The 57,671-nt window shown below is 55.9% G+C and carries 50 protein-coding genes and 2 pseudogenes (2 of these 52 only partly in view); 30 read left to right on the forward strand and 22 right to left on the reverse strand.

All coding sequences use genetic code 11. From position 1 onward, the window contains the following. Positions 1-428, forward strand: partial view of an ABC transporter ATP-binding protein gene (locus ACFQ14_RS06465; RefSeq protein ID WP_377211882.1) — the 3' portion only. The gene continues 382 nt to the left of window position 1, outside the view; 428 of the gene's 810 nt are visible here — the last part of the coding sequence; its start codon lies off the left edge, out of view; its stop codon occupies positions 426-428. Beyond that, entirely contained in the window at positions 425-1,693 is a 1,269-nt protein-coding gene (locus ACFQ14_RS06470; protein ID WP_377211883.1) for an ABC transporter permease, read from the forward strand. The genes ACFQ14_RS06465 and ACFQ14_RS06470 overlap by 4 nt, the downstream gene beginning before the upstream one ends. Here the strand turns inward: ACFQ14_RS06470 and ACFQ14_RS06475 are convergent, their stop codons facing one another. After that, a complete protein-coding gene (locus tag ACFQ14_RS06475; protein WP_377211884.1) occupies positions 1,694-2,575 on the reverse strand; it encodes an alpha/beta fold hydrolase in 882 nt (293 codons plus the stop codon). Between the two features lie 77 nt (positions 2,576-2,652). On the opposite strand from ACFQ14_RS06475, the gene ACFQ14_RS06480 reads away from it, so the two are divergent. From ACFQ14_RS06480 to ureG, 10 genes are read left to right on the forward strand one after another with little or no spacing between them, the layout of a single operon-like run. After that, entirely contained in the window at positions 2,653-3,534 is an 882-nt protein-coding gene (locus ACFQ14_RS06480) for an urease accessory protein UreD (RefSeq protein WP_377211885.1), read from the forward strand. Between the two features lie 31 nt (positions 3,535-3,565). Next, positions 3,566-3,868, forward strand: a complete 303-nt coding sequence (locus ACFQ14_RS06485) for an urease subunit gamma (RefSeq protein WP_377211886.1) — start codon at positions 3,566-3,568, stop codon at positions 3,866-3,868. Positions 3,869-3,880: 12 nt separating this feature from the next. Then, positions 3,881-4,189, forward strand: a complete 309-nt coding sequence (locus tag ACFQ14_RS06490; protein WP_377211887.1) for an urease subunit beta — start codon at positions 3,881-3,883, stop codon at positions 4,187-4,189. Beyond that, positions 4,186-4,593, forward strand: coding sequence for a lysozyme inhibitor LprI family protein (locus ACFQ14_RS06495; protein WP_377211888.1), 408 nt, complete (start codon positions 4,186-4,188; stop codon positions 4,591-4,593). The genes ACFQ14_RS06490 and ACFQ14_RS06495 overlap by 4 nt, the downstream gene beginning before the upstream one ends. Before the next feature lie 5 nt (positions 4,594-4,598). Then, entirely contained in the window at positions 4,599-5,393 is a 795-nt protein-coding gene (locus tag ACFQ14_RS06500; protein WP_377211889.1) for a lysophospholipid acyltransferase family protein, read from the forward strand. A 12-nt stretch (positions 5,394-5,405) separates the two neighbouring features. Further along, a complete protein-coding gene (gene ureC / locus ACFQ14_RS06505; protein ID WP_377211890.1) occupies positions 5,406-7,118 on the forward strand; it encodes an urease subunit alpha in 1,713 nt (570 codons plus the stop codon). A 13-nt stretch (positions 7,119-7,131) separates the two neighbouring features. Then, the gene (locus ACFQ14_RS06510; protein ID WP_377211891.1) at positions 7,132-7,428 is read left to right on the forward strand and encodes a putative quinol monooxygenase; all 297 of its coding nucleotides are present in this window, start codon (positions 7,132-7,134) and stop codon (positions 7,426-7,428) included. Then, the gene (locus ACFQ14_RS06515) at positions 7,425-7,898 is read left to right on the forward strand and encodes an urease accessory protein UreE (RefSeq protein ID WP_377211892.1); all 474 of its coding nucleotides are present in this window, start codon (positions 7,425-7,427) and stop codon (positions 7,896-7,898) included. Before ACFQ14_RS06510 ends, ACFQ14_RS06515 begins: the two co-directional genes overlap by 4 nt. After that, positions 7,846-8,541 carry an urease accessory protein UreF gene (locus tag ACFQ14_RS06520; protein WP_377211893.1) on the forward strand — a complete coding sequence of 232 codons (696 nt, stop codon included), beginning with the start codon at positions 7,846-7,848 and terminating at the stop codon, positions 8,539-8,541. Before ACFQ14_RS06515 ends, ACFQ14_RS06520 begins: the two co-directional genes overlap by 53 nt. Next, positions 8,538-9,152: an urease accessory protein UreG gene (gene ureG / locus ACFQ14_RS06525; RefSeq protein ID WP_377211894.1), complete on the forward strand. Its 615-nt coding sequence runs from the start codon at positions 8,538-8,540 to the stop codon at positions 9,150-9,152. Before ACFQ14_RS06520 ends, ureG begins: the two co-directional genes overlap by 4 nt. A gap of 6 nt (positions 9,153-9,158) precedes the next feature. Here the strand turns inward: ureG and ACFQ14_RS06530 are convergent, their stop codons facing one another. The 7 genes from ACFQ14_RS06530 to pcaF form a co-directional block, all read right to left on the reverse strand. After that, the gene (locus ACFQ14_RS06530) at positions 9,159-9,872 is read right to left on the reverse strand and encodes a type 1 glutamine amidotransferase (protein WP_377211895.1); all 714 of its coding nucleotides are present in this window, start codon (positions 9,870-9,872) and stop codon (positions 9,159-9,161) included. A 3-nt stretch (positions 9,873-9,875) separates the two neighbouring features. After that, entirely contained in the window at positions 9,876-11,165 is a 1,290-nt protein-coding gene (locus tag ACFQ14_RS06535) for a hypothetical protein (protein ID WP_377211896.1), read from the reverse strand. Positions 11,166-11,180: 15 nt separating this feature from the next. After that, a complete protein-coding gene (locus ACFQ14_RS06540) occupies positions 11,181-12,437 on the reverse strand; it encodes a cytochrome P450 (RefSeq protein WP_377211897.1) in 1,257 nt (418 codons plus the stop codon). Next, positions 12,415-14,022, reverse strand: a complete 1,608-nt coding sequence (locus ACFQ14_RS06545) for a tripartite tricarboxylate transporter permease (protein ID WP_377212086.1) — start codon at positions 14,020-14,022, stop codon at positions 12,415-12,417. The genes ACFQ14_RS06540 and ACFQ14_RS06545 overlap by 23 nt, the downstream gene beginning before the upstream one ends. Then, positions 14,022-14,552, reverse strand: coding sequence for a tripartite tricarboxylate transporter TctB family protein (locus ACFQ14_RS06550; RefSeq protein WP_377211898.1), 531 nt, complete (start codon positions 14,550-14,552; stop codon positions 14,022-14,024). The genes ACFQ14_RS06545 and ACFQ14_RS06550 overlap by 1 nt, the downstream gene beginning before the upstream one ends. Positions 14,553-14,606: 54 nt before the next feature. Next, positions 14,607-15,542 carry a tripartite tricarboxylate transporter substrate binding protein gene (locus tag ACFQ14_RS06555; protein WP_377211899.1) on the reverse strand — a complete coding sequence of 312 codons (936 nt, stop codon included), beginning with the start codon at positions 15,540-15,542 and terminating at the stop codon, positions 14,607-14,609. A 106-nt stretch (positions 15,543-15,648) separates the two neighbouring features. After that, positions 15,649-16,851, reverse strand: coding sequence for a 3-oxoadipyl-CoA thiolase (gene pcaF, locus ACFQ14_RS06560; protein WP_377211900.1), 1,203 nt, complete (start codon positions 16,849-16,851; stop codon positions 15,649-15,651). 249 nt (positions 16,852-17,100) lie between these two features. Between pcaF and ACFQ14_RS06565 the strand changes: the two genes are divergently transcribed. Both ACFQ14_RS06565 and ACFQ14_RS06570 read left to right on the forward strand, forming a co-directional pair. Further along, the gene (locus tag ACFQ14_RS06565; protein ID WP_377211901.1) at positions 17,101-19,092 is read left to right on the forward strand and encodes a sodium-translocating pyrophosphatase; all 1,992 of its coding nucleotides are present in this window, start codon (positions 17,101-17,103) and stop codon (positions 19,090-19,092) included. Positions 19,093-19,212: 120 nt separating this feature from the next. Then, positions 19,213-19,968 carry an ABC transporter ATP-binding protein gene (locus ACFQ14_RS06570; protein ID WP_377211902.1) on the forward strand — a complete coding sequence of 252 codons (756 nt, stop codon included), beginning with the start codon at positions 19,213-19,215 and terminating at the stop codon, positions 19,966-19,968. On the opposite strand, the gene rpe is transcribed toward ACFQ14_RS06570, so the two are convergent. Continuing rightward, complete coding sequence (gene rpe, locus ACFQ14_RS06575; RefSeq protein WP_377211903.1) at positions 19,965-20,630, reverse strand: ribulose-phosphate 3-epimerase; 666 nt, start codon at positions 20,628-20,630, stop codon at positions 19,965-19,967. The genes ACFQ14_RS06570 and rpe overlap by 4 nt on opposite strands. Positions 20,631-20,812: 182 nt before the next feature. Between rpe and ACFQ14_RS06580 the strand changes: the two genes are divergently transcribed. Then, positions 20,813-22,009, forward strand: coding sequence for a pyridoxal-phosphate-dependent aminotransferase family protein (locus ACFQ14_RS06580; protein ID WP_377211904.1), 1,197 nt, complete (start codon positions 20,813-20,815; stop codon positions 22,007-22,009). A 2-nt stretch (positions 22,010-22,011) separates the two neighbouring features. Here ACFQ14_RS06580 and ACFQ14_RS06585 read toward each other — a convergent pair whose 3' ends face one another. From ACFQ14_RS06585 to ACFQ14_RS06595, 3 genes are all read right to left on the reverse strand, one after another. Continuing rightward, positions 22,012-23,283 (reverse strand): aminotransferase class V-fold PLP-dependent enzyme, encoded by a 1,272-nt coding sequence (locus ACFQ14_RS06585; RefSeq protein ID WP_377211905.1) that lies wholly within the window; start codon positions 23,281-23,283, stop codon positions 22,012-22,014. A 132-nt stretch (positions 23,284-23,415) separates the two neighbouring features. After that, on the reverse strand, positions 23,416-24,012 hold the full coding sequence (locus ACFQ14_RS06590; RefSeq protein ID WP_377211906.1) for a MarR family winged helix-turn-helix transcriptional regulator: 597 nt from the start codon (positions 24,010-24,012) through the stop codon (positions 23,416-23,418). A gap of 128 nt (positions 24,013-24,140) precedes the next feature. Further along, positions 24,141-25,031, reverse strand: coding sequence for a hypothetical protein (locus ACFQ14_RS06595; protein ID WP_377211907.1), 891 nt, complete (start codon positions 25,029-25,031; stop codon positions 24,141-24,143). Between the two features lie 158 nt (positions 25,032-25,189). Between ACFQ14_RS06595 and ACFQ14_RS06600 the strand changes: the two genes are divergently transcribed. Continuing rightward, complete coding sequence (locus tag ACFQ14_RS06600) at positions 25,190-26,305, forward strand: MFS transporter (RefSeq protein WP_377211908.1); 1,116 nt, start codon at positions 25,190-25,192, stop codon at positions 26,303-26,305. On the opposite strand, the gene ACFQ14_RS06605 is transcribed toward ACFQ14_RS06600, so the two are convergent. From ACFQ14_RS06605 to ACFQ14_RS06615, 3 genes are all read right to left on the reverse strand, one after another. After that, positions 26,302-27,612 (reverse strand): TRAP transporter large permease, encoded by a 1,311-nt coding sequence (locus ACFQ14_RS06605; RefSeq protein WP_377211909.1) that lies wholly within the window; start codon positions 27,610-27,612, stop codon positions 26,302-26,304. The genes ACFQ14_RS06600 and ACFQ14_RS06605 overlap by 4 nt on opposite strands. 3 nt (positions 27,613-27,615) lie before the next feature. Further along, a complete protein-coding gene (locus ACFQ14_RS06610) occupies positions 27,616-28,119 on the reverse strand; it encodes a TRAP transporter small permease (RefSeq protein ID WP_377211910.1) in 504 nt (167 codons plus the stop codon). 90 nt (positions 28,120-28,209) lie between these two features. After that, positions 28,210-29,238 (reverse strand): TRAP transporter substrate-binding protein, encoded by a 1,029-nt coding sequence (locus tag ACFQ14_RS06615; protein ID WP_377211911.1) that lies wholly within the window; start codon positions 29,236-29,238, stop codon positions 28,210-28,212. A gap of 194 nt (positions 29,239-29,432) precedes the next feature. Between ACFQ14_RS06615 and ACFQ14_RS06620 the strand changes: the two genes are divergently transcribed. From ACFQ14_RS06620 to iolG, 5 genes are read left to right on the forward strand one after another with little or no spacing between them, the layout of a single operon-like run. After that, complete coding sequence (locus ACFQ14_RS06620) at positions 29,433-30,524, forward strand: peptidase M29 (RefSeq protein ID WP_377211912.1); 1,092 nt, start codon at positions 29,433-29,435, stop codon at positions 30,522-30,524. Next, complete coding sequence (locus tag ACFQ14_RS06625) at positions 30,521-31,297, forward strand: alpha/beta fold hydrolase (protein WP_377211913.1); 777 nt, start codon at positions 30,521-30,523, stop codon at positions 31,295-31,297. Before ACFQ14_RS06620 ends, ACFQ14_RS06625 begins: the two co-directional genes overlap by 4 nt. Beyond that, complete coding sequence (locus ACFQ14_RS06630) at positions 31,291-32,523, forward strand: acyl-CoA dehydrogenase family protein (protein WP_377211914.1); 1,233 nt, start codon at positions 31,291-31,293, stop codon at positions 32,521-32,523. The genes ACFQ14_RS06625 and ACFQ14_RS06630 overlap by 7 nt, the downstream gene beginning before the upstream one ends. An 11-nt stretch (positions 32,524-32,534) precedes the next feature. Further along, entirely contained in the window at positions 32,535-34,007 is a 1,473-nt protein-coding gene (locus ACFQ14_RS06635; RefSeq protein WP_377211915.1) for a class I adenylate-forming enzyme family protein, read from the forward strand. After that, on the forward strand, positions 34,008-35,009 hold the full coding sequence (gene iolG, locus ACFQ14_RS06640) for an inositol 2-dehydrogenase (protein WP_377211916.1): 1,002 nt from the start codon (positions 34,008-34,010) through the stop codon (positions 35,007-35,009). A 10-nt stretch (positions 35,010-35,019) separates the two neighbouring features. Here iolG and ACFQ14_RS06645 read toward each other — a convergent pair whose 3' ends face one another. The 3 genes from ACFQ14_RS06645 to ACFQ14_RS06655 are packed head-to-tail and all read right to left on the reverse strand — an operon-like array spanning position 35,020 to position 38,764. Next, entirely contained in the window at positions 35,020-36,342 is a 1,323-nt protein-coding gene (locus ACFQ14_RS06645) for a TRAP transporter large permease (RefSeq protein ID WP_377211917.1), read from the reverse strand. Further along, a complete protein-coding gene (locus ACFQ14_RS06650) occupies positions 36,335-36,835 on the reverse strand; it encodes a TRAP transporter small permease (protein WP_377211918.1) in 501 nt (166 codons plus the stop codon). The genes ACFQ14_RS06645 and ACFQ14_RS06650 overlap by 8 nt, the downstream gene beginning before the upstream one ends. 33 nt (positions 36,836-36,868) lie before the next feature. Continuing rightward, positions 36,869-38,764 (reverse strand): acyl-CoA synthetase, encoded by a 1,896-nt coding sequence (locus ACFQ14_RS06655; protein WP_377211919.1) that lies wholly within the window; start codon positions 38,762-38,764, stop codon positions 36,869-36,871. 189 nt (positions 38,765-38,953) lie between these two features. Between ACFQ14_RS06655 and ACFQ14_RS06660 the strand changes: the two genes are divergently transcribed. Next, positions 38,954-41,914 carry an ATP-binding protein gene (locus ACFQ14_RS06660; protein ID WP_377211920.1) on the forward strand — a complete coding sequence of 987 codons (2,961 nt, stop codon included), beginning with the start codon at positions 38,954-38,956 and terminating at the stop codon, positions 41,912-41,914. Between the two features lie 3 nt (positions 41,915-41,917). Here the strand turns inward: ACFQ14_RS06660 and ACFQ14_RS06665 are convergent, their stop codons facing one another. From ACFQ14_RS06665 to ACFQ14_RS06675, 3 genes are all read right to left on the reverse strand, one after another. Beyond that, entirely contained in the window at positions 41,918-45,586 is a 3,669-nt protein-coding gene (locus tag ACFQ14_RS06665; protein WP_377211921.1) for a cytochrome P450, read from the reverse strand. 2 nt (positions 45,587-45,588) lie between these two features. Further along, positions 45,589-46,344, reverse strand: coding sequence for a hypothetical protein (locus ACFQ14_RS06670; protein WP_377211922.1), 756 nt, complete (start codon positions 46,342-46,344; stop codon positions 45,589-45,591). A 98-nt stretch (positions 46,345-46,442) separates the two neighbouring features. Continuing rightward, positions 46,443-47,417, reverse strand: coding sequence for a S8 family serine peptidase (locus ACFQ14_RS06675; RefSeq protein ID WP_377211923.1), 975 nt, complete (start codon positions 47,415-47,417; stop codon positions 46,443-46,445). A gap of 195 nt (positions 47,418-47,612) precedes the next feature. On the opposite strand from ACFQ14_RS06675, the gene ACFQ14_RS06680 reads away from it, so the two are divergent. The 3 genes from ACFQ14_RS06680 (at position 47,613) to gloB (ending at position 49,836) form a co-directional block, all read left to right on the forward strand. Then, the gene (locus tag ACFQ14_RS06680) at positions 47,613-48,308 is read left to right on the forward strand and encodes a Crp/Fnr family transcriptional regulator (RefSeq protein ID WP_377211924.1); all 696 of its coding nucleotides are present in this window, start codon (positions 47,613-47,615) and stop codon (positions 48,306-48,308) included. Positions 48,309-48,620: 312 nt separating this feature from the next. Then, positions 48,621-49,061 (forward strand): lactoylglutathione lyase, encoded by a 441-nt coding sequence (gene gloA, locus ACFQ14_RS06685; RefSeq protein WP_377211925.1) that lies wholly within the window; start codon positions 48,621-48,623, stop codon positions 49,059-49,061. Positions 49,062-49,065: 4 nt separating this feature from the next. After that, positions 49,066-49,836 (forward strand): hydroxyacylglutathione hydrolase, encoded by a 771-nt coding sequence (gene gloB, locus ACFQ14_RS06690; RefSeq protein WP_377211926.1) that lies wholly within the window; start codon positions 49,066-49,068, stop codon positions 49,834-49,836. Here the strand turns inward: gloB and ACFQ14_RS06695 are convergent. After that, positions 49,827-52,049, reverse strand: coding sequence for a sugar phosphate nucleotidyltransferase (locus tag ACFQ14_RS06695; protein WP_377211927.1), 2,223 nt, complete (start codon positions 52,047-52,049; stop codon positions 49,827-49,829). The two genes, gloB and ACFQ14_RS06695, sit on opposite strands and share 10 nt — an antisense overlap. A gap of 241 nt (positions 52,050-52,290) precedes the next feature. Here ACFQ14_RS06695 and gap point away from each other — a divergent pair, with 241 nt between their 5' ends. The 5 genes and pseudogenes from gap to pstA all read left to right on the forward strand — a co-directional run. Continuing rightward, the gene (gene gap / locus ACFQ14_RS06700; protein WP_377211928.1) at positions 52,291-53,310 is read left to right on the forward strand and encodes a type I glyceraldehyde-3-phosphate dehydrogenase; all 1,020 of its coding nucleotides are present in this window, start codon (positions 52,291-52,293) and stop codon (positions 53,308-53,310) included. Positions 53,311-53,524: 214 nt separating this feature from the next. Further along, positions 53,525-54,559, forward strand: coding sequence for a substrate-binding domain-containing protein (locus ACFQ14_RS06705; RefSeq protein WP_377211929.1), 1,035 nt, complete (start codon positions 53,525-53,527; stop codon positions 54,557-54,559). A gap of 163 nt (positions 54,560-54,722) precedes the next feature. Further along, positions 54,723-56,114, forward strand: coding sequence for a phosphate ABC transporter permease subunit PstC (gene pstC, locus ACFQ14_RS06710; protein ID WP_377212087.1), 1,392 nt, complete (start codon positions 54,723-54,725; stop codon positions 56,112-56,114). After that, positions 56,107-56,571: pseudogene (locus ACFQ14_RS06715) on the forward strand (DUF3333 domain-containing protein); the annotation flags it as partial. The gene pstC and the pseudogene ACFQ14_RS06715, both read left to right, overlap by 8 nt. A gap of 540 nt (positions 56,572-57,111) precedes the next feature. Then, a pseudogene (pstA, locus tag ACFQ14_RS06720) lies at positions 57,112-57,671 on the forward strand (phosphate ABC transporter permease PstA); its annotated part runs 283 nt beyond the window's last position; the annotation flags it as partial.

Raw genomic sequence — 57,671 nt, forward strand, 5'->3', positions numbered from 1 at the left:
TCAAAGACAAAGCGGTTTACGAATTATCAGGCGGAATGCAGCAGCGCGTGGCGCTTGCCCGTTGCCTGGCCAACGATCCCGACGTCATCCTGATGGACGAACCGCTGGGGGCGCTCGACGCACTAACCCGCGAGAAAATGCAGTCTCTGGTTTTGAAACTCTGGAAAGAGACCGGCAAGACCATCATCCTCATAACACACTCGGTGGAAGAAGCCCTGCTGCTGGGAGAGCGCTTGCTTGTGATGGCCCCGCGCCCCGGTCGTATCCATAAAGAATACCGCCTGCCCTTTGCTGATTTAGGTGTCGATCAAGATTTGCGCGAGGTGAAAAAGCACAAGGACTACGCCAATACACGCGAGGAAATCCTGTCGATGATTTGGGACATGGAAGAAGAAATCATGGGCCGCACTCAGGAGAGCGCAGCATGATCATTCTCATCGTCTATATCGCGATTTTCACCGCCTTCTTTTTCATTCTCAGAGCGCTGACCGAGAAGGTCTTCACCAAAAAGGACGACTTCACCTCTTTGAAGACCGTAACGTTCGGTGATGAAAGTGCGGTCAAGCCAAACCGCTGGGCAAGTGTTGTGTCCATAGTCACTTTGTTCCTGCTGTGGGGCGCGTTCACTGGCTCTAAATGGGTGCCTATCCACGCGCCGGGCCCGTTCATTGGCGACACCTCGTTTGTCTACACGATGCAAGCTGCTGATGGTTCGACAGATGATGCAACCGTATTCGTGCGCGTCGCGAAGCGTGGCGAGACCGTGGAAAAAATGGCTGCCGAACCAGGAGATGGTTTTGCAAAGAACGACGCTGTTGATGCGCTTGCTTGGCGCTCAAAGCTGATCGTTATGGACAGCAATGACGACATAAAGCGCTCTGATGGTGCCAAGATTATTGCGATTGACGGCCAGCCAATTTCACCCGGACAAGCGGTATTTACAGACGCTGGACGTGTGGCGCTGACGAGCAAAGGCACGATCAACTACGCTGCACCTTCGGGAATGCAGATGGAGCCTGTGTGGCTGCCACCGCCAGAAACCGTTGTTGCACGCTTCGGAGAAATCAGCCGTGAGGGCTATCAGAATTTCACTCTGTGGCAGCACCTCTTTTGGTCACTCCTCCGGGTGGTTGCAGGCTTCGCAATCGGAGCCCTCGTTGGAATTCCGCTTGGGTATGCCATGGGTCTAAGCGATTACTTCCGGGGTTGGTTCGATCCGATTGTGGAATTCATGCGCCCTGTGCCTCCGCTGGCGCTCATTCCGCTGGTCATCATCTGGGCTGGCATTGGCGAGACGGGAAAGATCATCCTCCTGTTCCTCGCCGCACTCTGGATTATGGCGATTGCTGCAAGGGCCGGTGTTTCCGGTGTGAACATCTCCAAGGTACACGCAGCCTATTCGCTGGGTGCTAGCAAATGGCAAATCCTGCGTCACGTAATTGTGCCAAACTCCCTGCCGGAGATTTTCACCGGCGCGCGTGTGGCGATGGGGGTTTGCTGGGGCACTGTGGTTGCTGCCGAACTGGTGGCAGCCGAAAAAGGTGCAGGCATGATGATCATGGTCGCCTCTCGCTTCCAGCTCACTGACATCGTGATTATGGGCATTATCCTGATTGGCGTGATTGGCTACGGCATCGACATCTTGATGCGCAAGCTGGAAACCGCGCTTGTGCCGTGGAAAGGCCGCAGTTGATCAATCAGCAGCAGTCTTGGCGCGAGCCATTGTCTGCGCGACCAAGGGCACGATAACGGGTGTGAGCGCTGCTGTGATCGTGTGGCCCATTCCGTCTATTTGGTGGAACGGGCAATCGGGAATGAGCGAGGCAATTTCTGCACCTGCAATTGGGGGAATAAGCGTGTCGTCGCTTCCGTGGATCACCGTGCAGGGAAGTGATATTTCTTTCAGGCGTTGGGAATGGTCTGGAGACTGACTCGTCGCCAATGCGTGCCGATTGATGCCGTTGGGGTCATAACCACGGTCATAAGCTCTGTGCGCAATGTCGCGCACCGTTTCATCGTCCATCGGATAGCCCGGCGACCCCCACTCTTTTTCCATCGCGATGAGAGCTTCAGCGAATTGATCGCGGGTGCATGGCCAAGCGAGCAGTTTTTCAATTGCAGACCCCACACTGAACCGCGCTGCACTCATGACAATCGTAACAGACCGACAGCGCTGGGGTTGATTAATCGCTAACAGTTGCGCGATACCGCCGCCCATTGAAATGCCGAAGATGTGGGCGCTGTCGATACCAAGCGCATCCATCAGACCTACAACATCCAACGCCATATCATCCAACGTGTAGGCAGCGTCTAATGGCTTGCCATCATGGAACCGTTCGATGATTCCCATCGCATCATCGACCACCCCCTCCTTCGGACACCGCTGAGACTTGCCAACGTCGCGATTGTCAAATGTGATTACGCGGCAACCCACTTCTGCCAACCCGTCGAGAAAAGCGTCCGGCCAATAGACCAATTGGGTGCCCAAGCCTCGGATCAAAATGAGCGGCTCACCATGCGTCGGGCCTTGTTCTTCGACCTCTAGTGAAATTCCGTTTGCGTTTATTTGCGCCATGAGAGCCTTCCGGAGTTGCGTACCGAGCAGGTTACGAACCCCTACCAGTTGCGCGCAAGTGTCTTGCTGGCTTTGGATTGACGACATTGGGAAACACGTTCAACCTTATTTTCATGTTTGATGCGCCCATCCTGCCAGCCTCACCCGCAGCACAGCCTGCAACACGAATGCAGCGCAGCTTTGGACGAGGTTTTCTGCAGGTGAAATCAAAAGGCGGACGAAGTCGCATTGCCGATCTCTATCAGCAAGGTTGTGCCAAGATACGGCTGCCGCGCCAACACGGTGCCGGTCTGGAAGCGGTCATGATCAATTCCTCCGGCGGACTGACCGGAGGCGACCGCATGGCTTGGCAGTTCACCCTCGACGATGACAGCGAACTGACCGTTACCAGCCAAGCCTGCGAGCGCATTTACAAGGCGAGCGCCGATATTGCCCGTTCGGACATTGCGCTCAAACTGGGCGAAAACGCGCGGTTGAACTGGCTGCCACAAGAGACAATACTCTTCGACCGCAGCTCTTTCAACCGCAGCCTATCGGTAGATATGGCAGCAAATGCAACGCTGCTGCTGGGTGAAGCTGTCTTGTTTGGGCGGCAGCGCATGGGAGAAAGTGTAAAACACGCATTTTTCCATGACCGCTGGCGCATAAGGCGCGACGGCAATCTGATTCACGCTGAAGATATGGGGATTGAAGGCGATGCAGCATCAGCATTTGCGGCCTCTACAGGAACAAACAGCCATCCTGCAATTGCCACGCTGTTGCTGGTTTCGCCACAAGCCGAAATGTTGCTGGAGCCCGTTCGTCAGATCATCGGCGACAATGGTGGCGCATCGTTCTGGCAGGGCAAACTTGCAGTTCGATTAACCGCCGCCTCCGGACACGCGCTGCGCGCGCCGTTAATTGCGGCGCTACGCCTCTTGAATGATGGCGCTACTTTGCCAAAGGTATGGCACCAATGATGACCATATTCGCGCCGGAGACGAACACGCCATGCAATTGACGCCCCGCGAGAAAGACAAACTGCTTGTTTCTATGGCTGCCGAAGTCGCTCGCAAGCGTCTCGCGCGTGGCGTGAAGCTGAACCACCCCGAAGCCATCGCACTGATCACCGATTTCGTCGTAGAAGGCGCACGCGATGGCCGTTCGGTCGCGGATCTTATGCAGGCGGGCGCCCATGTCATAACGCGCGATCAAGTGATGGAGGGAATTGCGGAAATGATCCATGACATTCAGGTGGAAGCGACCTTTCCCGATGGCACGAAACTCGTCACCGTCCACGAACCGATCCGATAGAAGGGCAGCACGATGATCCCGGGAGAAATCATTTCAGGCGAAGGCCATGTTACGCTGAATGAAGGGCTGGAGACGGTGACGCTCCGTGTTGCGAACACGGGCGACAGACCTGTGCAGGTGGGCAGCCACTATCACTTTTATGAAACAAACGCCGCGTTGGACTTCGATCGCGAGGCCGCGCGTGGCATGCGCTTGGACATTGCGGCAGGCACCGCGGTGCGTTTTGAGCCAGGGCAGGAACGCGATGTTGCGCTGGTTGCATTGGGCGGCCACCGCCGCGTTTTCGGGTTCAACGGCAAGGTGATGGGAGATCTGGATTGAGACTTCTTGCATTACCCTTTATCTGCGCAACATTTTCTGTCGTTCTGGCAAACTCCGTTCATGCCCAACAGCCAAATTGTGAAAGCCCATCAACACAATATGAACTGAACGTGTGCTCACTGCGCGACTTCGATGATGCCGACGCGGCTCTGAACGCTGTTTGGTCGAAGGTGCGTGCAGACGCAAAGCTGATGGACGCCGATGCCCCCAACGGAACGCCCAGCATTGCAGACGGCATTTTGGCAGCGCAACGTGCATGGCTTTCTTATCGTGACGCTCAATGCAGCGTGGAACACGACCGGTTTTTTAACGGCTCTATGGCATCGATGGTGCGCAATATGTGCGCGACGCGAATGACCAAGGCGCGCACGGCTGAACTTCATTCCTTTTTGGAAGGCAGATAAAACCGATGCGTAGTTTCCTTTTCCGCATTGCCTATTGGGCAACATCCATCACCGTTGGCCTCGTTGCCATGCCGCTCATGTTGCTGCCAGGGCGGCATCTCCTCGTTGTCTGGTTGCGCACTTATGCGAAGATGATGTTGTTTTGGATGCGGGTGATCGGTGGCATACATCTGGAAGTGCGTGGCCGCTACGATGTGCCGAAAGGTGGCGCAATCATCGCATCCAAACACCAGAGTTGGGGCGACGGCTATGCCACATTTGCGCAATTTCACGACCTGGCGATTGTGACGGGCGATCACCTGGCAAAGGTTTTTGGCGTTGGCTGGATTTTGAAGAAAATGGAAGCAATTGTCGTAGACAATTGCGGTGGAGCCAAATCACGCGAACGATTGGTGGATGAGGAACTTGCCCGCGCTCGCGAAAAAGGACGTCGTATTCTGATCTATCCGGAAGGCCGGCTTTGTCCTGTGGGTTATCACTACCGATACCGCAAAGGCATCTTCCATATGTACGAAGCCTATAAATGCCCCGTTGTTCCAGTTGCCACCAATTTGGGCCTATTCTGGCCGCTGGACAATTGGGAAATGCGACAAGGCACAGCTGTGCTGGAATTTTTGGAACCGATTGAGCCGGGCCTCGACAAAGAGACTTTCATGGCCTTGCTGCAAGAACGTATCGAGACTGCATCAATTGCGCTGCTGCCGGACGGCTTCAAACTTCCTTCAAACCGCCTTTTGCCGGACGAGTTTGACGCTGAAAAGGACCCGCTGCCTGAAGATATTGAAACCAAGGCCGCATAAGAAAGAACGCCCATGCCCGCCACCCTGCCCCGTGCCGAATATGCCGCCATGTACGGCCCCACAACGGGCGACAAGGTCCGACTCGCCGATACCGATCTGATTATTGAGGTGGAACGCGATCTCACCACCTATGGGGAAGAAGTGAAATTTGGCGGCGGTAAAGTGATCCGTGACGGCATGGGGCAAAGTCAGGCCACCCGTGCTGACGGGGCGATGGATACTGTCATCACCAACGCACTCATCGTTGACCACACGGGTATCTACAAGGCCGATGTTGGATTGCGCGACGGGCGCATCGCCAAGATCGGCAAGGCAGGAAACCCCGATATGCAGGCCGGTGTCGATATCATCATCGGGCCTGGCACAGAGGCGATTGCCGGCGAAGGCAAGATTCTCACCGCCGGCGGTTTTGACAGCCACATCCATTTTATCTGCCCGCAGCAGATCGAAGAGGCACTGCATTCCGGCGTGACCACCATGCTCGGCGGCGGTACAGGCCCAGCCCACGGCACGCTGGCCACAACATGCACGCCGGGTGCTTGGCACATTGGGCGGATGATTCAGAGTTTTGATGCTTTCCCCGTCAACATCGGCCTTTCCGGCAAGGGCAACGCTTCACAGCCTGCCGCGCTCGAAGAAATGGTACTCGGCGGCGCTTGTGCGCTGAAGCTGCACGAGGATTGGGGCACGACGCCAGCCGCCATCGATTGCTGCCTGTCGGTCGCAGACGCTTATGACGTTCAGGTGATGATCCACACCGATACGCTGAATGAGAGTGGCTTTGTGGAAGACACCGTGGCCGCTTTCAAAGGCCGGACTATTCACGCATTTCACACAGAGGGCGCAGGTGGCGGCCATGCGCCTGATATCATCAAGGTTTGCGGCCTGCCCAACGTCTTGCCCTCGTCTACGAACCCAACGCGCCCCTATACGGTCAACACGCTGGAAGAGCATCTCGATATGCTGATGGTCTGCCATCACCTTGATGCGTCGATCCCTGAAGACATCGCCTTTGCCGAAAGCCGCATCCGCAAGGAGACGATTGCTGCAGAGGACATTCTCCACGACATGGGCGCGTTCTCGATCATAGCCTCAGACAGCCAGGCGATGGGGCGCGTGGGCGAAGTTCTCATCCGTACGTGGCAGACGGCAGATAAGATGAAAAAACAGCGAGGGGCGCTTGCCGAGGAGACCGGCAACAACGACAATTTCCGCGTGCGCCGCTACATAGCCAAAGTAACCAGCAATCCGGCCATCGCTCACGGCATATCCCACGAGATAGGGTCCATCGAAGAAGGCAAGCGGGCTGATCTCTGCCTATGGGATCCGGCGTTCTTCGGCGTGAAGCCAGCTATGGTTTTGGTGGGGGGCACGATTGCAGCAGCTCCAATGGGCGACCCGAACGCTTCCATCCCAACCCCGCAGCCCGTCCATATGCGCCCCATGTTCGGCGCCTTCGGCAAGGCGATGACGAATTCGTCCGTCACGTTTGTCTCGCAAGCTGCGATGGACGACGGATTGCGCGAGCGGTTGGGCGTTGAGAAACAGATGGTGGCGGTCAACAATACCCGCGGCGGCATTTCCAAAGCCTCGCTTAAACTGAACGACGCAACGCCGGAAATCGACGTGAACCCGGAGACCTATGAAGTGCGCGCCGATGGTGTGTTGCTCACCTGTGAACCGGCTGAAGTTTTGCCGATGGCGCAGCGCTATTTCCTGTTTTGAGAAAGAAATTCCAATGCTTTATTTGATCGCCACTTTTGAAATCAAGCCCGGTTCCATGCCCGCCATTATGGAAGCCGTGATGCCCTGCATTGAGGCCACGCGGAACGAAGCGGGATGCATTTCTTACGACTTGGTTCAAAGCGTCACGGACGAAAACACCTTAATGTTTGTCGAGCGTTGGAAAAGCCGCGCCGATCTCGAAGCGCATTTCAAAGAGCCGCACTTGATCGCATGGCGCGATGCGGGTGCTCAGTATTTTGTCTCGCGCAAAATTGAAATCATCGAAAACGCGACTGTCGAAGTGCTTTGAGCCTGCCCCGCGCCATAGCTGTTTCGGCCAAGGCGGATGGTGCTGTGGACACCGTGACGCTGGACGAAACCGGTCGCCACCGCCGCCGCCTGCGCATGACCAGCGATGGCGGCGAAGACTTCATGCTCGATCTAGAAGAGACGCGACTTCTGCGCGATGGTGAAGGTTTGGTGCTGGAAGACGGGCGGGTAATTGCCGTGAAAGCGAAGCCGGAAAACCTGTATGCCGTGTTCGGCCGAGATGCCCGCCATCTGCTGTCGCTCGCATGGCAATTGGGCAACCGCCATCTGGCTGCAGAAATTCATCACGACCACATTCTCATTCGCCGCGATCCTGTCATCGGTGAAATGCTGGAGAACCTTGGCGCACAGGTGCGCCCGGTTGAGGCTGCGTTCAATCCTGAGGGCGGAGCATACGATGGCGTTGGCCATGGTGGCCATGCCCACGACCACGGCCACCAGCATGGATAGCGGCTTCCTGCGCATCCTCTCATGGCTTTCGCCAGTGTTTCCCACCGGCAGCTTTGCATATTCGGCGGGGCTGGAAAATGCCGTGAGCGAAGGGTGGGTTGCGGATGGCGATGGCCTCGGCGATTGGCTGGAGGGCTGGCTCACCCAAGGCAGAGTGCGAAACGAATTGATCTTTCTGCTGGCCGCGCTGGACAGTTTTGACGACCTTGAGCGCATCTCGGAAATCAACGAACTCGCTCTCGCCTCCTGCGCCTCGCAAGAGCAGCATCTGGAGACTACGGCCCAAGGCCGTGCTTTTGTCGACGGGATGGCGGCTTGGGGTGAAACGGTCTCATTTCCCGAAAGGCCCGCACTGCCGGTCGCGGTCGGCGCAGCGGCTGGGGCTTCCGCGATTGACCGCGGAACGGTTGCCACCGCCTATGCCCACGCGTTCATCACCAACCAAACCCAGATCGCTATCCGCTTGTCCGTGATCGGCCAGACCGGGGCTGCTGCCCTTCTGGCACGGCTGGAAAGCGCAATCGCCGATAGTGTGGAACATGCCTGTTGCGCCACGCTGGACGACATCGGCAGCTTCGCACCGCTCGCCGATATCGCCACCATGCGACACGAGGCTCGGCACGCGAGGATGTTCAGGACATGAGCGCTTTTCACAACGGACCTTTGCGCGTTGGTATTGGTGGGCCGGTCGGTTCTGGCAAGACCACGCTGACGGAAAAGCTTTGCCGTGCTCTGCGCGACAGCCATTCTGTTGGGGTGGTCACGAACGACATTTACACACGCGAAGACGCTGATGCCTTGGTGCGAATGCAGGCGCTGTCGTCAGACAGGATTGTGGGCGTTGAAACGGGCGGTTGCCCTCACACGGCCATCCGCGAGGATGCGTCAATCAACCTGCAGGCGATCGCCGAGTTGCGGTCGCGCCATGACGATCTGGATGTGATTTTCATTGAGTCCGGTGGTGACAATCTGGCGGCCACCTTCTCACCTGATCTGGCCGACCTGACGCTCTATGTTATCTCGGTCTGCCAAGGGGAAGACATTCCTCGCAAGGGTGGCGCGGCGATTGCGCGCTCGGATATGCTGATCGTCAACAAGCAAGATTTAGCGCCCTATGTGGGCGTTGACCTTGATCGGATGAAGCGCGATGCCGACACCGCGCGCGGTGGACGCGCGGTTCAGTTTACCGATCTGAAGACCGGAATTGGTGTCGAGGAGATTGTTGACTGGTTGAGGTCAAACGGCGGGCTTTGAAAATCCTCAAGCGCGTATTGCCTGCTCGAAAAACTGCGCTGCGGCCTCCGCAAAGGCGGCGTTGTCCGCTTCATCGATCAGAGAAGCTCTAGCCTTTTCAGTCACTTCAGCCCCCATATAGTCTGCCAGATGATCCACCAGATCGGCCATGAAATCAGCTGATATTTCGGGGTGATGTTGTGTGGTGAAAATAGAGTTTTCGACAAAGAACCCCGCTATTGGGCACCCCTCACTGGCGCACCAGACGGTGGCGTTATCGGGCAAATCCAACACTTGCTCGGCATGGGAGCCATAGAGCCGCCGAACCTTTGGTGCGCCCTTCATCCATGGCGGAACTTGGAACATCTGCAGTTCCAATAGGCCGTGCCCCCAACCTTCGCCATTTCGCCCCACCCTACCGCCAAGCGCAGCAGCGATGGCCTGATGACCAAAGCACGTGCCCAGCAAAGGCACGCGATCCGCGTGGGCGGCGCGGATAAATTCCAGCAAGGGCGCGATCCACGGGCGGTCGTCGGAAAGAAACGCCGGGCTGCCGCCGATGATGAAGCCGTCGAAGTCTTCCAGCTTAGGCAGGGCATCGCCGCGCGGCAGATCGAAACTGGTGCAGGACCAATCGGGACGCGCCAAGGCGACGAAGCGGGAGAATTTGACCGCATCGTCGGGCCGCGCTCCTGCGAAATCTGAATGATCGGTATTCGTAATCAGTATGGCGAGGCGCATGGCTTAAAGAAACCAGATGTAGAAGTCGCGCAGCGCATCAGCTTCGAGGTTCTTGGTTTTGCGGAACTCTTTCTCTTTCATGTAGATGTGGTTTGCCACGAAATCGGTGCCCACCGCTTCAGCCAAGATCTGATCGGCGGCCAGATGTTCGATGGCCTTTTTCAGATTGAGCGCGGTGCCAACTCTTGCATCGTTTCGCTCGAAGCCATCGCCGGTTTCCATCGGCGGCAGGTCGTGCTTGTTCTCAAATCCCAACCGCGCTGCCTGAAGCACAGCGGCCACCGCGACATAGGGATTGGCGGAGGCGTCGGCCATGCGGTGTTCCAGCCGCGCCTTCGCGCCGCCTTCGCCGGAGACGCGTGTTGTCACGTTGCGATGGTCGCCGCCCCAATTTTGCCAATAGCCAGACAGGCTACCCGGCTGGAGCCGCATGTAAGATGGAGCGGTTGGAGCGATCAACCCGGCGAGGCCTTGATGGTGGTGAACCAAGCCAGCCACGCAACCACGGGCTAGATCGTTCATATTGTCAGGCCCGCCCGTTTCGCCAGACGCAATGGCGTTGTTGCCCTTCTTATCAACGAATGAAAAATTGATGTGCATGCCGGAGCCGCCAGCCTCAGGGATCGGCTTGGGCATGAAGGTCAGCACCACGCCGAATTCCAGCGCGATCTCCCTCGCCATCTGCTTGAACAGCACAATATCGTCGACGGCCTTTAGCGCGTCGTCGAATTGCAGCGTGTATTCAAATTGCGGTGTGTCGAATTCAGCCGTGATCATTTCCAGCCGGAAACCCATATCCTCCGCCGCCTGCCAGATGCGGTCGTTGAAGCGCAGCGGATCGGCGAAAGGCCCTGTGCCATAGACCACACCACCGGGCGCGTCATAGGGGATCAATCGACCATCATCGTCCGCCTGCATCGCATAAGCTTCAAGCTCAATACCGACCTTTGGTGACAAACCGTGCGTCGCCCAATCGTCCACCGCCTTGCGCAGAATGCCGCGCGGGCACAGGGAAAGGGGTGCGCCGTTCTGATCGAACAAATCACCAAGCACGACTTTCGTGTTCGGCTCCCAGCCATCGCGAATATCAGCCTTGCGCCAGCGCAACTCCATGTCCGGAAGGCCTTCGTAGGTTTTCGAGCCGGGGGAGTTGAGCAGGTCACGGTCATAATGGGTGCCAAAGACGGATTGGCAGAAGCGCGAACCGCCATCACCGATCTTGCTGGCAGGCAGGTATTTGCCGCGCATGATGGCCAAGTGATCGCAGAACATTGCTCGCAGACGGTCGTTCATGGTGGTGTCCTTGCGTCAGATGCGTTTGATGGTGATGGGAAGATTTTTCAGTCCGCCCACAAAATTGGACCGCAGGAATCGCGGCTCGCCCGCAAGCGCGACGTGGGAAATGCGTTTCGCCAATTCCTCAAAAAGAACCCGCACTTCCAGCCGCGCCAGCCACATGCCGAGGCAGACATGGGGACCGCCCTGCCCGAAGGCCAAGTGTCGGTTCGGGTTCCGCGCAAGGTTGACGCGCATGGGATCGTCGAACGCCTCATCATCGCGGTTGCCCGACACGAACCAGTAAATAACCTTATCGCCTTCACGGATTTTCTGGCCGTGGACTTCCACATCCCTCATCGTCGTGCGGCGGAAATACATGGCGGGCGAAGCCCAGCGGATGATTTCATTGGCGACGGTGTCCCACACTGCGCCAGACTGCATGACACCCAGCAATTCCGGCTGGACACACATGGCGTGAATGCCAGCCGCTATGGAATAGCGGGTCGTGTCGTTGCCCGCCGCTACCAGCAGGCAGAAGAAGTTGCGGAATTCTTCTTCGGATATTGTGTTGCCCTCTTCATCCGGCTCCATGATCAAATCCAACACACCGCCCGTCTCCCCAGCTTCGCGACGCGCTTTCATCAGGTCTTTGGCGTAGACGTAGAGCTCAGCGCCTGCGGGGGAATTGAAGGGCATCATTCGAAATTCATCGGTGTCGAGCTTATCCAGCACGTGATCGGTGAAATCCGGGTCGGTGTTGGAAATCAGCGCATCGCCTTTTTCAACCAGCCAAGGCAGGTCTTTGTCCGGTGTGCCGAGAATGCGGCCCAACATGCGCATGGGCAATTCTCGGGCGATGGTTTTGGTCGCGTCAAACGTATCGCGCTCCAGTGTTTCATCCAGCATTTCCACGCAAATCGCTCGTATGTCATCCTCGAATTTGGAAATCACGGGCGCGGAGAAAGCCTTCCCAACCTTCATGCGCACCTTGCGATGCTCCATACCATCGGTTTCCTGAAAGGTCCGGCGGGCGAGATATTCCTCATCGGTCTGGTCTTCCATGCGAATGCCGCGGGCGGAGGAGAACGTTTCAGTATCGGCGTTCATGGCAGAAATGTCGGCGTGGCGGGTGATTGACCAAAAGCCTTCGCCAGCGTCCCACGGTGTCCAGCAGACTGGCGCTTCGCGGCGCATGCGCGCAAATGTGTTGTGCGGCGCGCCGTTCACGAATGTGTCGTGGCTCGTCAGGTCAGCGTTTCCGTCGTCAACGGGATGCCAGATGGTCACGGACGCGTCTCCTTCTTGTTTGCTTGCGGCGGCCATTGGCCAGCCGCGTGCTGCGGGCGTTCAAGCGCCTGCCGAATTTGCGCGAAGTCTTGCGGCCTAGCACTTCGCGATCAACTGGCTTCCATTCGCGCCACAGCCGCCAAAAATGCGTAACGAGAATGATAACGATGATCGAGAAAATGATGAAGGCAATGGGGCGGTCTATGAAATCCCACGGTTCGCGCACGCGATTCATGGAAGTGCGCAGTTTCACTTCCATAATGCCGCCCAGCACCATGCCGAGAATGATCGGCACAATGGGCAGATTCAGCCGTTTGAGGATAAAGCCGAACAGGCCAAAGACGGCGGCAATCAAGCAATCGGTCGCCGAGTTGCGTAGGGAATAGACGCCAACAAATGACAGGGTGAGGATCGCCACGCCGAGAAACCGGTTGGGTATCTTGGTGAGTTTGACCAGCCAGTTTGTCGAGAAAAGCAGGAAGACGATCACAAGCACGTTGAGAATGAGAAGTGCGAGATAGAGCGCGATCACGAAGTCCATCTGGCCTTGGAACAGTCTTGGGCCGGGAACAACGTTGTGGACATAAAACACCGAAAGCATCATCGCCGTCAGCGCCTCGCCGGGTATGCCGAGCGCCAGAAGAGGTATCATCGCAGCGGCTGGCACGGCGTTGTTGGAGGCTTCCGAGGCGATCAAGCCTTCGCTGGAGCCGTGGCCAAAGGCTTGCTTGTTCTTCGACAGTTTTTGCGCCGATGTGTAGCTCATGAATTGGGCTGTGAATTCTCCCACGCCCGGCACCATGCCCATCACCACGCCGAATGAGCTGGAGATTGCGGCAACGCGGGGGTGGCGAGCAAGTTCACGGAACCCTTGGAACAGCGAGCCGCGGGTCTCGGTGACGCGCACCCGCTCATCGTCTTCCACCAGCAACATGAAGGCCTGGCTGAGCGCGAAGAGCCCCAGCACAACAACAATCAGATCAACCCCGCTTGCAAGCCAAGACTGATCGAATGTGAAGCGCTTAGAATATTTGACTGGCTCCAGCCCGATCGTGTTCAGAAAGATGCCGAAGCCGGCGAGCATAGCGGCCGCCAACATCTGCCCACGGTGGGCGACCACAACCAAAATGATGCCCAGTAAGGCGGCCAAGAATATCTCACGACTTCCGAACATCGGCGCGATGCTGGCAAGCACCGGTGCGAGGAAAATGAGCGCAACAACGGAGAACACCCCGCCAAAGAAACTTGCAGAATACGCCAGCGACAAAGCCCGTTTCCCCTCGCCCCGCAGGGTCATGGGGAAGCCCTCATAGGTAGTAAGCGCGTTGACTGCCGTGCCGGGTGTGTTGATTAAGATGGCCGGGATCGAGCCGCCGTACATGGACGAGCCGTAAATACCGAGCAGCACCGTGAGGCCAACGATTGGGTCCAGCGCAAAAGTTGCGGGCAATAAGATGGCAATGGCAACCGCAGGCCCGACGCCGGGGATCGCTCCGATAATCACACCGCCGATGGAGCCGATGAGAAGCGCGGCAACCACATCCCAGCGCGACAGGATGGCTATGGCATCGCCGAAATATTCCATCACAGATAAAGGATGAAGAAAGAGCGCAGCGTGTCCGGCAGTGCCTCATAAATCATGCCGCCAGGAATGCGCACCGATAGCAGGCTCTTGAAGACGATCACCGTCGCAAGACCGAACAGGACGGAAGCTGCCAGCAATTTGCGATCACGGTAACCAATGCGATAGCAGAGCAGCGGCGGAAAGATCAGCGAAGCCAGCAGGTAGCCGATGACCGGGACGGTCCAGACATAGGCCATAAACCATGCAACGTATTCTAGCGGCTGCGCCCAGATCTTGGCTTCTTGCCAGTCGAGTGAAATCAGCCGCCGCCGCTTCAAACGCCATAAATGCAGCGCGGAGAAAGCGGCCATGATCACCAGCGCGACAACCGGCCAAAAGCGAGGTTGAGCAAACAGCTTGGAATCCTCAATCCACCGGGTCTGCCATCCGGCGAGAGACAGCAGAAAAAGTGACAGTGCAAGGAAGGCGGCGAAAAACAGAAACTGCCCCGCTGTCCTCGTTTTCGATAAAAGGAAATTTTCTTCCTGCATCACGCGCCCCAAGGCCACCGCCTGCACAAACTGAGCAGGCGGTAGCGGATTGGCTTATTTCAGCAACTCGCCCATTTTGCCGAAGGTGACCTCGTCTGCGCTGATGCGGGCAGCGGAGTCGGCAGCATTTTGCCAATAGACCAGTGCGCCCGTTTCCTTTGCAACCTTCTGCGCGCGCTCGGACATCACGGTCTTCATCGCAACAGCTTCAATCTTTGCGCGAACGTCAGCCGGCGTGTCCTTGTGGACGAACAGGCCGTTCCACAACGCGATGTTGAGATCGGGGTTCAGTTCACCAATCGCAGGCGTATCGGGAATGAGGGGAATGCGCTGATCGGTGATGGCCACAAGAACCTTCACCTTGTCGAGGCACGGCAAAATGAGTTGAAGCGTTGTGTTGATCACGTCCGCATCACCGGAAGCGAGCGTGTTGCAATCCAGCGCATCGAAGGCAGCATCTGAGGCGAATGAAAATCCCGATGCGGCTGCAAAAGCCTTGGTCACGCGGGTTGGCACCAGCGGGTCGCCGAAATGGCCAAGCGCCACGTCGTTGCCTTTCGCGTATTCGGCCAATTCAGCCATTGAGGAATACGGTGCCTCTGCACTTGTTGCGATGACGAAGGGATAAGTGAGAAAAATGCCGACAGGTTCAAACTTTGCCGGGGTCAATTCCGCGATGTCGATCTTGTGGCCAACAACCGGCACACCAATAACGAAAGAACCAATGGTGTAACCGTCAGCAGGCGCGTTGGCGACTTCAATAGCACCGGGGAACGGGCCGCCGCCACCGCCGGGCTTGTTCACGACGGCTGCTGGCTGGCCGTATTCCTTCTGGAAGTCTTCCGCGATCATGCGGGTCAACACGTCTTCTAGGTCACCGGGAGGCCACGGGACGATAAAGTTGACCGGCTTCTCTGGATATTCGGCAAAAGCTGGTGTGGCGAGCAGCGCGGCACCCATGGCTGCGGCTGCGATCATTTTCTTGAACATGCTTATCTCCCAATTTCCCCGATTGTTTCGGGTGTTCGGGCAGCAGCCTGATATGCAAAAGCGCCTGCGTCAATATAAGCAGGAAGCGTGCAGGAAACCGCTCAGGCTAAACCCGCTCCAATGCGATGGCGATGCCCTGCCCTACACCAATACACATGGTTGCCAGCGCGTGTTTGCTTCCGCGCTCATGCAGTTCCAATGCGGCCGTCCCGGTTATTCGTGCGCCAGACATGCCAAGTGGATGGCCGAGCGCAATCGCGCCGCCATTGGGGTTCACATGATTGGCTGTCTCATCAATGCCAAGTTCGCGCAGCACGGCTATGCCTTGGGCGGCGAAGGCTTCGTTGAGTTCCACCACGTCAAAATCTGCCGGTTTCATACCAAGCCTCGCGCATAGCTTTTGTGTGGCCGGTGCAGGGCCAATGCCCATGATGCGCGGGGCCACACCTGCTGTTGCGCCGCCCATGATTCGGGCGATGGGCTGCAGTCCGTGCCTTTTTATCGCGTCTTCGCTGGCGATGATGAGCGCTGCCGCGCCATCATTCACTCCGGACGCATTACCAGCGGTGACCGTGCCTCCTTCACGGAAAGGAGCGCGCAGCGAGGCCAGCTTTTCCAGCGTTGTCGCGCGAGGGTGTTCGTCCGCATCCACCACAACGGGGTCGCCTCGTCTCTGCGGAATTGTGACCGAGGTGATCTCCTTTGCAACACGTCCGCTCGCCTGCGCGCTGGCGGCTTTTTCCTGACTGCTTAAAGCGAAAGCGTCTTGAGCCTCGCGGGAGACGTTAAATTCCTCCGCCACGTTTTCACCCGTCTCCGGCATTGAATCGATGCCGTATTGTTTTTTCATCATGGGATTTACGAAACGCCAGCCGATTGTTGTGTCGAAAATTTCCGCGTTGCGCGAGAAGGCCGTGTCTGCCTTGGGCATAACGAACGGCGCGCGTGACATGCTCTCAACGCCACCAGCAATGCCAACCTCAATTTCGCCCGCCATGATAGCGCGGGCAATCGTAACGATCGCGTCCATGCCCGAGCCGCAAAGGCGGTTGATCGTGGCGGCGGGTATGGATTGGGGCAAGCCAGCAAGCAGCAAGCTCATGCGGCCGACATTCCGATTGTCTTCACCGGCTTGGTTCGCGCAGCCGTAGATCAATTCATCAATCGCTTCCCAATCGACACTCGTATGAGTGTCCATCAAAGCCTTGAGCGGAACTGCGCCCAAATCGTCGGTGCGGACGGACGACAAAGCCCCTCCGAAGCGGCCAATGGGAGTGCGGGTATAGGCGCATATATAAGCGGCTTTCATATTCGGTCCTAAGTTCGAAACATCGGAAATACGACGTTGATCTAAGCAAACAGACGTACGCTAGAGATTGCTTAGAGCAACTTCTTGCCGTGCGAAAGGAATAGGTCTTTCCGGGGTGGGTGGACTTGGCTGGGAATATGTTTTCTAAGCCCTTGAGGCGGGTGCGACATTATTGCAATTTGCCGATATTAGGCTGTCGTTCCGGCAGCGGGTCGGACTGGAGACCGGCAGAGAGAACAAGGGGAAACCATGCTCGATATTCTTCCACCATTTATGGGCGTGATCGGTTTGATCATCGCCTTCGTCCTTTACAGGATGGTCATGCAATATGACGAAGGCACAGAGGCGATCAAGAAGATCGGCGACCAAATTCATGAAGGCGCTATGGTCTTCATGAAACGCGAATACTCGATTCTGCTGATTTTTTTGGCCATTCAAATCGTTGCAACATTCATCTTCCTGGATGGAAATGTCGCTCTCGCCGTTGTCGTGGGTGCCGCATCGTCGTCCATCGCTGGCTGGATCGGTATGTTTTCAGCGACCAAGGCCAACGTGCGGACCGCAACAGCTGCTCAGGCTGGCGGCGCTTCCAGCGCCCTCACCGTGGCGTTTTTTGGCGGTTCTATCATGGGCCTTTGTGTCGCCTCGCTTGGTCTGATCGGCCTTGGCGGTCTTTACTGGTTCCTAGGCACGGGCATTACGGGCGAAGCCCAATCGCTTGAGGGTTTCGGCATGGGCGCATCCACGGTTGCTTTGTTCAGCCGCATCGGCGGCGGTATCTTTACCAAAGCCGCTGACGTTGGTGCCGATCTTGTCGGCAAGATCGAAGCAGGCATCCCCGAAGACGATCCTCGCAACCCCGGCGTGATCGCGGATAACGTGGGCGACAATGTTGGTGACGTTGCTGGCATGGGTTCGGACATTTTCGAATCCTATTGCGGCGCAATGATCGCCTCTATTGCGATTGCCTCGACGCTTGCTATCACGACTATGGGTGACAAGACGAGCCTGATGGCTCTGCCACTGGCTCTTTCTGGCCTTGGTCTGGTTGCGTCGATCATCATGATTTTCGTGGTGAAGGCACGCTCGGCTGCCGAGCCTGCGTCTGCACTAAGAACCGGCACTTTGGGTGCCCCCGTCCTGTTTTTGGCGGCGGCGTATGTACTTGTTTCGATGATGGGGATTTCGGTCAACGTGTGGTGGGCTGTCGTTGCCGGCGCTGCTGGCGGTGTCGCCATCGGCCTGATCACCGAATATTACACAGCTGGTTCGCCAGTGACCCGCATTGCCAAGTCCGGTGAAACCGGGCCCGCAACGGTGATGATTACCGGCCTTGCTGTTGGTATGGAATCGGTTGTTCTGCCACTCCTTTCGATTGCTGCAATCGTGTGGGTGTCCACATCGCTTGCTGGTCTGTATGGCGTGGGCATCGCCGCCGTTGGCATGTTGGCAACTGTTGGCATCACAATGGCCATCGACGCCTACGGCCCTGTCGCTGACAATGCCGGCGGCATTGCAGAGATGGGCGGCATGGGTGAGGATGTTCGCGAAATCACCGATAGCCTTGATGAGCTCGGCAACACGACCGCGGCCATCGGTAAGGGCTTTGCCATCGGTGCGGCGGCGCTTGCAGCGCTTGCGATCATCGCTGCCTTTGTGCAGACGATCAAAAAAACCAATCCGGACTTCTCTCTGGAGCTTTCCGAACCTTTGGTCATCGTTGGCCTCTTTATCGGCGGAACGATTCCGTTTTTGGTTGCTGCTTTGACCATGACCGCAGTGGGCGACGCAGCCTTTGCCATGATCAATGAAATCCGCCGTCAGTTCAGGGAAATTCCCGGTCTGATGGAGGGCACTGCTGATCCTGATTCGGCCAAGTGTGTGGACATTGCGACCACCGCCGCGCTGAAGAAGATGATGCTGCCGGGAGTGATCGCGGTGTGCGCGCCACCCGCCGTTGGCCTCCTGATCGGTGCTCAGGCGCTGGGCGGTATGCTCGGCGGTGCTTTGCTTGGTTGCGTGCTTATGGCACTGATGATGGCGAATGCTGGCGGTGCTTGGGACAATGCCAAGAAATATGTCGAAAAAGGCAATCTTGGCGGTAAAGGCACCGATACGCACGCTGCCGTCGTTGTTGGCGATACGGTGGGAGATCCGTTCAAGGATACTTCAGGCCCAGCCATGAACATCCTCATCAACGTGATGGCGATTGTCAGCCTGGTGATCGCACCGCTTCTCTAAGCAGCGCTATCACTTCAAGAGTTCAAAAGGCCCGCCCTCAAAGCGGGCCTTTTTCTTATGCCGCTTGAACCAATCCCCAAAAGCGTGTTTGCAAAAAGTGCAAACAAACGGGGGCCACACGTGGCGAACACAACGCACCATACAATTGTGGAATTGAACGGGGTTTCCAAAACCTTCGCCAATGGCACGACCGCGCTATCCGGGTTTGATATATCCGTTCAGCGAGGCGACTTTCTTTGTCTGCTCGGTGCTTCCGGTTGCGGGAAATCGACCGTACTGCGGCTCCTTGCCGATCTCGATGTGCCAAGCAGCGGCAACGTGATGTGGAGCGATACGCAGGCCCGAGAAAGCCTATCTATGGTTCTGCAAGAAGCGACGCTGCTACCATGGGCAACGGTTGATGATAATGTCTGGATGCCGCTGCGCATCAAGGGAATATCGAAAACCGATGCTGCCTCGCGCATAGCAACCGCGCTGGAACTGGTTGGCCTCAGTGATTCTGCTGCGCTCTATCCGCGAGAGCTTTCAGGCGGCATGAAGATGCGGGTGTCGCTGGCTCGCGCATTGGTTAGCGAGCCCTCCGTTCTTCTGCTGGACGAACCATTTGCTGCATTGGATGAAATTACCCGCTTTCGATTGAACGACGAACTGCTGACCCTGCGGGGAAAACTGGATTGCACAGTGATCTTCGTGACCCATTCAGTGTTTGAGAGCGCCTATCTGGCGAACCGCGTGGCAGTTATGGATGACATGGGGAAAATTTCCGAAGAAATCGCCATAGACGCGCCCTACCCCCGTACGTCCGAATTCCGCTCGTCGAGTTACTATACCAAGCTCTGCGCAAAAATATCCGCAGCACTGGAACGGGCAGCTTAAGCCGCAACGCTGGCGCGGATCGCCTCGATATTTGCTCTATAATGCTCTGGCGTTCCGCCTTTGAAGACTGCCGAACCAGCCACAAGAACGTCTGCACCGGCTGCTACAACGAGCGGTGCGGTTTCCGGCGTGACGCCGCCATCAATCTCGATGTGGATGGGACGGTCGCCGATCATCTTTTTCACGCGGGCAACCTTATCAACGACAGGCTTAATGAACGCCTGACCGCCGAAGCCAGGATTGACTGTCATCAGCAAGATCAGGTCGAGCCGGTCCAACACATATTCGATCACGCTTTCCGGCGTCGATGGATTGAGCGAAACGCCTGCCTTCTTTCCAAGTGAGCGGATGGCCTGAAGCGAGCGGTCCAGATGCTTTGTCGCTTCGGCATGAACTGTTATTATATCAGCGCCCGCCTCGGCAAACGCTTCCAGATAAGGGTCGCAGGGTTCGATCATCAGGTGACAATCAAAGACGTGCTTCACCCGCGGGCGCACGGCTTTGATGATAGGCGGACCAAAAGTGATGTTGGGAACAAAGTGGCCGTCCATCACATCAAGATGCACCCAGTCGGCACCGGCTGCCATCACATCTTCAATTTCGTCACCGAGGCGCGAGAAGTCTGCGGAAAGAATGGACGGGGCGATGATGAGGTCGGACATTATGCTCTCGCGCTGGTGGTGCTGCGTGTGGCAACTTTCAACGCCTTTCGCCAACCAGCGTCAAGAAGTCTGGGCGCGGCTTCAACCGATAGATTGGCCCTGCGGCAGAAGCGACCTTGGCAAGTTGGACGCGATGGGCGAATAGTTGGCATAACTTCCATCAATTCACCTGCGTGAAATCCATGTCGCTCAACCACGGTCGAACCCAACTTGCCATTCCCGGCCCTTCGGTCATTCCCGAGCGTGTGCTGCTTGCAATGCACCGGCCATCACCCAACATTTATGAGGGCGAGTTGATCGAGGTGACCCACAGTCTCGTGCCGGATTTGAAAACAGTTGCGCAGACCAAAGGTGACGTCGCCATCTACATCGCAAACGGCCACGGAGCTTGGGAAGCCGCCTTGCGCAACACGATTGCGCCGGGGGAAAAGGTCGTGGTCATCGCAACAGGCCGTTTCGGCGCGGGTTGGGGCGATTTAGCGAAGGACATGGGCATCGAAACCATCGTGCTCGACTTCGGAATGCACAGCGACGCCGACCCACAAAAGCTGGAAGAGGTTCTACGAGCCGATACGAAGGGCGAAATCAAGGCTGTGCTGACGGTGCAGACGGATACGGCCTCTTCCGTGCGCAACGATGTCGTAGCACTGCGTAAAGCAATCGATGCCGCAGGACACGATGCGCTCTATATGGTCGATTGCATTGCCTGCCTGGGTTGCGATGCTTTTCATATGGACGAATGGAGCGTCGATGTCATGGTTGCTGCGTGTCAGAAGGGACTGATGACGCCCGCTGGCCTCGGCTTTGTCTATTTCAACGACAAGGCGGCGCAGGCTCGTAACGGCAAGCAGCCGGGCTTTTACTTTGACTGGGTGCCGCGGGCGGACCCGGAGATGTATTATCAATTCTTCGGCGGCACGGCGCCCACGCACCACATTTACGGGTTGCGCGAAGCGCTCGATATGATGGTTCATGAAGAGGGTTTGGAAGCCTGCTGGAAGCGGCACGAAACCATCGCACGTGCTTATTGCTCGGCCGTTGAAGCGTGGGGAGAAGGCGATGGAATGCACCACAACATCGCGGACAAAACCAAAAGATCAAACGCTGTCTCCACCATCACAACGGGGCCGGGTGAAGCGGCGAAAATGCGTAAATGGGTGGAAGAAAACGCAGGCGTTACGCTCGGGATCGGCCTTGGCTTTGGCGCGCCAGGCTCAGTAGAATTCGTGCGCCGCTTCCGCATCGGCCATATGGGCCATCAAAACATCGCGATGACGATGGGCGTTATCGGTTCCATTGATTGCGCGCTCAAAGCGCTTAACATCAAGCACGGTGATGGCGCTTTGGATGCGGCAAGCAAAGTGCTGGCCGCACACTAAAGCTAGGCAGCAGCCCTTGCGTCTTCAGTGATTTCGCGCATTGCCGTCAGGAACTGGGCAACCTCGACTTCCGTGTTGTAATGGCACATGGAAACGCGAATGCAGGCCGGCAAGCCCAGCGGCGTCAGAATGTTGCCGGAATAGTGGTCATTTTTTCGAATGTGCGTGCGGATGCCCTGATCGGCAAGGCGGGCAACGACTTCACCAGCGTCCATGCCCTCAACCGTCATCGCCACCAGGCCTTCGCGTCGAGGATTGTCGATGCCACCAAGGATGGTGACGCCGTCCATGTCTGCCAGACCTGGTAGATTGTCCTTACCGTGCAGCATGGCATGGGTGAGCGCCTGTTCATGGGCGTGTATGGCCTTGCCCGCCGCTTCAATGCGGGTGCGTTTGTCAGAACTGTCGGTGAAATGAGTGCCAACCCATTCGAAATAATCGACCACATCGGAGAAAGTGGCGTAAGAGCCAGTATCGCGGGTGCCGAGTTCCCAATTGCCCTCGGGGCCGTCGATCAAGCTGTCATGGGGAAGCGCCTGCAAACGGTCTGAAATCCATGCGACGCCGTAACCGTGGCGAGAAAAGACCTTGTAGGGAGAGATCGCGTAACCGTCGATGTTGTAAGCGTCCAAATCTAGACCACCATGGGCGGCGTGCTGGATTCCATCGACAATAATAAAACAATCGGGCGAGACGGAACGGATAGCCTTCGATATCGCACCAACATCCACTCCCATGCCTGTGACGGGTGATGTGTGAATGATCGTGGCAACACGTGTCTCCGGCGTAACGACAGCGGCATAAGCGGCCGCATCCACTGAACCGGTTTCATCATCGTGGACGACAGGCAAGTACGGCTTGCCTGCTACTTTTGCCCAGCGTTGCGCGGCGCTGCGCGATGCCGGATGTTCCAGCGTTGTGCCGATCACGTTGCCGCCCTCAGGCGCTTCGATTATGGCGTTGGAAATCATGCGAAACAGCAGTTCTGTGCCGCTCTCGCCTACAAAAACATATCCGCTGGATGCGTTCAGGAATGTCTTTGCATCAGCGCGAGCCTTGGCAATGACGTCCATAAGCGCTTTTGACATTACGTTGTCTCGGCCTTGATTGTCCGGAATTCCAGCATAATGCTTGGATGTTTCGACCACCGATTTGAGAGTGAGGGCCCCGCCGGCGTTTTCGAAAAACACACGCTTGCCCGCTTCCGGGCAGGTATCGACATAGGCAAAACGACCGCGGATTTCGTCCATCAAACCGGGAGTGGTGGTTAGCATATTGGTCCCCAAAATATGATCTCATTGTCACAGCTGCGCCAGATTAAACAGTTGGACAAACAGCACAAGATGTCCCAGCGCATCGCGGCAGGACACCAATTGACGCATCAATTGGGAAGCGAGATCACCTGATCAGGCAAAGTGGGAATCCTTGAGCCGCCGGAAGGCGTTTTTTGGAAACTCCGCGTTTTCAGGATAGGCGAGGTTCACAGGGCAACGCTCTTGCGGACACACTTCTAGGTCGCACAAACGGCAAACCACGTGTTGATCGTCACCACATTCAGCAACAGCGGGCATGAGCTTGGCTACCAATCCGTTTAACAGTTCCATTTCCGAGGCAGAAAGCTGGGCAATCACCTTCTGGATAACCTTGGCACGTGCGTCCAAGATTCGGGTGAATTGATTTTCCCCCTCGTCGGTGAGGTTTATGATAACCCGTCGCTTATCGCTGCTGGCACCGCGTTCACGCCTTGCAAAGCCGGAACGCTCTAACCTGTCAATCAAACGAACCACGGATGAGTGCTCCAAGCCCAACATACGACGAAGATCTTCGATCGATGAATTACGCTCCGTGCCAATTTGCACAATCGCATAGCAGGCAGATTCACTCTGACCCGTTGCTTTGCAGATCGCGGCGTTAACCTTGTCGGTCATGGCCAGTGTGAATGCGCTCAGAACATTTCCGACAAACAGTTGGTCGGGAATTTTATTTGATGAAATTTTTTTCATCACTTGCCTTCGATGAACAGATGAAACCAAAAGATATGTGCAATCAACATTATGTCCGGAATACACACAACACAACTCGGGCACCATCACGTTTCAATACAATGCTGTGAATTGGAAACATTTATCACTCACAAGCTAACGCCGTCCCGCGCCAGTCCCCCAGCATTGTATGCCTTGCCATCGCGAAACCATGCTAACCATTCGTCCGTAATCCGCCTGGCGTACAGTTCAGGCAATTCATGCTTGTGAGGCTCTTTCACCTGTTCTGCAAAGGCCGGGTCTTTGTGAGCGGCGACCCAATACTGCCCATCGTCCGTGACATGAACAGGACATTTTCTGGTATCGGTAATCGCCTCGTAATTCTTGATGATCGATGTGGCTAGGCGGTGCCAAGACGAAACGCAGGTGTCGAACAGCTTGGAAATTTTTTCAATATCACTTTCTTCATGCACAGGATGGCCGAGTGATTGACGGGCCTTATCGTCCACAAAACGGGAAAATGCGTAGACATCTGACGACATGTTCACTGCCGTGAACGGTGTCGCCATAAGCGGATCATACAGCGGATCGTGAAGGTTGTTCGATTGGGGGCAAAACGCGATGCATTCGAAGTCATCAAACACGGTGAGTTGGTTGGTCACGGGGCAGAGCAATTCAACCTCGTTGGTGAGCGGCGCTCCGTGGGCGAGTGCGCAGGCTGGCAAGCGGGAGATCCCAACCATTTGTTCGGCCAAAAACTTGAAAGCTGAAGCCGTATCGCTGTTGCCGTCAGCAAAACGATAATCGTTGAAAATGTAGAGGCAAGCCGTGACCTCCCGCGCCGCGAGCGCGCGTTTGAACTCATCAAAGATAGCAGGAACAGTTTCCTGCGTGGCAACGCGGATCATGTAGCGCCCGCGGGTAAACTCGCGCCGGCCCGCATTGCACGGCAGTTTGGTTTTCATCCATTCACAAAATTGGTCATGCACCTCTTCTTGAGAGAGTTGCTTTGGCGCTGAGGAAATTTCGATGTAAGACACGGCATAAAGGCTCCAAATGTATGCAAGATGCATATGTATAGAGCGTTGTTTAATTTTTGTCTTTGTGACCAGTCCGACTATCCGGCTGCGCTGAAAGGCGGTGTTGTTTGAGTTCTCCTAGTGCGCCAAGCAAAAACGGGAAAAGACTTGGAGCCATGATGGTTGGCTCTTTGATTTTTCAGACCATCCAAATGGGCGTGATCCCTATTTTGCTGGCGCAGTTGCTGGCACAGCAGGGTGTTTCGTCGTTCGTTGTTGGCGTCATTTTGGCGGTATCCTGGATCACCATTTTTGCTTTTGGTCCATTCGTGCCACGCCTAATCCGAGTCTTGGGCGATGGCACAGCGTTTATCCTAGCAGCGGCTCTTACGACCGGCGCTTTGCTGATTTTGCTGATGGAGAGCAATCTTGGTGTGTTGATTGCAGCTTCCGTGCTGGCAGGCGGCGGCTTAATTATCCGTTGGATCGCCGCCGACACCTTGGTCGTGACGATGAGCCGGCCTGAAAGCCGAGGCCGCATGATTGGCTTGCACGAGGCGCTGATGGGCCTTGGCATCGCGCTAGGACCATTAGTGTTTGTGATCATGGATCTTGGACAAGCCAAACTCTTCGGGCTGGGGCTGTGCGGCATTGGCCTCACGCTGCTTGTACTTTCGGTTGCCAACCATGAGATGCGCGTCGAGCAGACGAGCGCAAACAACGACAAAGGCAACCACTACAAACTGATCATTATCGGCCTCATGGCTGCATTCGTCTCCGGCTTCATTGAAAATTCATCCATCGCCCTCCTCCCCCTGCACTACGCACCCTATGGATATGCATTGACCACAAGCGCAGTTTTTGTCTCCGGCTTTGGGCTTGGCGGAACGCTGTTGCAGCCTCCATTGGGGTATCTGGCAGACCGAAAGGGAGTGAAGTTTGCGCAAGGTGTCTGCGTAACCGCCACGATTGCAGCATGTGCAACAGCAGCATTCGTCACTGCGCCTGCTTGGCTGGTAGTAGGGATCGTTTTTCTTATGGGTGGCGCCGTGGGCGGCTTGAATACACTGGCGGTCGTCGAAGCAGGCACGGTTTTGAACGCGGACAGAATTCCCGTCGCCATGACAGCGATAGCAATGGTCTACACACTGGGCAGCATTGCTGGACCGGCTGTCGCAGGTGCTCTTTTGGACACGGGTTATCGCCCCGCCATGCTGATCGGTTTCCTCGTTGCAACGAGCCTGCTTGGCTTGTGGTTGCTGGCTCACAAGCCAGCCAAGCCTGTCACCGCCTAACGGAAGGCGCGTGCAGTCTCCGGCAGCCAAAGCGCAATTTCGGGGATCAGGAATACGGCGACGATCAGCACCAGTTGCGCAAGCACAAAAGGGATAACACCGACATAAATCGAATACAGTTTCACATGCGGAGCCATGCCTTTGATAACGAATACGTTCATGCCGATGGGCGGCGTTATGAGGCCAAGTTCGACCACCATGACCACAATGATGCCGAACCATACGGGGTCAAACCCCAACGCTGTCACGATGGGGAAGAAAATCGGCACAGTGAGCAAGATCATCGCCAGCGCATCAAGGAAACAGCCCATCACCAGATAAATCAGCAATATGATCGCCATGATGGCCATGGGCGACATATCGAGGCCGGACACAAAGCCGGACAACGCACCGGCGATACCGGAGAAGACGATAAGGTTGTTGAGCGTTAACGCGCCGATCAGAATGGTGAAAATCATCGCTGTGGTTTGCACGGTTTCCATTAAGGCGGCCGATGCGTTGGCGAAGGTAAGCCTTCCCCGCAGAGCAGAAAGGCCGAACGCTCCCACCGCACCGATCCCTGCCGCTTCGGTTGGGGTGAAGACGCCGAAGTAGATGCCACCGATCACGAGCAAAAAGAGCAGCAAAATCGCCCAAGTGCGACCCAATGCGGCGAACTTCTCGCGGGTCGAGGTTTTCTCACCGGCAGCGCCCATTTCGGGCCAGATGCGGGTGACGATGGAAATGACCAACATGAAACCGATGATGGTGAGAATGCCCGGCAGGAACCCGGCAATGAAGAGATCACCAATCGAAGTTTCTGTCAGCACGCCATACAACACCAGCACAACCGAAGGCGGAATGAGAATGCCGATAATGCCGCCGGCTGCTATTGAGCCGGTGGAAAGGCTTTCGGCGTATTTGTAGCGCTGCATTTCCGGCAGCGCGACTTGGCTCATGGTGGCGGCAGTGGCCACCGATGAGCCGCAAATCGCAGCAAATGCTCCGCAAGCACCTATGGTTGCAAGCGCAAGACCGCCGCGAAATGCGCCGAACCAAGCGTTGAACGCGGCGTAGAGTTCTTTGCTCAGCCCGCAGCGCGAAGCGACAGAGCCCATGAGCACGAAAAGCGGAATAATCGAAAGGCTGTAGGTAACGGTGTTCTCGTAAACCGTGGTGCCGAACAGCGAAAGCGCCGGCCCCCAGCCAATGATGGCAGCCATACCAACAAGCCCCACCAAGCCCATGGCAAAGCCGATGGGAACGGTTAGGATTAAAAGGACGAAAAGGCCGAGAAAAGCGACTGTGCCTATTGTGAACGGATCCATCGCCTATGCCTCCTCGTCTGGCGTAAAATGCGCTTGAGGAGCTTGGTCGGTGGCGAAGAAAATTTGATAGACAGCGATAACGACCGTGAAGCCAGCGGTGGCGGACATGATCATCACGATCGGATAAATCGGAAAAGCCAGAATATCCGTTACCAAACCGTCAGACATAAAATTGCCCGCGCGATCCCAAAGTCGCCACGCCATGAGCGCGATAAAGACACTGCCAGCGATTGCAGCAATTCGGGCGAGGAACCGGCGGATCGCCGGAGGGGAAGCAGCGGAGACCAGATCAACCGCGATGTGGCCCCGGTTTAACGTGGTGATTGCGAGGCCAAAAAACACAAGCAGGCCCATGTTCAGGCCGATCAACTCGACTGCGAATGTGAGCGGCGCATCGAAGAAATAACGGCCTACCACGTCAAAGAACGTGATCAGCATGAGAACGACCAAAACCACGCAAGCAGCAGCAGCCAACCAATTGGAAATGGTTTTCGTGATCCGTTCCATAGATGCCCCCTTTTGCGATCATCCGATGTGAACGCGAAAGCGGGGCAGCTTTTTGATCAAGCTGCCCCGCTAAGAATAATGCGCTAGACCCTACTTTGAGTATTTCTCAACCGTAGCAATCAGGTCTGCCAACAGCGCCTTACCGTCGAGACCCGCATCATCGGCGCGTTTGATCCAGTCTTCATTCATGAACGCGACCTTTTCTTTCCAGCGCGCCACTTCTTCAGGCGAAAGCTCATGGACCATACCGCCATCAGCGGTTGCAACTTCAAGACCGGCTTCGTCTGCACGGTCCCAGCCAGCACCGAGAATTTTAGCCCCAGCGATGCCGCCTTGCTCGGTCAGCACTTTCTTGTGCTCATCAGAAAGCGCATCCCATTTGGCGCGATTCATCATCACGGCGAACACCGTGGTGTAGAGGCCACCGGGAATTTTCAGGTGATGGTCGGTCAATTCACCGATCTTAAAACCACGAACGCCTTCGAACGGGAACATGGCCCCATCGGCAACGCCTTTCTGGATGGCTTCGTAGGCTTGCGGAGCAGGCATGGCGACGGGAGTTGCACCCAACGCTTCCGACATACGCACACCACCGCCGCCAACGCGCAGTTTCACGCCTTCGAGGTCTTCCAGCTTAGTGATGCTCTTCTTGGAGTGAATGGCACCAGCGCCGTGGACCATCAATGTGACCACCTTCACGTCTTTGAATTCTTTGTCGAAGCCGATGTTGCGGTCATACCAGTCGTAAGCGGCCTGCGAACCGATCTCGCCGTTTGGCGAAAGGAACGGTAATTCCAAGCCGCGCAAAATTTCGAAAGGGCCAGGTGTGTAAGCCGCGACGTGATACGCCATGTCTGCCGCACCGTCGCGCACCACGTCATATTGTGCTGGTGGCTTGGCGATGGGAGCAGGGTCAATCTTGATCGTAAGTGTGCCGCCCGACGCTTCTTCGATGGTCTTAATCCACGTCGGCAACGTGTCGGCCACAAGATGATGACGTGGCGGAAGCCATGTGGACATGCGCAATGTAACGTTCTGTGCGAATGCGGCTGTTGCACCAATTGTGCAGGAAAGCGCAACGCCAAGAGCACCGGCTTTGAGAATGGAACGTCGATTCATGAATTTTCCTCCGTTAAACACTTTGTGTTTGCTGGCGTCTTCTGGAGCAGCCTTAGCAACCACGTTCTCCCAAGGGCGTTTTCACATTTTGTCTGCCCCTTTGAAGGCCGAAAGCTATGCGGAAAGCCGCACGTTGTAAACGCTGCAAACAGCCGGAATGAATGCGTCTTTCGTCTCGACAGAACAAAGCTGCCATGCTGAAAACACGCACGACAATACAGGGAGGCACGGGCAACGCGATGTTCAGTGACAGGATCGAGGGCAAGTGGATTGCGAGCTTTGCACGGCTGTTTGAATTAAGCGGCGTAGCGGCGGGCGATGAGGTGGTTATTGTCTCCGAGACACAGTCGCGCCAACTCAACGTGCATCTGAGCGAACTGGCGCTGGTTCAACTTGGCGCTCGCCCCTTGCATGTGGTGCTGACAACGCCTGCGCAATCAGCGCCTGTTCCCATCCGCTCGACCGGCACCACAGCAGCAATTGCCCATAGTGTGCCAGCGCTCGCAGCGCTTTCCTTCGGCGGATTGGTCGTCGATTGCACGCTGGAAGGCATGTTGCATGCGCCTGAGTTGCCAACCATTTTAAAGGCCGGTTCGCGCGTGGTGATGGTGTCCAACGAACACCCCGACATTCTGGAGCGTGTGGGCCATGATGAGGGTCTGAAAGAACGCGTAAAGGCAGGCATGAAGATGATGCGCGGCGCCAAAGAAATGCGAGTCACGTCTGAAGCTGGAACCGACCTGACCATCAGAATGGAAGGTGCAGTTGTTGGCGGTGGATGGGGCTACACGACCACACCGGGAACGATCACCAATTGGCCGGGCGGACTGTGCCTCGCCTTCCCTGCACGTGGCACGGTGAACGGCTCGCTCGTTCTTGCCAAGGGCGACCAGAACCTCACCTTCAAACGCACGATGGAAGACGAAGTGCGGCTGACATTCGAGAACGATTACATCCGCGCCATCGAAGGCGATCATATGGATGGCGATTTGCTGCGCGAATACATCGCCGTTTGGAACGAAGAGGATGCCTACGCTATTTCGCATGTCGGTTGGGGCATGAACCACCGGGCGCAATGGTCGGCGATGGAGCTTTATGACAAGAGCGACCATAACGGCACCGAGCAGCGGGTTTTTGCGGGCAACTTCCTGTTTTCCACCGGAGCGAATGAAGTTGCCAAACGCTTCACGCTTGGCCATTTCGATCTACCCATGCGCAATTGTTCCGTGAGCCTCGATGGCAAAGAGGTTGTCGTAAAGGGCAAGCTGGTAGAGGCGCTCGCGTGAGCGTTGCCAGTCATATCGATGAAGGCAGCGGTCCGGCGGTCGTCTTTCTGCATGGGGTTGGCAGCGGCAAAGAAGGCTTTTCGCGCCAACGTTTGACACTTGTTGAAGCGGGTTACCGCTTTATCGCCGTGGACGCGCCGGGCTTTGGGGAAACGCTTGCAAGTGACGCGGGTTTTGAGGCGCATGTGGGCGCGGTCATCGGTGTGCTGGATCATCTTGGCATAGAACGCGCCATTTTCGTGGGCCATTCGCTTGGCGGCATGACGGTGCAGGAAATCTTCGCCAAACACCGCGAACGCGTATTGGCCATGGTGCTATCGGCAACCAGCCCCGCTTTCGGCAAGCCAGGCGGGGACTTTCAGCGAGAGTTCATCGCGGCGCGGCTGAAACCGTTCGAGCAGGGGATGACCATGCCGCAATTCGCAGCGTCCTTTGCCGAGAAGCTAATCGGCCCGTCTCCGGAGGAAGGAACGTTGAGTGAAATAATCGACGTCATGTCCGCTGTCCCGGTTGAAAGCTACATCGCCGCCATGCGAACGATCACTACCTTTGATCGGCGAGAGCAGCTTGGCGCTGTCGACGTTCCAACTCTGTTGATCGCCGGAAGCCATGACACCAATTCGCCTGCGCCGATGATGGAAAAAATGGCAAGCAAGATTCCTCACGCACACTTTATTCTTCTCGATCAAACTGGCCACATGGCCCCGATTGAAAATTCGCGCCAATTCAATCACCATGTGCTGGAGTTTTTGGGAGCCGTATCACCATGTTGAACAAGTTGCCTGTCGCCAAAGCCGGAATGAGCGCGGAAGAATTGATCGCCATCGCCCGCGAATTGGGCGAGATGCGGTTTGCGCCGCGCTCCGCAGAATATGACCGTGAGGCGAAGTTTCCGACCGAGAATTACGAAGACCTGCGCCGTGCGGGTTTTCTCGCGCTAACGATTCCAGCAGAATACGGCGGTATCGGCGCAGATTTTGAAACGTATTGCCGCGTATCCGCAGAACTTGGCCGCTGGTGCGGTGCGACAGCGCTGACCTTCAACATGCACGCGCAGACGACGTTCTGGACGGGAGCGATGTTCGATTCGCTGCCCATTGATGATGATGTTCGGGCCACTCAAAACGCAAGGCGGGCGAAGCTCTACGATTGTGTTGTGAACGGCGAAGGCATCTTCGCACAGCCGTTTTCCGAGCCGAATTCGGCCGCTGCCGCGGGCAAAGCACCGTTTGGTACAACAGCACGCAAGGTTGACGGGGGCTGGATCGTCAACGGGGTGAAGCACTTCGCATCGCTCGCCGGTGCGGCTTCACACTATTCCATGGCCTGCACAATCGAGACCGACGAGGGCGATCAGCGCACTAAGAATGCAGTCTATTTGTGCGTTCCTGCGGACGCTGATGGGTTCGAGATCATCGGTTCCTGGGATCCGCTCGGTATGCGGGCGACCGTCTCGATGGGGCTGAAGATGGAGGAGGTCTTTGTTCCCGACGACCTGGAATTGCTGCCACCCGGTGCGTACTACCGCATGGCGCTGAAATGGCCGCACATGTTCTTCACCTTGTCGCCTTCCTATATGGGATTACAACAAGGTGCGTTTGATTTCACCGTCAAGTATCTGCGCGGCGAGGTTGAGGGCGTGACTCACAAATCTCGCTCCATCCCGGCCAAACAGCACGCGGTTTCGCGTATGCGCCTTATGCTGGAACAATCGCGGGCGTTGTTTGAAATGACGATTTCGGAAGCGGCCTATGCACCCAGCAAAGAAGCTCGAATGCGGGCCTATGCGGCGCAACACACGATCATGGAGCACGCGCAGGAAATTTGTGCGCTTGCGCTGCGCACTTGTGGCGGGCGCACCTTGCTGAAATCTTTTCCGCTGGAGCGAATGTACCGTGAAAGCCGCTGTGGTTCGCTCATGCTGCCTTGGACGGCGGAAATCACCGAGCATCGTTTGGGCGATGAAAGCCTCTACGAGCCGGGCGAAAAGCGGGACTGACGCGCGTTTCCATGAGATTGGGCCACGCCTTGCGCGCTTTCGCCGACAGTACGCCGGATGCGGTCGCGCTTCGGTTTGAGGGGCGCGACACCACTTTTGCCGAACTGCGCGATCAGGTCTTCGCCATCGCGCAGCATTTGCGCAACGAACTTGGCATCAAGCACGGCGACCGCGTTGGCTATCTGGGTCTTAATCATGACCACATGATCCGGCTGGTTCTGGCGTGTGCGGAAATCGGCGCGATGTTTGCGCCGCTGAATTCGCGTCTGGCTTTGGCGGAATACCGTTATCTCATTAAAGACGCCGAGCCCTCTGTGCTGTTCCACGACGATGCTTTTGCAGAGACGGCTGCACAGTTGGATTTGAGGCATTTACAGGTTGAGGCCCTCGATACCTTATCGCCCGTCTCCGACTTCGAGGCAGCGGGCGAGAGCGGCGACGCACTCTTGCTGGTTTACACATCGGGAACAACGGGCAAGCCAAAGGGCGTGGTTCTCACCCAAATGTCGGTCTGGGCGACGGTAGAAAACGGGCAAGCGCTCTACAGTTTTCAGAGCGGTCAAACCGTTCTCATCACTCTGCCGCTGTTTCATGTGGGCGGGCTGTGCATTCTGCTGCTGCCCGCTCTTGCGCATGGGGCAACGATTGAACTCCACCGCCGCTTTGATCCTTCCGCCGCGCTCACCAGCCTTGATGGTGGAGACATCACGACCACCATCCTCGTGCCTGCTCAAATGGCGGCGATGATGACTCTGCCGGAATGGCCTTCGGCAGAATTCGACGGCCTCAAATACATCGTCGTTGGCTCTTCGGTTATTCCGCTGGAGCAAATTCAGGCTTGGCATGCGCGGGGCATTCCAGTCAGCCAGATTTACGGTGCAACCGAAACCGGGCCTTCTGCCATTGGGCTGCGGCTTGAGGATTGCTGCGATCACGAAGGCTCAGCGGGTACCGCCCTGCCCCTCTGTCAGATTGAGGTGCGCGATGCGGCTGGAAAATCGCTTGGCACAGATGAAGCCGGCGACATTTGGGTGCGCGGGCCAAATGTGATGCAGGGCTATTGGCGACAGCCTGAGGAGACCGACAAGGTTTTGGTCGATGGCTGGTATAATACGGGCGATATCGGGCGGCGGGACAAAGAAGGGTTCTACTGGATCATCGACCGTTCCAAGGACGTCATCATCTCCGGCGGCGAGAACATCTATCCAGCGGAAGTCGAAGCAGCCTCGTTGGAGCATGAAGCCATCGCTGCCGTCGCAGTTGTCGGACGGCCGGATGCCCGCTGGGGCGAAACGCCAGTGGCGGTGATTGAAACAAAAGCGGGGCAAAGTCTTACCGAAGAGACGTTTCTCGCCTTCCTGCAAGAACGGATTGCACGGTATAAGCAACCAAAGTCGGTGGTCTTTATGGACGCCTTGCCCCGCAATGTGATGGGCAAAGTGGAAAAAAGTGTTTTGCGCCAGATGGTGCGGGAGGAGGGTTAGGTGAGCCAGTATAACATCGCGATTTTTGGCGCGGGCCGTATTGGCGGCGTTCATGGCGGCAACATTACGGTCCATCCCGATTGCAAGGTTAGCCACGTTATTGATCCGTTTGGAGACAATGCCGAAAAGCTTGCTGCTAAACTTGAGGCCGTCGTTGCCACCGAAGCGGAAGCGCTGGCGGATGCAAGCGTCGATGCCATCGTAATCGGTTCCGCCACCAACACCCATGCAGACCTGATAGAAAAAGGCTTGAAAGCTGGAAAAGCGGTGTTTTGCGAAAAGCCAGTCGATTTGAGCCTGGCGAGGGTGGAGCAATTGATTGAAGCGATCAAAGGCGAGAGCAAGCCCCTTTTCATCGCCTTCAATCGCCGTTTCGATCCGGGCATCTGGGCCATGCATGAGCGTATTGAGGCCGGTGCTATTGGCGACGTGGAACTGGCAACGATCATTTCCAAAGACCCCGAAGCGCCGCCGCTTGAATACATTCAGGTTGCCGGCGGTCTGCTGCGCGATATGACAATCCATGATTTCGACATGGCGCGCTTTCTGCTGCCCGAAGAACCCGTGCGCGTCACCGCGCTTGCCTCGGCGCTGACCAGTGATGTTGTGAAAAGCGAGGGCGACCTTGATACCGCGGTTATCACGCTTCAAACCGCAAGCGGTGCGATTGCAACGATTACGAATTCGCGGCGTACGACCTACGGCTACGACCAGCGCGTTGAAGTTCATGGCTCAGGCGGGATGTTGCGCACGGAAAACATGCAACCCACGCGGTTGATCGAGGAAAATGCGAGCGGGTCGGTTCACGAAAAGCCGTTGTATTTCTTCATCGAGCGCTACCAGGAAAGTTATCGCAACGAATGGGCGCATTTTGTGCGCGTGCTGAAGGGCGAGGAACAGCCAATTTGCACGATCGAAGATGGCAGGCTGGCGCTTGTTCTGGCGGAAGCGGCTTACAAATCGCTTGCGGAAGGTCGCACGGTGGATGTGAGCGAAATCTAGCCCAAGTCGGTCAATAAACCCACCAAACCATAAACAGCGTTATGCCGGGGAACATCGTTAGGATTATCACGCGGATAATGTCTGTAATCACGAAAGGCGCCACATTGCGGAAGGTTTCGCGGATTGGAATGTCGCCAGCCATCGAGTTAATGACGAACAAGTTGATGCCCACCGGCGGCGTTATCAGTCCGACTTCAACAACGATCAACACCAAAATCCCGAACCATAGAGCGAAGTCTTCCGGCGGCATGCCGAAATCAAGACCGATCATGATGGGGAAGATGATCGGGACCGTGAGCAAGATCATAGAGAGCGAATCCATGATGCAGCCAAACAGCAGATACAGAAACAGCACAATGGCGAGAATGGTCCACGGCGACAGGCCAAATTCTGTCACGATGCGCGCCGCCTCTTGCGGCACTTGAGTAAGCGCAAGAAATGAATTGAGAAACGATGCACCAAGCAGGATGAAGAAAATCATCGCGGTGGAATTGCCGGTATCGACGATTGCCTGCTTGAGTTTTGGCCACGTCACCCCGCCGTTCCATATGGCCAGAAGTGCTGTGCCCGCCGCACCCACAGCTGCCGCTTCGGTGGGGGTGAAAATGCCGGAATAGATGCCGCCGATAACAACGACAAAGATCATCAAAACAGGCCAAACCGTTACGAGCGCACGGAAGCGCTGCGCATACGGCACACGCTCGCGCGTATTGGCGCTTTCAGGAAAGATCCGCACATACACCGAAATGGCCAAAATATAACCCAGCGCTGCAAGCAATCCTGGAACGAAGGCGGCCATGAAAAGTTTGGCGATGTTTTGCTCCGTCAGGATGGCGTAAATCACCAAAATAACAGACGGCGGAATGAGAATGCCGAGCGTGCCGCCTGCGGCCAGCGTCGCGGTTGAGAGGCCGCCGGAATAGCCGTATTTGCGCAGTTCCGGCAAAGCCACCTGCCCCATAGTCGCCGCTGTGGCAGTTGATGATCCGCAGATCGCACCGAAACCCGCACAAGCCCCGATGGCAGACATTGCAACGCCACCCTTCTTGTGGCCAAGCCATGTTTCCGCTGCTTTGAACAAGGCGGCAGACATGCCACCGAGTGTTGCGAACTGGCCCATCAAAAGGAACATGGGGATGATCGAAAATGAGTAGGACGAGAACGTGCTGTAGGTTACGTCTTTGAGCTGGCTCAGCACGATCAGGTTGGAGCCGGACACCAGATACGTGCCGCCAGCACCAACCACCATCATGGCCAATCCGATGGGAACGCGCAGAAAAATGATGGCGATGAGAACGGGAAACGACCAAAGCCCGATTTCGAGATTAGACACGGCTGCCGCCCCCACTCACGGTGCGCACCAATGACCAAAGCGCGACAACCACGAAGACCAGCGCGCCCGCCATGCAAATGGCATAGGCGATCCAGACGGGGAACTGCAGAATGAACGTGGTTTCAAGATACAACCGCTTTTCGCCCATGCCCACAAAAAGCCGCCATGCGATAACGATCGAAAGCACAGCCATAAGAACCGAAACCAACAGATCCGAGATGCGATTTCCCCATTTGCCGAGCGCTGGCATCATCAAGTCAACAGTCGCATGAGCACGACGAAGTGTGCAGAGGGGCAAGAACGAAAAGACCGCGAAGGCCGTTCCAATTTCAACAATTTCATAGTCGCCGGAGATAGGGCCAAGACCGAGAACAGCAAGCTCTCGGCCCGTAATGCTCAAGCAAGTGGCGACAATGATGCCGATCAGAACAAAACCACCGAGCAACGCCATGGCAACCGCGAGCTTGTCGACCCAGCTATCGATCTTTTCCATCACGCCCCCGCGAATTTAATGCCGTCTGTTCCGCTAGGCAGCTTCCCACGGACGGGTAAAAGCGCCAAGCACATTGTTGATGGCATCATCAGAAGTTGACGCGTCGGACTTAGCCACTTTGGCGACGAGGCCACGCTTCTTGTCTTCAATCACGCTCGTCACCTTCGCTGCTACACCCGCTTCTTCCAAAGCTGCGTTGTATGTGCGGGTGATGGCCAGACGGCGCAGGTCTGGCTTGAACACTTTGCCCACGGCGGTCTTGGGCAGCTCATCGAGGATTTCGATGTATTTTGGCGTTGCCGCTTGTTCGGCAACATGCTCATCGCAATAGGCGATCAGTTCTTCCGGTGTTGCGGTCGCGCCCGCGTTCAGTTCCACATAAGCGCAAGGCAGTTCGCCAGCCTTTGCGTCAGGCTGGCCGATAGCGCCAACGAAAGCGACCGCAGGGTGGCCGGACAGCGCTTCTTCAATCATGGCTGGGTCAATGTTGTGACCGCCACGAATGATGAGGTCTTTGGCGCGACCGGTAATCCAGATGTAGCCATCAGCGTCGATGCGACCCAAATCGCCGGTGCGTAGATATTTGCCGTTGGCATAGAGGTTTTTGTTTTTGGATTCGTCGGTGTATGTCTCTCCAACCATCACACCGGGATTGGACACGCAGATCTCGCCCACTTCGTCCGTACCGCATTCGTGGGTCACCGCGCCGCTGGCGTCGCAATGGTAAATCTTCACATCGGTGTAAGGCAGTGGCACGCCGACGGAACCGATTTTCTTCTCACCCACAACAGGATTGACCGACACGAGGCAGGTTGCCTCAGTCATGCCATAGCCTTCGAGAATTTGAACGCCGGTCGCCTTCTGGAACGCTTTGAAGGTTTCCTGCGGAAACGCTGCAGAACCGCTGAATGCCAGTTTCAACGAGGAAACATCGGCGTTCACCGGACGCTGTAACAAGGCAGCGGCGGCTGTTGGGACGGTGACAAGGAAGGTTGCTTTCCAACGCTCCACCAGCTTCCAGAAATTGTCGAAAACGTCATCGCCGCGATAGCCCTGCGGCGTCGGCAAAACGATATGGGCGCCTGATGTCAGACAACCCAGCCAAATGGGATAGGCGGCAAAAACATGGAACATGGGCAGTGGGCATAGAACCACGTCCTCTGCCGAATACAGCAATTCATCCCCGCACCAGCCATTATACAAAATACCAGAGAACTTATGCTGTGCCAGTTTTGGCATGCCTGTTGTTCCACCGGTGTGGAAATAGGCGCAGAAGCGATCCTCTTCGCTCTCCTTGAACGAAAGCGTCTCACCACTTTGAGCTGCCAGCGCTTCGTCCCACCCGATCACTTTCGCATTGTGGGATGCATCTACTTTCGGGCGGATGAACGGGATGATCCACGACAGCGGTGGCGACAGGTGATTGCGTAGATCAATTTCAATAATCGTTTTGACGTTGGGAGCCATCGCGACGGCAGCGGCAGCTTTCTGCGCCAGATCGGTCTTGGGAAAACTCTTGAGCGTGACGAGCACGGAAGCGTTAGATTCGCGCAAGATGCCAGCCAGATGGTCGTCGTCAAGCAGCGGATTCAGCGGGCTGACAATGCCTGCCGTCATCCCGCCCATCAGCGTGATGATCGTCTCGTTCATCGTTGGCAGCATGTAAGCGATGGTATCGGTCTCGCCGATGCCGAGAGAGCGGAAGAGATTAGCGGCGCGAGTTGTTTGGTCGGCCAATTGCGCCCATGTCAGCGTTTGCGCTTTGTCGGTTGGGCCGGACTTCAGTTGAAAGCTACATGCGTTGCGGCTGCCATGCGCTGCTACGGTCTGTTGCAGGCGCTGGTAGATGGTTTTAGCGCTCCATCTTTGAGAGGCCGGCATTTCCGCTTCCATGCGGCGGTTGTCTTCACGTTGTTGCACCACAGACATCAAATTCCTCCCTTTCGGCCCACACCAATTCATTTTGGTTTAGGTAGAGCATAGTGCGAAACCTCACAACATCGGGCAGGCGGAACCAATAAGCACAACGCAGAACGACGACAGCTAGGGGTGGACGAGCACTATGACGTATCGTTTAATCACGTCCCGGGGGCGTGGGAACAAGAAGGGGCATTAGGCATGGCCGACCTGGCTGCACGGCCTGAGCGAAGCGTTGTCACGATCCTCGTAGTTGATACGGTTGGATCGACGGAGCACATCGCCTCAATAGACCCAGATGATGCACAAGCGTTGCTGGACGACGTCTACACCCATATCCGGCGCACAATCGAACGCGCCGGGGGATTGCTGGTCAGCTTTGCAGGCGATGGTGGCGTGGCCGTTTTCGGCTGGCCTGGTTCGCAAGAAGACCACGCCGACAGAGCCTGTAGCGCAGCTTGGGAGATCCAACACCCATCTGAGGCTTCAGAACCTCTTTTTGCCCCCAATGGCAAGCCTATTCGGTTTCGCATCGGTATCCATTCAGGCCTTGTCGGTCTGCGGCAATTACATCTTGAGGGTGGCGCCATTCTCGATCTTGTCGGCGGCACCGTACATTTGGCTGCTGCTCTGGAGAAGCGTGCTCCCAAGGGTGAAATCTTGATTAGCAGCCAGACTGCTCAACTTTGCCGCTCACAGATGCAATTGCTCGACGTTGACGGATTTCCCTCACTCGAAAAGCTGGGCGCACGGCCCCATCATTTGGTCGCCCGCCCCCACCGCATGAATGCTACCGATCTGGCAGAGCGTTACCAGCGGCCGATGGTCGGGCGCGAGAAGCAGTTGGCGGCATTGGTTGCCAAACTGCCGCGAAAGGGCGAACCAAACAAAAGCGCAGCAATCATCGGGGACGCTGGTCTTGGCAAAAGCCACTTGGTCACAAACATCATTCGTGAAGCCCGTAGCCAGCCGCAGTCCATCGAAATTTTGTTGCACGGTGGCGAAAGCCAAAACCGTTCAACGCCCTTTTCTGCCATCCGCAGCCTTATCGCGCAGGCCTTGGAGATCGACTCTCGATCCCCCATTAGCGCACTCGAACAAGCCTTGGCACTGCATGGCGTGAACCTCACCATGCAAGACGCTAAAGTGTTCTCTGAATTCTGGAGCACCTCAGATGCCAAAAAGATGCCAAGCCCGGCACAATTGCGCTCATTGCTGACCCGCATTTTTCTAAAGAGCGCCGTTCAAGGGCCAGTGATGATCGTGATTGACGATCTTCACAACATCGACCCTGAATCAGCGCGGTGTTTTGAGGGATTGGAAGCGGAAGAGACGGACTATCCAGCACTATTGTTGATGGCAGGACGGCGCGAAGGATTGGAAATTGCTCGGGCCATAACCGACGACATTATTCACCTCGGTCCGCTTGATATAGAGGCGACACTGGAAGTTGCACGCGCGTTTCCAGCGGCTGAAGGATTGAGCGAAGAAGTGTTGCTGCTTGCCGCGCAACGCTCTGGCGGGTTTCCGTTTGTGCTGGAACAAATCCTATCGTCAATCGCAGAGCTGGGCGATCAGGCTCTCCAAGACATCCCCCCCGGTGTCGAAAGCGTTATCCATGCGCGGCTGCACCAATTGTCCGACAGCAGCAAGGCGCTTGCACAGGCGCTTAGCGTTCTTGGTGAAAGTGTGGAGCTTGAATTGGCCCGTGAGACGCTGGGTATTTCGGCGGGCGAGTTGCAGCGCGACCTCGTCGAATTGCAGCGCTTTGACCTCATCCATCCACCGCTTGGCAGCCGCATCCAGTTTCGTCACGGCCTGCTGGCCGATGCATGTGCTAACACCGTGGGCCGCGGACGGCGGATCGGTTTGCATCAGCGCGCGATCGAAGCCATCCGTTCATTGCATCCTGCGCTTGACGGCCAGCACGAGCGCCTTGCGCACCACGCCGAAGCAGCGGGAGACGATGCCTTAGCGCTGGAACACCTGTGGCAAGCCGCAAAGATAGCATCGCGCACATGGTCAACCGGTTCGCTGCGGCTGCTCTTTGATCGAGCGCTGCCCTGCATCAAGCGCCTGGGCGCAAAAGCTGAAATGCGGTTCGTAGACTTTGTGCTGCTGTGCTATACGCCGTCGCTGCAACTGGGTGAGCTAACCCAACTCAACCAGTATCTGCCCGAAGCTGATGAGATTGCCAAAAGGCACAATCAGCCTGCGAAAATTTGCGGCGTGCAATGTCAGTTGGCGATCATTGCGTGGTTTGAAGGTCGCTATGAAGAAGGTTTGCCGATTGCGCAGGAAGCAACGCATTTGGCCGAAGCGATGCAGTCTCCGCCGTTGATATTCTCCGCCAAGTTCGTGCTGAGCAGCATGTTTTACGGATTGGCTCGTTTGGATGAAGCTATCAAAGTTCAAACCGAGCTAATCGAACTTTTGGGCGGAGACTTGCGGCTCAAACGGCTTGGCAGCGCAGGCATTCCGTATGCGCTTTCGAGCGGCTATCTCAGCTGGTATCTTATGGAAGTCGGGCGCTATGACGAGGGCTTGCCTCATTCCGTCACTGCCGTGGAAGTGGCGGACGAGGCCAACGACCCCTATTCAAAGCTGCTAACTCGCCTCGGCCTTGGTCGCAATCTGTTGATGCTGGGGCGCAATGCGGAAGCTGAAGCCGAATTACGTTTAGCCTTCCGCACGGGCCTTGAGCACGGCTTTCAACCTGCAACTATTCACGTGTCGGGCCTGCTCGCGATGGCGTTGTCGCGGTTGGGGCGCGGGGCGGAAGGCAAGACGATTTATGAGGAAATGTCAGACAAGCGGTTGAATGAACGATGTAGCGAGTTGGAGCGATTTTATCTTCATGCTGGCGGGGCGGAAGCGTTTGGGGCAGTTGGCGAAACGGACAGGGCTTTGGCGACATGTGCAAAAGCGCTTGATTCTGCCTTGGCTATCAACAACCAGTGCCTCATTTCGCAGGGCTTCGGCCTGCGCGCGCGGCTACGGCTGAACGTCAATCCGAAAGATCCCAACGGCCTGAAAGACCTAGCTCGGCAAAACCGGCTGTGCCGTGAATACGGGCTTGTGGCATGGCAGCCAGAGGCCATTGGCGACATCGCTGCAACCTTGGCAACAAAGGAGCCTGTTGAACGGCCCGCTGCTCTGTAATGCCTAATGGTGGCGCTGCGGAAGCACCTCATTGAAACGAACCTTGTAGCCCCGCGCCATCCGCAGAAACGTCTGCACTTCACCCTCCGGCCCTGCAATCGCGCGCATGCCTTTGAGTCGTGCTGCCGCCTTTAGGCACTCACTCATCACCAGAAGTGCGAGCCGGTCGCGGCCCCAACATTCGCGCCCGCCGCCGGGTGCGCCGAAGAGCATGTAGTTTTCATAATCCCTTTTGGCACCTTGATCGAACGGATGGAGCGAAAATTCCTGACTGTTGGGAAAAGCGGCGATATCCAAATTCGCGGCTGCCATAATGGCTGCCACCCATTCGTCCTTTTTCACCTTACCGCCGCTCGGCAGCACAGTGTCCTGCATCGCTTGGCGCATGATAAGGCGAACCGTTGGATTGATGCGCAGGATCTCATAGATGAAACGGTTTATGCCGGAGACGCTTGCGTCTCCCTTGAACAGCGGCTTGCTTTGCAACATTGAGATGAGATGCGGTAGATCGAGATTGAGCTTCACAGATTCCTGCATCATCGCCGCGAAATTGACAGGAATTGTTGCGACGGGCGAACCGACAAGTTCCAGCAGCAGCCCCCGCACATCATTGAGATAGTCAGCACGGGTGCGCTTGTATTTTGCCATTATCTGCGGAGCAATGAGCAGCAGGCAATCGAGCAGTGTGAGTGGTCTGTCACCAGGGTCATTTCCGAAATCCAGCGGCATATTCTGCGAGGCTTTCGCCAGCAAAACATCGAAATGGCCGAACATTTCCGCTGCCGCCTGATTACCAAGCGCTTTTAACGCCTTCACTTGCGGCACATTGCCAACGATATCCAGCAGCAGCAGAATTGACCAGATTTGCATCGTGCGCATGCCGCGATTGGCCGGCATTGTGCGGTCCAGCGTTTCCAACCAATCAGGGTAGACCTGCCCGATATGCTGACGTGCAAACGGCAAGGACATAGCGAGTTCTGTTAGATGATCGGGACCGGGCGTGCCGAAGACTTCCGAAACAATAGCGTAGCTTGTGCGCACAGCCAGATCGTCCACAAGGTCTATTTCTCCAGTCGAAGCGGCGCTCGCCAACGCATTCTCCAATTCACGCTTGGTGATGGCTTCAATCCGCGCATGGGCGTTTCCCTTGGTCGTGAGAAGACCCCACGCTGTGTTGAGCATATCGGTCAGTCGCTCGCGGTCGGCTTCTGTGTCGTCGCCCTTTTGAGTGCCTATCAGGAGATCATGCCCCCGCAGCAAGCGGCGGCCAGCCTCTTGATATTGAGTCACCGAAAAGAGCGGATCACGAGCCTTGTCGACCCCGCTGATGACGGCCTTGGCGTCGGCATGTTTTGCCAGGAAGACCACGGACTTCGGCATAAGCGCGTCTTCAAGAATGAAATTGTCGTTCCCGGGTTCTTCGTCTGCCAAGTTTATGGGCGCGGCGGGCATGGGCACGCGCACGATTGGGGTCTTGCCGGCAATCATCGCTCGCGCCCAATCTTGGAGGCGTTCGGGGTCAAAAAGTGTTTTCGTTTTTGCAGCGCCAAAACCTGCACCGTCATAGGGCAATTCTTCAGGCTTGAGAGCAAATTTCTCGCCCGAGGCGATTTGAGCCAGTGTCGCTACGCCGGGCGCGAAGAAATAATCGCCGCCTTTTGTGGTTACAAACCGAGGCACGCGGGATATCGGAGCAGCGGCCCCAGGCTCCAGAAAGGCGTCTTGAACATCACTGCCGTTGTTGCCCGTGATCGGACATTTTGCGAGACCTGCTTGACCGGAAAACTCACCACCATTGATCCATTTCGACTGAACCACTTCAAATTGCAGATCAATCCGAGCATTGGCGCAGATGAAGAGCATACCGCGCTTTTCCTCGACCGCATTGGCTCCCTGCGGCACGAATGGCCCACCATAGCTTATGCCCCGGCGCAAAATTCTGTGGCGCCGTACATCGTCATTTCCACCCAAATCACGGGGGTTGCTGCGGCGCACGTGAGAACCCAACGGACACCGCCTGCCTTCGGGATCGTCATCTCGAAACGTGAAATTATTGAGCAAGCGCGGGTCGCTCGCGTCCCCTTCGTTATCCGGCTCGTGCACCAGCGAACAGCCGTTTGGCCAACGGCCCATCATTTGGGAAACAAGTTTCTTTTGCGCATCTGGCTGATCAGGCTTTTGGCTTTTAAGAAAATTACGCAAGCCAATTACGTCCTGTTCCAGCTTGCGAAAAACGAGGAAGGTTCCACCGCGCCGAAGATCCGGATGGGCCGGCTGTTTGGCGAGCCGTCCATCTTCATTGGGTTGGTCGAGGACAATCTCTCCCGCAGCAACGGGTTTCCAAGACTTGTTGCGTCCCGGAGTGCCTCCACCTGCCGGCGGTGCGCCGAGTTTCATATCGACAAAAGGTTGGCTGATGCCATCGCGAAAGCCAAAGTGTTCCATGCGGAATTTTTCGCGAACCACGGAGCCATCATCAGCGACGGTATAGGGGTCTTGGCCGACTTCCAAATGAACAATTTCCAGGCCAATCAACCGGAACAGACCGTTGATCATCGTGCGCAATGCCTCGCCATTGCCGCTGGCGGCTGCGTTGAAATCGGCAATGTCTTCGCGCAGGCGTTTCCACTGAATTTCCTGCGAAGGCATACCTTCCCCGCCGATCTGGAAACCTCCAGTGAAATAACCATGAACCGACTTCTGGCCGAGTTCGCCTTGCCAGTGATTTGGCGCATTTGCGCCAGTGTCGCCCAAACGATCGGCGCGCGCTGCCATGCCCTCCAAAAAGACATCGGGAAAACTGCGCAGAGTGTTCTGGTCCAGTTTCAGCGCTTCAAGGCCCGCGGCAGTGAAGGCGTAGTTGGATGGAACTGAGTCAACTTCGGCGCTCTTGCCTTCTTTGATGGCTGCTAGGCGCGTATCCGTGTCGGCTTCTGCATGAGCCACACCCGCCGACTTACTGATTGTGTCAGAAGCATTGGCAACCTTCATCTGGCGCAGCATTTCGTAGGCGATCACAGTCGGCAAACCGCCATCAAGCGCCGTCAATCCCGCTTTGAGCGGATCTTTGCCGAACAGCGCGTGAAGTGCATCGACACCCTCTGGCGACGCTGCACCTTTTGCAAAGGCTGCAAGGGTTTTTAGGGTCTTTTGCAGCGCTTCGCCGTTACCCGCATGCTCACCCAGAAGACGCTTCGCATCCGACAGGCGGGCAGTCACATCTGATGCCATCTTTCCGGGCAGTGCTTTGGATCTCCTTGCGCCAAGCGGTTTCAACACATCCGAGATGGTATTCAGCAGCGTGGCAAGATCAGCCTTTGCCACCAACCCAAGCCATGCAAGAAAGGCTTTCGCGGGCGCATCGTTGGACGGAATGATCTGGCCCATCTGTGCCATCTGCTCGATCAAATAGGCTTCCGCCTTGCTTTCGTTCATGCGCCGCGGTTTTCGCATTTCGCTGAGCAAGGCTCTGGCGTGATGGTCAGCAATTCCAGCGTCTTTGGCTGCAATCAGATTTTCCACCAATTGCGCAGAGCGCTTCATTTCGCGCTCACTGAGGATGCGGAAGAACACGAAGAGCGACCAATCACGGGTTCGACCATCAGCGAATTTCGACGGGCGCAGCAGGTGTGCTTGCGTGTCGATTGGGGCGGTATTGGTTGCGTTTGGCACTGTCACTCTCCCTTCTTGCGCAAAGGCAGATATACCCCACCAGGTGCCGGGAAGTTTGCTGACCGGTGATGGTTGTCTTGCAAGAATTGGTCGAACAAATCGTTCATATCTTCCACCTTGCGACCCGTCGGCGAACGGACTGTTTCAACGAACAGGTCAAACTGGCGCTTGAAGTCTTGTAAGTATTTGATGTGCGGCGCGGTGAGGTCCGGATAGGCCGAATGGAACAGGTCGGCCGAAATTTGATAGCGGCGTATCCACGACCAAAAGTCCTCGAACTCCTGAACCCCAGGAAAATCCTCAGTGTTTTCAAAAATGCGGTTGAAATAATCGCCGAGGAATTCAGCGATGTCCCGAAAATAGACCTTCAGATCGCCATCGAAAACAACGAGCGTCAGCAGCCAAGAGCGGAATTGCGGTTGGGCGGCGAACGTCTTCTGCATCGCCTCGGCTTCGGCTTCATCAAGCGGCAAGGGCATGAAGGTCGGGTCGGTGAAATCGACTCCAGACTTGGTGAGATACATTTCTGGTCGAATGATCATCATGCGGCCAAAATGAATGGTGGAAATGCGCGTCAACTCCGTGGGGATGCCCTTGGCGGTGCGTTCTTGCACCGAACCCATCGCAAACCGGAGCCGTTCCTCGAAAGTGCGCCGCTCGCCGGGAACGCGGCCTGGCCTGATGGGTGCCATAACCGCAATTTCCGTCGCCTCGCCTATCCGTGCGGATTTCATATAGTCGAGAACGGTTCCACTCACTGTCCAAATCCCCTTCAAGATAACTTGTTAGCAGTCTTCCCCCGTTGCGGCCCACGCACAAGTCCCGCTCGGCGCCTCGCATTTAGGCGTTGGCTGGATCAGGATTGTAAAATTATGTCCAGCGGCAGGCGCAGCAAAGCGTTGGCGTCTATGATACCGGCTCCACAATTTTCCTCGTCCCAGTGGTTCGGGCAGCGCGCCGTTTTTCCGACTGCGCTTTGGAAGAGATCATGAATGGAGATTGATCGGTTTTTGACAAAATCGCTCAGGACATCGTCGCCGTGATGTGCTCGCCACAAGGCGCAAACGCCAGCTACCAATGCTGCCGCGCCCGCCGTGCCATCAACGCGACAGACTTGAGCGTCACTGCCCACCGCTGCGCCCCATACACTTTGGGCCGGTGCAGCAAATGCAATGTCGGGGCCAGTGCGCGAGCCGGTCCAGAGTTTATCCTGATAGTTCGATCCAGCCACGACCACGAATGTGGCAGGCATTTCCTCGGATCCGTCATCCTCGCCAGCACCGACGATTACCACTGCGCCACGCCGCTTTGCGTTCTCAATGGCGTGCAAGTCTGCAGCTTTCAGTCCGGCACCTTCGGCAACCAAAATTGCGCCCGCCCCGCGAAATATCGCTTGCTCGATTTCATCTGCAAAACTGCGACCGCTCTTAGCCGTGCTGAAAATACTAGCAGATGGTGCAGAACCGACGATTTCGCCCGCTTGGCGGCTGACTGCGATGCTGGCCAAGCACGTGCCTACCCGCGCTTGTCTGATGTTGTCCTTGCTGGCTTCAAGCAGTGATGTGCCTTCAAGTTCGGGATGTTCTGCACAAGAAGCGCCCACGAGCGCTATCGTCTGCCCTGCTCCTTTTGAGACTGAAAATTGCCACGCCGAAAGCGCACCGATTTTGCGCAGCGCCCACCACTTGTCGTTGATAATGCCACCGTCTGTTTCTCCGGAAACTGGAGCTTTCGAGAAGGCTAACACTTTGTTGCTCTCGCTAAGTCTTGGCGCGGTTTGAGGGTTCTGGAAGGTATCGTCAGCGGGTGTAGCATTTTCGAAAAACAGCATTTCTTTGCGTCACCAAGTTAAGTTCGAGCTGTGATTTTTTGCACATGTCGTTGTTTTCGCTTGTAGCATTCTCCACACTCATCAAAATCAACGCACCCTTCGCAGAATCCGAAAAGTGCGATAAGCTAGAAAATCAGAAGGTGAAATGCGGGGCATTTCTACCTGAGCATTTTTGGCGGGAGCGGTGTCTGCAGCATGACTGTTCAGGCAAAAAATTTGTTGTATCTGATTGGCTTGTTCAAGGGATTGAGCGCGCAGGAAACCAATATGATTGGCGATCAATGCGAGTGGATGCGTATTGACAAAAACGCTGACGTGATTGGCCAAAAACAAGACTCCACAGATGTTTACTTCGTTATCGAAGGGCGCGTTGCAGCTAAGGGGTATTCGGAAGAAGGCAAGGAAGTGACTTACGCCGAAATCCCGCAGGGCAACGTTTTTGGCGAGTTTTCTGCCATTGACCGAGCCCCTCGTTCGGCAACAATTCAAGCTATCGAAGAAAGCTATCTCGCCCGCATGTCTGCGGACGCATTTCGCAAATTGATTGTTGATTTTCCGCAAATCGGACTGAACTTGGCGGAGTTGCTGGTGCAGAAAAACCGGCAACTCACAAATCGGATGTTTGAATTCTCCACTATGGCGGTTAGCCAGCGGATATGCGCGGAATTGCTGCGTATGATGGACGCGAGTGAACATGCACGAACAACCGGAGAGATTGTTCCCGCACCATCACACTACGAAATCGCGACACGGCTGAGCACCCATCGAGAAGCTGTGAGCAAGGAGATGGCTTCGCTTGCGCGGCGAGGCATTATCGAGTCAGGGCGCAAGACCATCAAGATATTGGACGCGGAAAAACTGCGCGGTCTGACCCACTACGATTTCCGCTAAATCGTGGTTCAAAGTCGCTCAGTGTGACATTCACCACAGACACGATTTGCCATTTAATTGTTAACTCGAAACAAGCACCAACACCAGTTGACGGTAAATGTGTTGGAGCGGTTTGGATCAGCCATCGCTGGGGGGCGGTAAGATCCAGGTCTTCATGGCCAAACATTGCGGTCAACCCTTGCCGAAGTTCCTCCCGGCAGAGGCAAACGGGCTGGCCGCAATGCCTTTCCCCTTCAGTTGCACCGCGTTTTGACTCCGCACACTATCCGATTACACTCGACCCTGATGCTTCCCAGCTTTACGGATAGAAAAATGCGCTTTTTGCACACGATGGTTCGGGTGAAAGACCTCGACGCTTCTTTGAATTTTTACTGCAACATTCTTGGTTTGGAAGAGACCCGTCGCATTGACGTTGAGGCTGGCCGGTTCACGCTGGTTTTTCTCGCCGCACCGAAAGACAAAGCCCATGCGAAAGAACACCGCTCTCCCGAGCTGGAGCTTACCTATAATTGGGATCCGGAAGAGTATACCGGCGGACGCAACTTTGGGCATCTGGCCTACAAAGTCGACAATATTTACGAGACCTGCCAGCGGCTGATGGACCACGGCGTGACGATCAACCGTCCACCGCGTGACGGGCATATGGCATTTGTGCGGTCACCCGACGGAATTTCTATCGAGATATTGCAGGAAGGTGATGCCCTGCCGAAGCAGGAACCTTGGGCCTCCATGGAAAACACGGGCGAGTGGTAAGCCAATGTCCTCGCTCGACTATTACCTCTTTCCATATTTGGCAGATAATTACGGCGTTCTAATCCACGATCGCAAAAGCGGCGCTACCGCTGCCGTTGATGCTGGAGAAGCGCAAGCGTTGCTTGATGCGCTGGACAAAAAGGGTTGGAAGCTCACGCATCTCTGGATAACTCATCATCATTGGGACCACACCGATGGGCTGGAAGCTGTTAAGGCTGCAACGGGGTGCCAAGTGATCGGGCCAAGCGGTAGTGCTTCGCCAATTGCAGGACTGGACCGGCAGGTAAACGGCGGCGACCATTTCGACTTTGCTGGCTACGAAGTGCAGGTCATTTCCACACCAGGTCATACAACGGATATGATCAATTTTTACTTGCCCGGCGAAAAAGTGGTTTTCACTGGCGACACCCTGTTCTCTCTCGGTTGCGGACGGATATTCGAAGGAACGCCTGCGATGATGTGGAAAAGCCTCTCGAAATTCCTCGACATGCCCGCTGATACAGTTGTCTATTCCGCACACGAATATACGGCTTCTAACGCCGCGTTTGCGCTCACTGTGGACCCCGATAACGCGCAACTCCAAAAGCGCGTGGAGCAGATCTCGAAGTTGCGTGCAGACGGCAAACCGACCGTTCCTTCAACACTGGATGAAGAGTTCGCGACCAACCCGTTTTTGCGCGCGTCTGATGCTTCCATCCGGGCGCATCTGGGCATGAGAGATGCAAGCGATGAAGAGGTCTTCACCGAAATCCGCAAGCGCAAAGATCAAGCCTGAACGGACACAGTAAGGGTTTCGGTCTTGCGGTCTTTTTGCGCCCAATTGATGTAGTCTTCCAAAGCCAAGACAATGTGATGAAAAATGCTGGCCGACACACTGCTCCCGCGCAAGGTGCCGCCCTTGGTTTCCAGACGGTCGTGCCAAAGCCCTGCAACCGAGGGCGATAAATGCCAATGAAAGAGCGAATCGAATATCGCGAAAATTTCCGTGTGTGGACGTCCCAGTGCGATTGCTGCACGCAGATGCTCGCTTTGCACCCAAGCGCGGGTTTCGTTACTACCCGGACCTCTGCCATCGACCATCAGCGCTGAAAGACCGCGCGTTTCGGTCTGACCGAAAGCGGTAGCACTGGCCCAAAGCTGTTGAGCGATTGAGAAGTCCTCGACTGCGGGCAGGCGCTCATCTTCGGCCGCCCACAAGCGCAGCCATTCGAAATGATGCCCCGGGGACCAAGGGCCGGCGCGGTCTTTGTGATCAGGCAACTCGCTCACACGCCAGTTTCGCTCGTCGTAAAAATAATGGAAGAACGCTGCCCAGCCGCCCTCAGCCAGACCGCGAGCGAGCGGATCATTGGTTGCTTTGTGCCAGCCGCTTGCCGCGTCAATGAGATGCATATGCGCATCCGCACTGGCGACTCCGCTGCTGGCTTCAGCGGTCGAATTAAAACCGATGTCGTTAGACATCGCACCGATCATGCGAATTATTCGCTTCGCCAAATCGTCAGCGACGGCTGCGTCCAAGCCTCTGTAGGCCGTGCAAGCGCGCAAAACCTGAGCGAGATCGTAAAGCCTCGTGGTTGCGCCGAGAACATCCAAATTCTCGGTGCGCTCGCTGGGCCATGCGCCGTCTTTGGTCTGCCACGCATCAAGGCAAGCAATGCCGTGTCCCGCTATGCGCCCGGCATCTTCGTGCCAATTGTTCAACGCACCCACGCTGAAGGCGATCACCTGACGCGCCTGTGTGCTGAGTGTCTTGGTAAGGGAGAGGGATTGTCCTGTCAGGCCAAGCGCATTGGAAAAGCCACCAAAACGCTCGTCCACACCTGCTGAAACCCAAAGTGGAAATGCCGACCCGGTCAACCAATCCCTTGCGCGATCCACCCGCGCCTGACTTTCATCTTGGACCACCAAACCATTTTTGCTTGCTTCCAAAAAGCTGCGCGCACCGTCCGCTTGTTCAATTGGAGAAACGTAGACGCACTCATCGGTTGCTATGATTGCCAGTCCTTCCACGCCCTTTGCGTAAATTTTGGAGCCTTGCGAATACAACAAGCTGTCCGTCGTTTCGATTTCTTCAACCGGCCCGAAGATCGCTTGACCGGTTTCTGCCAACCTGTTTTTCAGCAAAGCAGACCAACTGCCGAGATCATCCCAGTCACTGGTTATTTCCAAAGCGCAGCACGTTTCATGGCCTTCTACAATTGCTGTGTCGAATGGCAGCGATAAAGCGGCTGCAAAAGCCTTGCCTAAATACAACGCCCGCCCGTCGTAATGTGCGGTGTCGATGCTGCGCTCTACAGCCCGCATGATTTCCGGTTGGTTCCTGCGAAATGTCGCAACCATCGTTGCCGCTTTGAAGACGAAGATGCCGGTATTCCAAAGCGCACCATCATCGATAAGTGCTTGCGCCAATTCCGGCGCGGGCTTTTCGTGGAAGACGTCGACGCTTTGAACAGAGCCGCCAGCAGCATTGCGAAGAATGTAACCGAAGTTCTCATCCGCCTTGTGTGGCTGTGCGCCGAGAAGCACCAACGCTTCGTCTTGAGCCGCGCTTAACGCAACTTCCAGATCATCGTGATGGGCGCGGATACGACGGATGCAATGATCGCTGGGAGATACGATCATCACGGCATCCGAATCTCGCTGGGCTGCTATGCACGCTGCCAACGCAATACTTGCCGCCGTGTTGCGCGACGCCGGTTCTGCCAGAACGTTTTGAGGCGCAATGCCAAACTTTCCCGCACACAACGCTAGTTCAGGAACATGGTTTTGGTGGCCAACGATCAAAGTCTGCGCGGGATTGTATTTGGACAGCCGCTGCAGCGTTTGTTCTAACAAGGGGCGTTCATCAAAAAGGCGCTGGAACGGTTTAGGCTTTTCCGGTGTCGAAATGGGCCAAAGCCGTTCACCCGAACCGCCGCATAACACACTGACCCAGACATTCTGGCTGAAATCCTTCTTAGGAACCGTGGTCTTCGGCACGTGCGTCACTTGATCCCCCCGAATGCCAAGCTAGGCCGTTTGATCGATTTGATACAAACTGATCCATATTCCCCAAGTCACCAATTCAACAGCAAGCTCAACAATATGCAAGATACACGCGGCTTAAGGTTCAGCGCTCGCAATGGTCAATCTCCTGGAAGTTGACTTAGCGCGTTAAAGTTGACTTGACCGCCTACGAATTCTAAATCGATTTAAGTTTAATTGCCCTACCAACCCCGGAGCCCCCATTATGACTGTGAAAGTTGCCATTAACGGTTTTGGTCGCATTGGCCGCAACGTCTTGCGCGCCATCGCCGAATCCGGTCGCACGGATATCGAGGTTGTTGCGATCAACGATTTGGGCCCGGTGGAAACCAACGCTCACCTGCTGCGCTATGACAGCGTGCACAAGCCTTTTCCTGGTGAGATCAAAATCAAGCGCAATACTATGACGGTGACGTCGGGCGACTGGTCTTCCGGTCCCATAATGGTCACAGCAGAGCGCGATCCCAAGGCACTGCCTTGGCAGGATGTCGATATCGCGCTGGAGTGTACAGGTATTTTCACCGCCCGTGATAAAGCAAGCCTGCTTTTGGAAAATGGCTCCAGCCGCGTGCTGATTTCCGCTCCCGGCAAAGGGGCAGATCGCACAGTCGTTTATGGGGTCAACCACCGCGAATTGCGCAAGAAAGACATCATCGTATCCAATGCTTCTTGCACCACCAATTGCCTCGCCCCCGTCGCGAAAGTGCTGAACGACACGTTCAAGATCACCAAAGGCAACATGACCACGATCCATGCCTATACTGGCGATCAACCAACGCTGGACCGCCACCACAAAGACTTGTACCGCGCCCGCGCTGCCGCGTTGTCGATGATCCCAACGACAACAGGCGCCGCCGCTGCGGTTGGCTTGGTGTTGCCAGAGCTAAAGGGCAAACTGAACGGCTCTGCCATCCGCGTGCCGACCCCCAATGTTTCTTGCGTCGATCTGCATTTCGTTGCTGGCCGAAAGTGCAGTGAAGAAGAAGTGAATGCCGCGCTGAAAAAGGCTGCCAAGGCCGGTCCGCTGAAAGGCGTGCTGGGCTATAGTGAGGAGCCGCTGGTTTCGATCGACTTCAACCACAACCCTCACTCGTCAGTCTTTGCAGCAGCCCAAACGCGGGTGACAGGCGGTAATCTAGTGCGCGTTCTGGCTTGGTATGACAACGAATGGGGCTTCTCAAACCGCATGGCCGACACCGCTGTCGCTATGGGCAAGCTCATCTAAAGACACATATCTGAACTTTACAGAAGGCGCTGTCGCACCATGCGATAGCGCCTTTTTGCATCTAGCCTGTGGGCAACGGCCAGAACTTTTCCACTGTCACATAAGTGTCATGTAGGTGTCACAAAAGCGTAGAAACGGAAGGGCTAAGGAATTTACGTGGTCGTGGAAACGCGGCCCTGAGATTCGAAACAGTCAAACAAGGAAGGCTCTCTTCATGACTGGCAAAGTAACAACTCTTCTCGCCGCCAGCGCACTGGCAATGTCCGCATTCGCAACTGGCGCAATGGCTCGCGACCAAATTCAAATCGTCGGTTCGTCCACTGTGTTCCCTTTCTCCACGGCAGTTGCCGAAAAATTCGGCCAATCCAGCAACTTCAAAACACCAGTTGTTGAGTCTACCGGTTCCGGCGGCGGCATGAAGCTGTTTTGCACGGGCGTTGGTGTGAACACTCCCGATATTACAAACTCTTCTCGGCGCATTAAAGAAGGTGAGTTCAACTCTTGCCTTGAAAACGGTGTGACACCAGTTGAGGTAAAGGTTGGTTTTGACGGCATCGTACTTGGTTCGGCCAAATCAGGGATTTCGCTCAACCTCACTCCCGAAATGATCTTCCGCGCTTTGGCGAAGCAAATTCCGGTTGACGGCAAATTGGTCGCTAATCCGAATATGAACTGGGCAGACGTTGACCCATCGCTCCCGAACGTGAAAATCGAAGTGCTCGGCCCCCCGCCAACCTCGGGAACACGCGACGCTTTCGTCGAACTGGCAATGGAAGCTGGCGCTGAAAAAGTAGCTATGCTGGCCAATTTGAAAAAAGACGATTCAAACGCTTTCAAAAAGATCGCCCATGCAATCCGTGAAGACGGTGCATTTGTCGAAGCAGGTGAAAACGACAATCTGATTGTGCAGAAGTTAGAAGCCAACCCAAACGCTGTGGGCATTTTTGGCTTTTCGTTCCTCGATCAAAACTCCGACAAACTTAAAGGCGCAACCGTGAACGGCGCTGAACCGGAATTTGAGAAAATTGCCGACGGCGATTATCCGATTTCCCGCTCGCTCTATTTCTACGTCAAGAAAGAGCATGTCGGCGTCATTCCGGGCATTGCAGAATTTGTTGCCGAGTTCACCGATGAAGGCACTTGGGGCGAAGATGGCTATTTGGCAGACAAAGGTTTGATACCGCTGCCAGACGCTGACCGCGCCGCAGTTGCTGCAAACGCTAAAGAATTGAAGCCGATGTCCATGTAAGGACAGCGGTTTCATAAAATTCCGGTCTGACAGCGCACGTTGTCGGACCGGCTTTTTCCCAAACCGACGCATGGCCTCGGTTTGGGAAAAAGCCAAAGCATTGGCTGAGACCGAATATTTTTGCGTGCCGCACATGGTGGGCAAACCGTTGCAGGCATATTTTATGATTTTTCTCGCTTTGACATTGGTCGTGCTGGCCGCCTTTGCTTGGCTAATAGGCCAGAAGCGTGCTTCCGTCGTTGCAGCTGGCGCAGAAAACACCAGACTGCACTCGCGGCCAAACTATCACGGCCTCTTTCTGGCCATCATGACAGCTGTTCCAGCGCTCGTGCTGATACCGTTTTGGAATGGGGTATCGGGTCGGATAATCGATTCTTCCGTACTGTCCGTCTTTGCTGCGCAAATATCCGATATGACCGTGCCTCAGATCGAAGCCTTTTTGCGCGACGCCTATGCCATCGCAAATGGTGGCATCGTATCGTTGCGCGACGAAACAAAAGAAGCTGCGGCCGAACTCATCTCTTTGCGCCAAGCAAGCTCTATGCTCTGGCTTTGGATTGTTGGACTGGGGCTCGCGGCTGGTGGTTTCCTCTGGGGCTACTCGAAAATCACTGCTCCCTTTCGTGCGCGGACATTTGTTGAAAGGTTCATTCGTGGGCTGCTGATCGTATGCTCGGGAGTCGCCATTTTAACGACCGTCGGCATCATCTTCTCGTTGATCTTTGAGAGCATTCGCTTCTTTAACATGGTCTCGTTGTTCGACTTCTTGTTCGGCATCCACTGGTCGCCGCAAAGCGCGTTCCAGAGTGCGGGCGGTGCTGGTGCAGATGCCGACAATTCGATCATCTTCGGGGCAGTTCCACTTTTTGCCGGCACATTGCTTATCACGTTCATCGCAATGTGCGTTGCCGCTCCTATTGGGTTGATGTCTGCAATTTATTTATCGGACTATGCAAGCCCCACATTTCGCGCTGTAGCCAAGCCCGCGCTGGAAATTTTGGCGGGTGTGCCAACAGTCGTTTACGGCTTCTTTGCGGCTCTTACCGTTGCCCCTGCCATTCGAGGCTGGGGTGAAGGCATTGGACTGACCGTGTCTTCAGAATCTGCCCTCGCTGCTGGTCTGGTCATGGGCATCATGATCATACCGTTCGTGTCGTCGCTTTCCGATGATGTGATCAACGCCGTACCGCAGAGCTTGCGCGATGGCTCGGCAGGGTTGGGAGCGACAAAGTCTGAAACCATTCGCAAAGTCGTCCTCCCCGCCGCTCTGCCTGGAATTGTCTCGGCCATGCTGCTGGCGGTTTCACGCGCCGTTGGCGAGACGATGATCGTGGTGATGGCCGCGGGTTTGGCCGCCAACCTGACCATCAATCCGCTCGAAGCCGTTACCACGGTGACCGTGCAAATCGTGACGCTTTTGGTGGGCGATCAGGAATTCGACAGCGCTAAGACACTTGCCGCTTTTGCGCTTGGCCTTGTGCTGTTCATCATCACCTTGACCCTCAACATAATCGCGCTGCGCGTGGTCCAGAAATACCGTGAGCAATATGACTGATGTAACGGAAAAAGACGTGGCCACCAGCGCTCGTCCGTCGCGGCATTCCGCAGAACGCCAAGCTAATGTGCGTCGTCGGTTCAAGGCTGAAACACGTTTCAAATACCTTGGTCTCGGCTGCGTGCTAACCGCCGCTGGCTTTCTTTTGCTGCTGCTATCCACTGTCGTTGGCAATGGCCTGCCCGCGTTTCGCTTTAACACTGTCGCGCTCCCAATAGAGATGACAGCGCAGAATATTGACCCTGCTAATCCACGGAACGCCGATTACCGCAAGCTGCTGAACGACAGCCTATCTGAACAATTACCATTCGTATCCGGCCGGAAGGATCGCCGCCTGATGCGCGGTCTGATTTCTAGTGGGGCTGAGATCATAGTTCGCGATCATGTGCTCGCAAACGCCAGTCTATTAGGCCAAAAAACTGATGTGCCGGTGCCGCTTTCCGACACTGCGGATCTATATTTCAAAGGCCTAAGCGCAACGTTCGACCGCCGCGCTGGCAGCGGTTCGATCACGTTGACTGGTGTGGAAGACGAAATTGAATTGCGCACAGCCGAGCCCGTTTTTTCACAGTTTGTGGCCAATGCACGTGTACTGATTGGTGAGAGCGCCAAACGCTTGCGTAACCGTTCAGCAGCGCTACAGCGCACGGTTGATAAATTAAAGGGCGATCTCACCGCCGCTCAGGCTGTTGTTGCCAACTCCGACGCCAGCGAAGGAGCAAAAGCGCGCGCCGCAGCGCAAGTAGAAGACATCCCTGCCCGCCTTCAAACGATCGAAGCAGAACGTAAAACAGTAGAGCAACGGGCAACACGGCTGGAAGCGCGGGCAGCATCGCGCGAAGGTAGCGAAAACCTCACAGACGATGATCCATCTCTCTTGGTTGAAGTGAACGGCGGAATTATCAAGATTACTGAAGCCTCGTCCACCACAGCCAAAGGTATTGTGCTGGTGCCACCAACTGCGCTGAGTGCAGATGGTGGTTGGTCATTGGGCGTGCTGGAAATCCCAGAATCTGAGCGTAAAATCTCTGACAAGGAGATTGCATGGCTTGAAAGCCTCGCCAGCGCCGGGCGCGTTTCCGAAGGTTGGAACACAATATTTTTTACCCGTGGTGCAAGCCGTGAAGCTGAGATGGCTGGCATTTGGGGCGCTGTTGTTGGCTCGTTCCTGACAATGTTGGTAACGCTTGCGCTCTCCTTTCCTCTGGGAGTTGCAGCGGCGATTTACCTGGAAGAGTTCGCACCCAAGAATAAACTGACCGACTTCATCGAAGTGAACATCAACAACCTAGCAGCAGTTCCCTCTATCGTTTTTGGCTTGTTGGGGCTGGGAATTTTCATCAACGGGGTCAACCTTGGCTGGTTCACTTTGGGCGGCGGCTTTCCGCGCTCGGCCGCACTCACCGGCGGCACCGTGCTCGCGCTGATGACACTACCGACCATTATCATCGCATCCCGCGCCGCGTTGCGTGCCGTGCCACCCTCCATCCGTGAAGCAGCGCTCGGCATCGGTGCATCAAAGGTGCAAACGGTGTTTCACCACGTTCTACCGCTTGC

Source organism: Pseudahrensia aquimaris (genome assembly GCF_042676045.1).
In the GTDB taxonomy this organism is placed as follows: domain Bacteria; phylum Pseudomonadota; class Alphaproteobacteria; order Rhizobiales; family Rhizobiaceae; genus Pseudahrensia; species Pseudahrensia aquimaris.

Bases quoted from the DNA above. Each gene is read 5' to 3' on its own strand.
- ACFQ14_RS06470 (WP_377211883.1), top strand. From the start codon at position 425: ATGATCATTCTCATCGTCTATATCGCGATTTTCACCGCCTTCTTTTTC.
- ACFQ14_RS06475 (WP_377211884.1), bottom strand. From the start codon at position 2,575: ATGGCGCAAATAAACGCAAACGGAATTTCACTAGAGGTCGAAGAACAA.
- ACFQ14_RS06485 (WP_377211886.1), top strand. From the start codon at position 3,566: ATGCAATTGACGCCCCGCGAGAAAGACAAACTGCTTGTTTCTATGGCT.
- ACFQ14_RS06490 (WP_377211887.1), top strand. From the start codon at position 3,881: ATGATCCCGGGAGAAATCATTTCAGGCGAAGGCCATGTTACGCTGAAT.
- ACFQ14_RS06500 (WP_377211889.1), top strand. From the start codon at position 4,599: ATGCGTAGTTTCCTTTTCCGCATTGCCTATTGGGCAACATCCATCACC.
- ureC (WP_377211890.1), top strand. From the start codon at position 5,406: ATGCCCGCCACCCTGCCCCGTGCCGAATATGCCGCCATGTACGGCCCC.
- ACFQ14_RS06510 (WP_377211891.1), top strand. From the start codon at position 7,132: ATGCTTTATTTGATCGCCACTTTTGAAATCAAGCCCGGTTCCATGCCC.
- ACFQ14_RS06520 (WP_377211893.1), top strand. From the start codon at position 7,846: ATGGCGTTGGCCATGGTGGCCATGCCCACGACCACGGCCACCAGCATG.
- ureG (WP_377211894.1), top strand. From the start codon at position 8,538: ATGAGCGCTTTTCACAACGGACCTTTGCGCGTTGGTATTGGTGGGCCG.
- ACFQ14_RS06530 (WP_377211895.1), bottom strand. From the start codon at position 9,872: ATGCGCCTCGCCATACTGATTACGAATACCGATCATTCAGATTTCGCA.
- ACFQ14_RS06535 (WP_377211896.1), bottom strand. From the start codon at position 11,165: ATGAACGACCGTCTGCGAGCAATGTTCTGCGATCACTTGGCCATCATG.
- ACFQ14_RS06545 (WP_377212086.1), bottom strand. From the start codon at position 14,022: ATGGAATATTTCGGCGATGCCATAGCCATCCTGTCGCGCTGGGATGTG.
- ACFQ14_RS06550 (WP_377211898.1), bottom strand. From the start codon at position 14,552: ATGCAGGAAGAAAATTTCCTTTTATCGAAAACGAGGACAGCGGGGCAG.
- ACFQ14_RS06555 (WP_377211899.1), bottom strand. From the start codon at position 15,542: ATGTTCAAGAAAATGATCGCAGCCGCAGCCATGGGTGCCGCGCTGCTC.
- pcaF (WP_377211900.1), bottom strand. From the start codon at position 16,851: ATGAAAGCCGCTTATATATGCGCCTATACCCGCACTCCCATTGGCCGC.
- ACFQ14_RS06565 (WP_377211901.1), top strand. From the start codon at position 17,101: ATGCTCGATATTCTTCCACCATTTATGGGCGTGATCGGTTTGATCATC.
- rpe (WP_377211903.1), bottom strand. From the start codon at position 20,630: ATGTCCGACCTCATCATCGCCCCGTCCATTCTTTCCGCAGACTTCTCG.
- ACFQ14_RS06580 (WP_377211904.1), top strand. From the start codon at position 20,813: ATGTCGCTCAACCACGGTCGAACCCAACTTGCCATTCCCGGCCCTTCG.
- ACFQ14_RS06585 (WP_377211905.1), bottom strand. From the start codon at position 23,283: ATGCTAACCACCACTCCCGGTTTGATGGACGAAATCCGCGGTCGTTTT.
- ACFQ14_RS06590 (WP_377211906.1), bottom strand. From the start codon at position 24,012: ATGAAAAAAATTTCATCAAATAAAATTCCCGACCAACTGTTTGTCGGA.
- ACFQ14_RS06600 (WP_377211908.1), top strand. From the start codon at position 25,190: ATGGTTGGCTCTTTGATTTTTCAGACCATCCAAATGGGCGTGATCCCT.
- ACFQ14_RS06605 (WP_377211909.1), bottom strand. From the start codon at position 27,612: ATGGATCCGTTCACAATAGGCACAGTCGCTTTTCTCGGCCTTTTCGTC.
- ACFQ14_RS06610 (WP_377211910.1), bottom strand. From the start codon at position 28,119: ATGGAACGGATCACGAAAACCATTTCCAATTGGTTGGCTGCTGCTGCT.
- ACFQ14_RS06615 (WP_377211911.1), bottom strand. From the start codon at position 29,238: ATGAATCGACGTTCCATTCTCAAAGCCGGTGCTCTTGGCGTTGCGCTT.
- ACFQ14_RS06620 (WP_377211912.1), top strand. From the start codon at position 29,433: ATGCTGAAAACACGCACGACAATACAGGGAGGCACGGGCAACGCGATG.
- ACFQ14_RS06630 (WP_377211914.1), top strand. From the start codon at position 31,291: ATGTTGAACAAGTTGCCTGTCGCCAAAGCCGGAATGAGCGCGGAAGAA.
- ACFQ14_RS06635 (WP_377211915.1), top strand. From the start codon at position 32,535: ATGAGATTGGGCCACGCCTTGCGCGCTTTCGCCGACAGTACGCCGGAT.
- ACFQ14_RS06650 (WP_377211918.1), bottom strand. From the start codon at position 36,835: ATGGAAAAGATCGATAGCTGGGTCGACAAGCTCGCGGTTGCCATGGCG.
- ACFQ14_RS06655 (WP_377211919.1), bottom strand. From the start codon at position 38,764: ATGTCTGTGGTGCAACAACGTGAAGACAACCGCCGCATGGAAGCGGAA.
- ACFQ14_RS06660 (WP_377211920.1), top strand. From the start codon at position 38,954: ATGGCCGACCTGGCTGCACGGCCTGAGCGAAGCGTTGTCACGATCCTC.
- ACFQ14_RS06675 (WP_377211923.1), bottom strand. From the start codon at position 47,417: ATGCTGTTTTTCGAAAATGCTACACCCGCTGACGATACCTTCCAGAAC.
- ACFQ14_RS06680 (WP_377211924.1), top strand. From the start codon at position 47,613: ATGACTGTTCAGGCAAAAAATTTGTTGTATCTGATTGGCTTGTTCAAG.
- gloA (WP_377211925.1), top strand. From the start codon at position 48,621: ATGCGCTTTTTGCACACGATGGTTCGGGTGAAAGACCTCGACGCTTCT.
- gloB (WP_377211926.1), top strand. From the start codon at position 49,066: ATGTCCTCGCTCGACTATTACCTCTTTCCATATTTGGCAGATAATTAC.
- gap (WP_377211928.1), top strand. From the start codon at position 52,291: ATGACTGTGAAAGTTGCCATTAACGGTTTTGGTCGCATTGGCCGCAAC.
- ACFQ14_RS06705 (WP_377211929.1), top strand. From the start codon at position 53,525: ATGACTGGCAAAGTAACAACTCTTCTCGCCGCCAGCGCACTGGCAATG.
- pstC (WP_377212087.1), top strand. From the start codon at position 54,723: ATGATTTTTCTCGCTTTGACATTGGTCGTGCTGGCCGCCTTTGCTTGG.